Genomic DNA, 57671 nt, shown 5'->3' with positions numbered 1-57671 from the left:
CCCGGTGCTGAACTGAACGTCGGTGATGGCTTGGTGGTTGGTGGGGTCGGATACCGCGACAAACAGCTTGTTGCCCCGCCGCCACAGCGGCAGGACGCGGTGCTGACGAATCAGCTTTTCGGTTACCAGCTCTTTTGGCTGGCTTTCTTTGTCGATGGCATTCAGGTCAACAAAGGACACACCAAATTGCTCGCTGGCCAGTTCGGCCAATACTCGGCTCTTCACCAGCTTGTTCTGCACCAGGTAGGTCACCAGCGACAGCTTATTGCGCTGCGCTTGGGCTTGCGCCTGTTGCGCGGTTTTTTCATCCAGCAGTTCTGCTAACACCATCTGCCGGGCCAGGCCGGTAAGGGACACGCTATCGTTCATCACAGGCTCCATAACAATGCATGCCTTATAGCCTAGATAATTGTGGCGTGCCAAACCCAAAGCGGGTAGGTGACAAAAAATGGCAGTTAGTGCCGGCGCTTTGAGAGTGGCTTGTCAGCATGCTTATCCCCGAGCCAAGGTTGCCGGTGTGTTTGGAGTTGGCATGCGAGCTGCATTGTCAAAAGTAGGTCGTCGACCTATACACACTAAGGAGATGCTTCTATGAAAGCTCAAATGCAGAAAGGCTTTACCCTGATTGAACTGATGATTGTTGTAGCGATTATCGGTATTTTGGCTGCTGTTGCACTTCCGGCTTATCAGGATTACACCACTCGCGCCCGTGTAACTGAGGGTTTGAACCTGGCGTCATCCGCCAAGATTAACGTTGCAGACGTTTTGGCTTCTGGCAATCCCGGTGCTGATGCTCTTGGTTATAACATCGGCTACACCAGCCCTGCTGCCACACGTAACACGACTAGCGTCAATATCACTGCGGCTACTGGCGTGATTACGATAACAACAACTGCTGCTGCTGGTGGCGGCACTATTATCATGACCCCGAACGCTCCTGTAGGTACTATTCTGCCTGTAGGTACCGCAGCATTTACGCCACCAGCTGAAGCTGTTTCCTGGCGCTGCATGGCTGCTGGTGCTGCCGCCGCTGGTTTTGGTGGTACCGCTGCAGGTACTTTGCCAGCGCGTTTTGCTCCTGCAGAATGCAAGTAATTTGCTTGTTGTGAAAAGAGCGCTTCGGCGCTCTTTTTTTTCGAGGTAAGAGTGTGGCTTTAATTACAAGATTTCATTCTGCCGCCGCCGCTAGTGGTATGCATTTGTTGGCGAGTCTTTTTGTTGCTGTGTGCTGCGCGGCATTGGTTTTTGGTCTTTGGTACCCGTTCCCGTACTCAGACTTGGCAGGAGGGAAAGAGCTTTTTTTTCTGGTAGTGGCTGTGGATGTAGTTTGCGGTCCTTTGCTGACTTTTTTGATTTTTAATCCCGCTAAGCCTAGGGTTGAGTTGTACGTTGATATTGCTTTAATCGTTTTATTGCAAGTTGGGGCGTTAGCCTATGGCTTATTCTCTATCGTGGAAGCTCGTCCGGTTTTTCTGGCCTTTGAAGGAGATCAGTTTAAGGTTGTAAGTGTCCCTGATGTGCAGTTCGAAGATATAAATTCTGCCCCGCCAAGCTTGCGGAAATTTAGCCTCACTGGCCCTGTGCTGATCGGTGTTAAATTATCATCTCCGTCAGATAGTGATTATGTTGATAGTATCAAGTTAGCCTTAAATGGTTTACCGCCTGCTTTTAGGCCTGCTCGATGGGTTGATTTTGATTCGCAAAGCGAGCAAGTGGTTAAGTTAGCAGTTCCACTTGCTGAGTTGCGTAAGAAGCACCCGCTTAAGCAGAATGTTATTGATGAAGCGCTCGTCGCTTCTGGGTTGTCTGAAGGCGATCTTGGATATTTGCCTTTGACAGTGAGTGGGCGTAGTGATTGGGTTGTAATTGTATCGCTCGTTGATGGGATGCCTAGGCTCTATTTACCCTTAGATGGTTGGTAGGCTTGAGCGAATTGCTCTGGAAGGGTTCTACTCTTTGAGAAGATTATTGATTACTCTCATCGACAAATCCACCGCCTTTACATCCTTGGTCAGCGCGCCAATCGACACGTAATCAACGCCTGTATCCGCAATCGCCCTCAAGGTGTTTTCATTAACGCCACCCGAGGCCTCTAGCTTGGCACGACCTCGGGTAATGCCAACCGCTTCGCGCATTTCATCCAAGCTTAGTTCGTCGAGCATGATGATGTCGGCTCCCGCATCCAGTGCCTCGCGTAGTTCCTGCAAGCTTTCCACTTCGACTTCCACCGGCTTGCGGGGGGCGATTTTGTGCGCGGCGGTGATGGCGTGGGCGATACCGCCGCAGGCGGCGATGTGGTTTTCTTTAATAAGGAAGGCGTCGTACAGGCCGATGCGGTGGTTGTGGCAGCCGCCTTGGGTGACGGCGTATTTTTGCGCCAGTCGCAGGCCGGGTAAGGTTTTGCGGGTGTCTAGCAGTTTGACGCCGGTGCCTTGCACAAGGGCTGCATAGTGCTGGCAGCGAGTGGCGACAGCGGAGAGGGTTTGCAGGAAGTTCAGTGCACTGCGTTCGCCGCTCAGCAGGGCGCGGGCCGGGCCTTCTAGTTCAAACAACACCTGGTTGGCTTCGGCGCGTTGACCATCCTCAACATGCCAATGCACGGCAACCCGAGGGTCGAGCTGGCGGAATACCGCATCCACCCAGGCGGTGCCGCAGATGATCGCGGTTTCGCGGGTGATGACCTTGGCATGCGCTAGGCGCTCGGCCGGTATCAACTGCGCCGTGATGTCGCCGCTGCCGATATCCTCTGCCAGTGCGCGGCGCACGTTGGCCTCGATTTCGTGGGCGAGGTCGGCAAGGATAAGGTTAGGCATGTTGGGCTCCAGTCAGCAGAATGCGCTGATTATAGGGAGTGATGACCATTTACGCAGCGTTTGCAGCTGCTCTCTGGCGGCTGTGCGGCTATGCTAAGTGAGCCTTATTGAGTTGTGTGTCTGCCGTTGCAGCAATATGTTGTTGCGTTGGTCGTTTGCAGATAACCGTTGGGAGGCTGCAGCGCTGCATCTGTGACTTGGGTCATGTCTGGAGTAAATGTCGGCTTGGTATGCGTGCGCGCATCCTTATAATGACTTTACTTTTTAGAATTGTTGACGCCAAGCCTTTGACGTTACGGATGACGCTCAGTTGATCGCTGTGCAGATCGGTAAGCCCAAGAGGGGCAGTCTGCAGGAGACTCACCATGAAGACTGATGCGAATGTGGTGCACCTGAGTAAGGTGAGCACTGAGCAATCGCCCACTTCGCCAGTAGGAAGACTGCCTGTGGCGCTGACAAATGTGCGTGACAAAGCGGCGCAACAGCTGAAAACAGCGTTGCAGGCGCTGTTTGATAATGCCGACGATACGCTGTTCGAGATGGCCGACCGCGCCACCAGCAATGCTGAGCAAAATGCCTTTTTCGAGGCCATGCGTGATTTGCGCTTGAAGCGTAAAAACATCGAGCGCGGCTTTTTGCAGAAGGTGTTTGAAGCCTTCGCCACCCTTAACCAATATGAAATCGGCAAGCCAGCGCCTTTGGATGCGGTGTCGTTTGATGCCTTGTCGCTGGTGCAGAACGATGCGCTGGAAGAGTCTGTAGCGTTGGATTCCATGGTGGCCAAGGTGCTGAGCCGTGACGCTACGGCGCTGAGTCACCTGACCACGCGCTTTAACGCCATGGTCAGCAAGAAACTGGATGACAAGAGCAATCCGATTGGCCCAACCAGCCTCTGTGGGTTCTTTTTGGATGCTTGCAGCAGCTTGGGCGTGGAGATCAAGGTCAAGCTGATCATCCTTAAGCTGTTTGAGAAGTACGTGCTCAGCGGCCTTGATCATTTGTATGCCGAAGCCAACCAAGCGTTGATCGCTACGGGTGTGTTGCCTGAGCTCAAATCCGCGCCGGCGCGGCGAAACCCGTCGCGTGCGAGTGCCTCAGCCCGAGGCGCGGGGCAGGATGAGCCTTCTGAATTGTCTGCTGAGTTTGCTGATGAAGGTGTGCAGGAGGTGTTTGGTGCGCTGCAGGAGCTGCTTTCGCAAGCACGCGGCACAGCAAGCCCGCGGCGCAACCGGCCGGCAGACGCGATGCCGATCTCCAGCAATGACCTGATGCGCCTGCTCTCGCACATGCAGCAGCGTGCGCCGGCGCAGGTGAGTGATGATTTTGATTTACGTGAGCAGCTTGAAGGTTTGCTGACCCGTGCCAGCGCTAAAGCCGGTAAGGCGCGCGTGGTGGGTGAGGTTGATGAAGACGTTATCAATCTGGTGTCGATGCTGTTTGAGTTCATCCTCGATGACCGCACCTTACCGGACTCGCTCAAGGCGCTGATCGGCCGTTTGCAAATCCCGATGCTAAAAGTGGCGGTGATCGACAAAACCTTCTTTAGCCGTGGCAGTCATCCTGCTCGGCGTTTGCTCAATGAAATTGCCTCTGCCGCCTTGGGTTGGGGTGAGCATGACGATGAACAGCGTGACAGCCTGTATCAAAAAATTGAGCAGATTGTGCAGCGTCTACTCAATGACTTTGTCGACGATCCGCTGATTTTCTCTGAACTGCTGGCTGACTTTTTGGCCTTTACCGGCGATGAGCGCCGCCGCAGTGAGCTGCTTGAACAACGCACCCGCGATGCCGAAGAAGGCAGCGCCAAGGCTGCGTTAGCACGGCGCGAAGTGGAGCAGGCGTTGAATCAGCGGTTGCTCGGTAAGACTCTGCCGGAAGTGGTGGTGCGCTTGCTGCAAGAAGCCTGGAGCAAGGTGCTGATGCTCACCTGCTTAAAGCATGGCGTGGAGTCCGCGCAGTGGCAGACCGCGTTGGCAACCATGGATGACTTGGTGTGGAGTGTTGAGCACCATGACCAACCAGAAGCACGCATGCAATTGCTTGAGATGGTGCCAAGCTTGCTTAAAGCGCTGCGTGAAGGCATGGCCAGTGCGGCGTTTGATCCGTTCTCCACAGGTGAGTTTTTCAGTCAACTGGAAGCCCTGCATGTGCAAGCCTTCCAGCGCTTTAAGCGCAATTTGCCTGAAGAAAATCTGCAGGCCGATGTGCCGGTGCTTGTCGAGTTTGATGAGGCGCAACGGGCGACGCTGGCGGAAGTCGGGATTGAGCTGCCATTGCTAGACCTGCCCGCTGAAGAAGCCGTTACAGAGCCAGCGATGATTGAGGTGGTTGAAGAAATCATCCTGCTGGCGCCCGGTGAGCTGCGCGCCGCTGAAGCGGAAATCAGCCTGCCAGACGACGACGAAGCGCTTATCCAGGTGGACAACCTGCGGGTCGGCAGTTGGGTTGAGTTTCAGGAAGATGAAGAGCACAAACTGCGCTGCAAGTTAGCTGCGGTGATCAAACCGACCGGCAAGTACATCTTCGTCAACCGTACCGGCATGAAGGTGCTGGAAAAAACCCGCATGGGTTTGGCCGTCGAGTTCCGTCGCAGCGCTATTCGTTTGTTGGACGATGCACTGCTGTTTGACCGGGCGTTGGAATCTGTGATTGGCAACCTGCGTAGGCTCAAAGGCACTTGATGCTTTGCTGTTGAGTTGCAACCACGCCGCCGACGGTCATCCTCGGCGGCGTTTTTGTTTGGCCTTGCATTGGTTGCGAGGTTTGCAGCGGTATACAGTTGGTCAAAGCGTAAGAATTAACAGGCGATGCTGACGCGCTTAGCGTCGAGCTCATTTATGGGCGAGGGGCAGAGAGTGTCTTCCCGGCTTGGGTGGGCATCGTCTCTGCCATGTGGGCCAATGCCTGCTCAGGCTCACCCTTGGCCTTGGGGCGGCGCTGCACTAGAGTAGCAGCCTGATCAAGGAGCTTTTTATGCAGCTAGACCCCTGCAGCGGCTGGTGCGATGGCGTCCGGCACTGCCCGTCCCCGAACTTCAATCAGCGGCCGCTGGGCGAAGTTTCGCTGTTGGTGATTCATAACATCAGCTTGCCGCCTGGTGAGTTTGGTACGGGTAAGGTGCAGGCGTTTTTTCAGAATCGTTTGGACGCAGCCGAGCATCCCTATTTCGCGGGCATTGCTAACCTGCAGGTGTCTGCGCATTTCTATATTGAGCGCGATGGCGTGGTCACGCAATTTGTTGGCTGTAATGAGCGCGCTTGGCATGCCGGGCAATCACGGTTTGCCGAGCGGGAAAACTGTAATGATTTTTCCCTAGGCATTGAGCTTGAAGGTACCGATGATCTGCCTTTCACTGGCGTACAGTACGTCGCGCTAATCGAGTTGGTTCAGCAGCTGCAAGCGACTTATCCAGCCATCACCCTGGCGCGTATGTGCGGGCATAGCGACATTGCCCCAGGGCGTAAGACTGACCCCGGCTCAGCATTCGACTGGACACGTTTACGTGCGGCATTGCAGCAAGACAAGGAGCTGAAATGAATTTTCTAGTGCTACTGCTGGTGCTGTGGGTCGAAAAGTTTTCGGCTTGGCGTAACCGCATTCAAAATGACGGGCATTGGCTGCGCTTTTTGGCAACGACTGAAAGCAAACCGCGCTGGGCTGAGCGGCCTTGGTTGGCGTTGGCGCTGCTGGTGCTGCTGCCACTGTTAGGGTTAGGGCTGATTCTGCAGCTGCTAGAACCTGTGGCTTATGGCTGGCTGGTTTTGCCAGTGCATCTGTTGGTGGTGATTTACAGCTTGGGTCGTGGTGATTTGCTCGCCGCGCTTGGGCCGTTTCGTGACAGCTGGCGCCGAGGCGATGCTGAGGCGGCGTATCTAGTTGCCCGACGCGATTTAGCATTGGAAGCAGATGACGAAGGCACATTGCTGCATAGCGTGCAGGGCTATTTGGTTTGGCAGGCGTACCAGAGCTTTTTTGCGGTGATATTTTGGTACGCGCTGTTAGGGCCTTTGGCGGCGTTGGCCTATCGGCTGATTGCCCTGACCTGCGAGCATGCCACTGCGCCTGCTTTGCGTGAGGCTGCCGCACAAGTGCGCCACGGGTTCGACTGGTTGCCGGTGCGCGTGTTGGCCGCGAGCTTCGCCTTGGTCGGTAACTTTGCTGGGGTTAGCCGCACGTTACTGCATGAGCTGCTCAGTTGGGATATCAGCGCCGCGCAGTTGGTGACTAACACGGCGCGCGCCGCTGGCGAGATACCCGAGCCGGTGATTGGCGAGGCTGGGGTCAGCAGTTTGGACGGTCTCTGGCAATTGTTGGTGCGCGCGGCGGTGTTCTGGTACGCGGGCTTTGCTGTGTGGACCCTGCTTATTTGATCTATTCGCTCCATAGCCATGCAGCACCGCGCACACCGCTGGAGTCGCCATGTTGGGCCTGTAACAGGCGTGTATTGACCTTGTCGGAGAAGACATAGCGCGGCAGCAATGGCGCAACTTCAGCGTAAAGCGCGGCGCTGTTAGAAAGGCCGCCGCCGAGGACGATGACATACGGGTCAATCAGGTTAATCACCGAGGCCAGGCCGCGCGCCAGTTGGTCGCAATAACGAGTGAAGGCCAGTTGTGCTGCTGGATTGCCGGCCTCAGCTGCGCTGACTAAGGCGCTCGCAGCCATGCCAAGGCCACTGCGCGCGGCCCAGCCCGGGCCGCTTAAAAAGGTTTCGATGCAGTCATCTTGGCCGCAGTAGCAACGCCGGGCTGGGCCGTCCTCGCTGCGCCGCCATGGCAGGGGGTTATGCCCCCATTCTCCGGCAATGGCATTCGGGCCGCTGAGCAGTTGCCGATTCACCACAAGTCCGCCACCGACGCCGGTGCCAAGAATTACCCCGAAGACACTAGCCGCCCCAGCTCCGGCGCCGTCACAGGCCTCTGAAAGGGCAAAGCAATCGGCGTCATTGGCTAGGCGCACGGGGCGTTGCAGGCGCTGCTCAAGATCACCCTGCAAGTCTTGGCCAATCAGGCATTGCGAGTTGGCGTTTTTGATACGGCCATGGTCGGGGGAGCGTGTGCCGGGGATGCCAACACCGACGCTGCCGCGACAGCCTAGCTCGCGCTCGCAGGCTTCGACCAAATCGGCGATCTTGCTGACGGTTTGTGGATAATCACCTTGTGGCGTCGGCATGCGTCGGCGTAATACTTGGCGACCGTTGTCGAGGGCGATGATTTCGATTTTGCTGCCACCCAGATCAATGCCCAGCTTTAGAGGTGTGTGCATAGTTAACCTTAAGTTACAGAGGTTGAAGTCGATAAGGGGTATACATGAGTATGAGCTCGGTTGCGGTTGTGCGACATTGGTCACGCTAATCTGCGCCTATCTACCGAGCGAATCCAAATGCCGCAGGTCGAGCTGTAATGTATACCTAGGGTGCCATCTGCCAAGCTGTGCGGCCCACGTGTAAACCGGCACAACAATAATTAGAACTGGAGACGTCCTGTGAAGACCGTGTTGTATCCGGCCATTGTGCTGATGAATCGCCTTAGTTTCGGCATGAAATTCAGTTTGATCAGCGTGCTGTTTTTTCTGCCCATGCTGGTCACCAATTTCTATCTCGTACGAGACTCCTACCGACAATTTGTCAGCACTCAGGCGGCGCTTGAGAGCATTGATCTGCTGGGCGAAAGCCTGACATTGCGGCGCAACATTGAAGACTTTGTCGACTTAAGCGAGATCAACTCAGTGATCGGCCAGTCCGGTCAGGCGGGTGATCTTGATGCGCGCGCGGCGACCCTTCACAAAACCATTGCCAGCTCGCTGCAGGGCATGGCGGCGGTGGTCCGCGAAGCGGAACAGGTTGATGAGTTCAATGCCAAGCGCGATGAACTGATCGCCGAGCTGGCGGCCGTGCAAAACGAGTCGTCCGTGCAAGGCAAAATCGCCTTAGCGGAAAAACTGCTGGGTTCCTCGCAAGTGTTTATCAAGCTGATCGCCAGCCAAGCCGGTTTGAGCCAAGACCGTCAGGGCTCAGTGCGGCAGATGATTGAGCTGATCAGCGTGGCCACGCCGAAGGTCACTGAGGCGCTGAGTGAAGGGCGGGCAATCGGTGCCTACTCGTTAGGCCAGGGCTTCCTTAACTCCGCATCCAGCACCACTTTTGATGAGCTGTTGTTGGACTTGGAAAAGCTCCACGCCGAGTACGGTTTGAGTTTGCAAGCCACGCTCAATGCCAGCCCACAGGCTCGCACCGAGTTGGCCGGCCAAGCAGCAAGCAGCTTGGATACGTTAAAAACCATGGCGGTCTTGTTTGAGGACAAAGTGGTAATCGCCGACACGCTGGACATGCCGTGGGCGCAGTACTACAGCGACGTCAGTGCGGCAATGGCGCAAACCTATGAGCTCAATAGCGCTGTGCTGGCGTACCTCGATAAGCGATTGCAGGTGCGTTTGGAAGAGAACCGCGTGCAGATGGCGCTGCTGGTAGCGGCTCTGTTGGTGGTTTTTCTGCTGATTCTCTATCTGTATGGCGGCTTCTATGTGTCGATCCGCACCACGCTTAAAAGCCTTGGTCAGGTGATGAACCAGGTGGCTGCCGGCGACATGACGGTCAGCTTCAAGCCGCAAAGCCGCGATGAACTGGGCGAGCTGGGCCAAGTCTTTAATGAAACGGTGAGTAAGATTCACCAGTTGATTGAACGCGTCGGTCAGACGGTGGTTGAAGTTGAGCGTCAAGCCGTTCGGGTGCAGCAGGTTTCCGAGGAAAGTAACCAAGCGGTAGCGGGCCAGCGCGGGCAGATTGATCAAGTGGCCACGGCCATGAATGAAATGTCGGCAACCGCTCAGGAAGTGGCGAGCAGTGCTGCCGCGGCGGTGAGCAGCGCGCAGAGTGTTAATGATGAAACGGTCAGCGGCCGCGCACTGGTTGAGTTGCAAGTGGGTAGCATCCAGCGTTTAGCTGGGGAAATTGACCAGTCCATGACGGTGATTAACAAGCTGGCCACTGACAGCGCCTCGATCAGTCAGGTGCTGGATGTGATTAAGGGCATTGCCGAGCAGACCAACTTGCTGGCGCTAAACGCTGCCATCGAGGCCGCCCGAGCGGGTGAGCAGGGGCGCGGTTTTGCCGTGGTCGCCGATGAGGTGCGCAATTTGGCTAAGCGCACTCAGCAGTCCACCCAAGAGATTGAGGCAATGATCGCTAAGCTGCAAAGCGGTGTAGGCGCGGCGGTTAAGTCGATGAGTTCCAGTCACAAAATGGCAGACAACACGGTGAGTGAATCTGACAAGGTGCAGCAGGCGCTGGAGAATATCCTCGGCGCAGTCGGCATGATTGTTGACCAGAACCAGCAAATCGCCACGGCCGCCGAAGAGCAAACGGCCGTGGCCCACGATATCGACCAGAACATTGTTGAGATCAGCCAGGCGGGTGAGCGCACCGCCGAAGGTGCCAGCCATACCGAGCAGGCCAGTCGCGAGCTGTCTGGTTCGGTGGCACAGTTGAAACAGCTGATCAGCGCGTTCCGCGTCTGATAAAGGTTTAACTTGAATACAGCCCGCCACCTTGGAGGGCTTTTTTATTCGCGATCCATAAGCTCGTTCAAGCGCGCTCGGCCATCGCTGAGAGTGCAACTGAGGTGGCCGCTGTGCGGGTTTCGACCCCGAGTTTGATGTAAACGTGCTCCAAATGTTTGTTCACTGTGCGCGGGCTGAGGCCGAGAATATCGCCAATATCTCGGTTGGTTTTGCCGCAAGCCACCCAGCGCAATACGTCTACTTCGCGCCCGGTAAGCTGAAAGCGCGCTGAGAGCATGGCATGGGCTGGTTGGTCGTTGAGCGTCAGCGGTTGTGCTTGGCTGGCCGCTCGTGCTGTTTGCAGGATGCGTGCGGTGCGCAAGTGCGAGGCCACCCGGGCAAGTACTTCCTCGGTGTTGATCGGTTTGGTTACGTAATCAATGCCGCCGGCCGCGAAGCCTTTGACCACATGCTCGCTGTCAGTCAGTGCGGTCATGAATAGCACTGGGATATCAGCGGAGCCAGGGTCAGCCTTGATTCGCTGGCAGGTCTCGAAGCCATCCAGCCCGGGCATCATTGCATCCAGCAGAATAAGGTCGGGGCGTCGGCGCTGGATACGGCTTAGGGCGCTCAAGCCATCCAGCGCTACCAGTACCATATAGCCTACTTCGTCCAGCGCATCAGAGAGCAGGGCCAAGTTGTCCGGTGTGTCATCGACGATTAGGATCACCCCGCGCTCTGCTGGGCTGGGACTTTGGTCAGGTGGATTGATCTGCATAGTGATGCTCGACCTCCTTGAGTTGGCGGTTAAATTCGTCCAAGCGGTAGCCTTTCACCAAGGCTCTTAGGGGCGCAGTGAAACTGACGCTGGCGGGCGTTAGCTGATCAATGGCATCGAGTTTCTCCTGTATGCCTCGGATGTAGCCAAGAGCTCCAAGTTCGCGCAATGCGTCGAGATCGCTGGCACTTGGCAACACGGAAACTGCAGGGGCTGGTTTTGGCCGTGGTGTTGAGCGCCGCAACCACTTAAGCGCAAGGTGCTTGTGGATACGCTCGAGTAACTCCGGCGTGTGCACTGGCTTAGCCAAGTAGTCGTTGCATTCCGACGCCACGCTGCGTTCACGGTCATCAGCAAAGGCGTTGGCAGAGATCACGATGATCGGAGCGTGGGACATAGCATTGCGGCGTATCAGTCGGCTGGTTTCCCAGCCATCCATTAAGGGCATCGACAGGTCCATCAGGATCAAGTCAGGGTGAAGCAGGGCCGTTTGGCGAATCGCTTCCTGACCGCTGGCGGCCTGGATAATCTCGAAACCCAGTGGCTCGAGCATACCGGCCAGTACGCGGCGGTGTTCGATGTGGTCGTCCACCACGAGGATCCTTCGGCGCGAACCTTGGTAGCCAATAATGTCGTGTTCCACATGCACCACCGCTTGAGGCACCCGCACCTCGGAGAGGAACAGGCGGACCTGAAAGCGGGTGCCCTGATGCAACACGCTTTTTACCGACAGTTCACCGCCCATCAAGGAGGTCAGCATGCGCGTAATGGTCAAGCCGAGACCGACACCATTATCTTGGCGCATCAGGTCGCCGCGCTCGAAGGGTTGAAAGAGCCGCTCCATCTGCTCTGGATCGATGCCTATACCGGTGTCGACGATTTCGAAACTGGCGGTTTCGCGTAGGTAGCTGACGCGCAGGCAGACTTCGCCGCTGTCAGTGAAGCGCACCGCATTGCCGAGTAGGTTGATCAGAATTTGCTGTACGCGCTTTTCATCGCCGCGAACCACCGCCGGCATGCGCCCGCTTATGTCCAGGCGAAAGCGCAGGCCCTTTTCTTCGGCCTGCGGGGTAAACATACGTTCAAGCTGGTGAATAAATTCTGGAAAGGGGATTTCGCTCGGTTCTAGGTTGAGTTTGCCAGCCTCAATCTTGGCCACATCGAGCAGCCCATCGATCAGCGCCAGCAGGTGCGAGCCGCTGCGAAAGATGGTGCCCAGAGCATCTTTGTGCTGCCCGGGCATGTCGGCATCACGTTGCAGAATCTGGGTGTAGCCGAGGATGCTGTTGAGCGGCGTGCGCAGCTCATGCGACAACCCGGTGACATAGCGACTTTTTGCCGCGTTAGCCGCCTCACTGGCTTCCTTGGCTTTCTGTAAGGCTTCGTCAGTTTTCCGGTGGGCTTCGATTTCTTGCATCAACAGTTGGGTCTGGCGATCGGATTCTTCTTGCGCCACACGTCTACTTTCGCGGGTTAAAACCACCCACCAAGCAAGAATAGCGGCGAACAATGAGAGCGTCAGGAAGGCTTTGAGAAACTCCAGGTAAAGAGTCTCCTGCGCCTCTGGGGATTGCGCCACCAAGCCTTGGGAGATCTGGCTATAGATCAGCGCTAAGGCACCGAATAACAGCAGCATCAGTACAGTCAGCAGGCCCAGATATTGCGCCAAGCGACTGTGCAAGCGTGGAATTGAGACCCTGGGAAACAGCCAGTGAATAAGCTCGTCAAGCTGTTCAGACATACGTGCCTGTGGTTTGCAGGCATCATCACAACGGGCATCAAGTGAGCAGCACAGCGAGCAAATGGGTGTGCTGTAAGCCGGACAGAAGGCCATGTCTTCGGTTTCAAAGGCGTTGCTGCACAGGCCGCAATCCACAGTGGTGGTGACGCCGAGTGGGTACAGCAGTAACGGGTCACTGCTGCGGGCTAGGTAGTAACGGCCACCGGTCAACCAGGCAATCAGGGGTGCAAATAGCATCGCCGAGCCCAACGCGACAACCGGCGATGCGGCTTGGGCTAGCTGGCCGAATAGTCCGGCGTGGGCTAAGACCGATAACAAAGAGGCAATCAGCATGGCGCCAACGCCCACGGGGTTGATGTCGTAGAGGTGTGCCCGCTTGAATTCGATGTGTTTGGGTGACAGCCCTAGCGGTTTATTGATCACCAAGTCGGCGACCACTGCACCGATCCAAGCAATGGCAATATTGGCATACAGACCGAGCACCTCCTCGATCGCCTGAAACACGCCCAGCTCCATCAAAATCAAGGCGATGGCCACGTTGAACACCAGCCACACCACACGTCCGGGGTGACTGTGGGTGACGCGGGCAAAGAAATTTGACCACGCCAGCGAGCCGGCATAGGCGTTAGTCAAATTGATCTTGATTTGGCTGACGATAACAAACAGAACCATGGCCGCCAGCGCCCACTCAGGCGAGCTGAACACATAGGTGAACGCCACCAGGTACATCTGCGTCGGTTCGGCTGCATGCTCCATGGGTATTTCATGCTGCAGGGCGAGAAAGGCGAGAAAGGCTCCAGCGAGCATTTTCAACGCGCCAGGGATGATCCAGCCGGGACCGGCCATCAGCAGCGCCGCCCACCAGCGCTTGCGATTACGCGAGGTTTTTTCTGGCAGGAAACGCAGGTAGTCGACCTGCTCGCCGATCTGCGTGACCAGTGCTAAGGCCACGGTGCATGCCGCGCCGAAATGCAGCAGGTTAAAGGCGCCACCTTCGCCTTCGCGCCCGGCAAAGGTGGTCCATTCACTGAAGGCTTCAGGGTTTTTGCTGATGATGAATACGTAGGGCAGAAACAGCAGAAACAGCCAAAGTGGCTGGCTCCACATTTGTAATCGGTTGATAAGCGTAATGCCGTAGGCCACCAGCGGAATGATGATCACCGAACAGATCACATAGGCCAGCGCCAAGGGGATGTTGAAATACATCTCTAGGGCCAGGGCCATGATCGCCGCCTCAAGGGCGAAAAATAGAAAGGTGAAGCTGGCATAGATGAGCGAGGTGATGGTCGAGCCCATATAGCCGAAGCCCGCACCACGGGTCAGCAGGTCCATATCCACGCCATAACGGGCGGCGTAGTAGCTGATCGGTAGGCCAGTAAGGAAAATCACCAAGCTCACCGCGAGAATGGCCCACAGCGTATTGGTGAAGCCGTAACTCAGCGCTAAGGCACCGCCGATCGCCTCCAATGCAAGAAATGACACCGCACTCAAAGCAGTATTACCGATGCGCAGTTCGGACCACTTGCGAAACGACTTGGGAGTAAACCTCAGGGCGTAGTCTTCCATGGTTTCGTCAGCGACCCAGCTGTTGTAGTCGCGGCGGATCTTAACGATGCGCTGAGTGCCGGTCGGTTGCACGGGAAAGACTCCTGAGTCGCAGTTAATACAGGTGTATGAATTTGCAACATCCATGCCCTAAGTCGGTATAGGCCGCTCTTGCGCGGTCGCGGTTCTTATCAGGGGTCAGAGCATGCTCTGCGGGCGTGATCCTGCACCGCCATGGGGCGCAAAGCGCTACGTCAGATGACGTAGGCCGTTACGTCAACCTGCGTATACCGCCTTGGGAGGTGAGCAACGATGCTGGTGGCGAACCGAACTGGCAGCCGCAAGGTGAGCCGGGGAGGAAAACCACCCAGAGGAGCATGACCATGGATTCACCAACTCGCTTTCTCCCTCGTCGGCTAGCGTTGGGTGCTGCGGCGCTCTCGCTGCTGGCGGCCAGTGTGTTCAGCCAGATGGCTGTGGCGGACGTTAATACCACCGGCCTGGCCATCACCGATACGGAGGTGACGGTTGGCCAGCTGCATTCGGCCACGGGCACCATGGCTATTTCCGAAACCGGCTCGATCCAGGCTGAGCGTCTGGCCATTGAGCAGATCAACGCCAGTGGCGGCATCCTCGGCCGGCAGATCAAAATCATTCAGGAAGACGGCGCTTCCGATTGGCCAACTTTTGCCGAAAAAGCCAAGAAGCTGTTGGTTGGCGACAAGGTAGCGGCCGTATTTGGTTGCTGGACCTCGGCCTCACGCAAAGCGGTGCTGCCGATATTCGAGAAAGAAAACGGTTTGCTTTACTACCCAACTTTTTATGAAGGGTTGGAGCAGTCGAAGAATGTCATCTACACCGGTCAGGAAGCCACCCAGCAGATCCTAGCGGGCCTCGACTGGATCGCTAAAGAGAAGGAAGCCAAAACCTTTTACCTGATTGGCTCTGACTATATCTGGCCGCGCACCTCGATGAAGATCGCGCGTAAGCACATCGAGAATGTGCTCGGTGGCAAGGTTGTCGGCGAGGACTACTACCCGCTGGGCAACACCCAGTTCGGTTCGTTGATCAACAAGGTCAAGCTGAAGAAGCCTGACGTGGTCTTCACCGCTGTAGTGGGCGGCTCCAACGTGGCGTTCTACAAGCAGATGAAAGCGGCTGGCGTGAACAGCGCTAAGCAGACCCTGCTGACCTTGTCGGTGACTGAGGACGAATTGCTGGGCATTGGCGGCGAGAATATGGAAGGTTTTTACGCCTCCATGAAGTACTTCCAGAGCCTCGACAACCCCAACAACGCCGCGTTTGTTGAAGCCTTCAAAGCCAAGTACGGCCAGGATTCGGTCATCGGCGATGTAACTCAGGCGGCCTACCTTGGCCCATGGTTGTGGAAAGCCGCGGTTGAGAAAGCCGGCAGCTTTGACGTCGACAAGGTCGCCGCCGCTTCCCCAGGCATTGAGCTGACCACCGCCCCTGAAGGCTACGTCAAGGTTCATGAAAACCATCACCTGTGGAGCAAGACCCGCATTGGCCAGGTGCAAGCTGATGGCCAGTTCAAGGTGGTCTTCGAATCCGACCTGATCGAGCCAAACCCTTTCCCTAAGGGCTACCAGTAACAGCGGCTTAGGCCGGATCCAACAGCAGGCGTACTCATCAGGGTGCGCCTGCTAACTGGCAGAGAGCGCCTTGAATGCGGACGCTGCCAGCCCGGCCTGACCTTTCTTTTTTATTCCAGCAGGAGACCATCATCATGGAATGGCTATCGGAGTTTGGTGCCATCGCGGCTATGCAGGGCTTTAACGGCTTGTCCGTTTTCTGCGTCCTGTTGCTGATGGCCTTGGGGCTGGCAATCATTTTCGGGCAGATGGGTGTGATCAACATGGCCCACGGTGAATTCCTCACCATCGGCGCCTACACCACCTATGTGGTTTCGATTTTGACTGAGCAATACGCGCCGTTTTTTGGCCCGTATTATTTTTTTCTCGCCATCGTGCTGTCGTTTTTTATCGCCGGTGCGATTGGCTGGCTCGTCGAATGGGCCATGATCAGCAAGCTTTACCAGCGCCCGCTGGATACCTTGCTGGCCACCTGGGGCCTGTCGCTGGTGATGCAGCAGGGCTTCCGCTCAATCTTCGGCGCCCGTGAAGTCAGCGCCACCTTGCCGGATTGGCTAATGGGCTCGTGGAACCCCACCGAGGCCATCGATATTCCGCGCAATGGCCTGTTCGTTATGGGTCTGACGTTCCTCATGACCGCCATGATCTTCATCATGCTCTACCGCTCGCGCTGGGGTTTGCAGGTGCGAGCCACGGTGCAGAACCGGGTGATGAGCCGCGCGGTGGGGATCAACACCAAGAAGGTCGACCGCATGACCTTCGCCCTCGGTTGCGGTGTAGCTGGCGTGGCCGGTGCAGCGTTCACCACCATCGGTTCGACTGGGCCAACGGCAGGTTCGCTGTACATCGTTGACACCTTCTTGGTGGTGGTGTTCGGCGGCGCGTCCAGCTTGCTCGGCACCATCGCTTCTGCCTTCAGCATTGCCCAGGCGCAATCGCTGATGGAGTTCTTCATGAGCGGTTCGATGGCCAAAGTGTTCACCCTGTCTGCGGTGATTCTGATTCTGATGATGCGCCCCCAGGGGCTGTTCTCCATCAAGGTGCGTAAGTAAGGAGCCGTCTGATGAACCCGACACTCGATAAACTTCTCGGTGGCAAACAGGGTGCGATTGGCATGCTGGTGTTGGCCGTGCTGATCCTGGTGGTGTTTCCACTGGCGCTGGATGCCTTCCGCCTGAACATGGTGGGTAAGTACCTGACCTACGCCTTCGTCGCCGTTGGTTTGGTGCTGTGCTGGGGCTATGGCGGCATTCTCAGTCTCGGCCAGGGCGTGTTCTTCGGCCTCGGCGGTTACTGCATGGCCATGTTCCTCAAGCTTGAAGCCAGCGACCCGGAAAGCACCAAGATTCAGTCCACCCCCGGTATTCCAGACTTTATGGACTGGAACCAGATCACTGAGCTGCCCATGCTCTGGCAGCCGTTCCACAGCTTCGGTTTCACCTTGCTGGCGGTGATAGCAGTGCCGGTGATCCTGGCATTAGTGATCGGCGTGGCGATGTTCAAACGCCGCGTCGGTGATGTGTACTTCTCCATCGTCACCCAGGCCATCGCGCTGATTCTCACGGTGCTGATCATCGGTCAGCAGGGCCTCACCGGCGGGGTCAACGGCATCACCGACCTGAAGACGCTGATGGGCTGGGATATCCGCGACGATAGTTCGAAGATGATTCTGTACTTCGTCAATGCCTTCCTATTGTTCGGCTGCATCCTGATTGGCCGCTTCATCCTCGCCTCCAAGTTGGGGCGGCTGCTGATGGCCATGCGTGACAAGGAAGAGCGCGTGCGTTTTTCCGGCTACGACGTGGCCAGCTTCAAGATCTTCGTGTTCTGTGTGGCCGCCGCCTTCTCTGCGATTGGTGGGGCGATGTTCGCCTTGCAGGTGGGCTTTATGTCACCGAGCTTCGTCGGCATCGTGCCGTCGATTGAGATGGTGATCTTCGCGGCGGTCGGCGGGCGCATGTCGCTGCTTGGTGCGGTGTGGGGCGCGCTGCTGGTCAACTACGGCAAGACCTACTTTTCCGAAACCTTCCCCGAGCTGTGGCTGTACCTGATGGGCGGTCTGTTTATTGTCGTGGTCATGTACTTCCCCAACGGTATCGCCGGCGTGTGGCAAAGCCACGGCGTCAAATGGCTGGGCAAGCTTAAGCGCACACCTGCCCCAGTCGCCACGCCCACGACGCCGCCTGAAAACCCTGATCCCAGCAGTCAACCACGTAACCTGGAGACCACCCTATGAGCCAGCCAAGTGGATTTCATATGCCCAAGCCGGTGCTGGCTGTCGAGGGCCTGAGTGTATCGTTTGATGGGTTCAAGGCTGTCGATGATCTCAACCTGTATATCGATCGCAACGAAGTGCGTGTGGTGATTGGCCCCAATGGCGCCGGCAAGACCACCTTGCTTGACCTGATCTGCGGTAAGACCAAAGCCACCACCGGCAGCATTCAGTTCGAGAACCGCGAACTGACCAAGATGCGCGAGTTCGACATCGTTCGTGCCGGCGTTGGCCGCAAGTTCCAGAACCCCTCGATCTACGAAAACCTCACGGTGTTCGAGAACCTGGAAATGTCCTACCCCAAGGGCCGCAAGGTATGGGGCGCGCTGTTTTTCAAGCGCACGGCCGAAGTGATCGAACGGGTAGAGCAGATCGCCGCCGAGATCATGCTCACCGACAACTTGCACCTGCAGGCAGACCTGCTCTCGCACGGGCAGAAGCAATGGCTGGAGATCGGCATGCTGCTGATGCAAGACCCCGCGCTGCTGATGCTCGATGAGCCGGTCGCCGGCATGAGTGTCAACGAGCGGGCGCAGACTGCCGAGCTGCTTAACCGCATCAGCAAGGGCCGTTCGGTGTTGGTGATTGAGCACGACATGGAATTCGTTAAGAGCATCGCGCACAAGGTCACCGTGCTGCACCAGGGCAAGGTATTGGCCGAGGGCAGCATGGAGGCGGTGCAGAGCAATCCGAAAGTCATTGAGGTGTATCTGGGGCATTGAGCCCTGTTTGTAGGGTGGAAATCGCCGCCGGCATTTCCACCGCTGCGGTGGGCAAGCGAAGCATTGCCCACCCTACCGGACTGTATTGGAGTGACGCATATGTTCCAGATCAGCAACCTTGCCTCTGGCTACGGCCAGAGTCAGATCCTCCACGACCTCAGCCTGAATGTGGAAAAGCGCGAGATCGTCGCGGTAATGGGCCGTAATGGCATGGGTAAAACCACCCTGTTCAAGAGCCTGATGGGTGTGCTGCCGCAGTGGGGCGGGCAGATCAGTGTGGACGGTCGCGATATCTCCACGCTGGAAACGTTTCAGCGGGTGGAAAGCGGCATCGCCTATGTACCCCAGGGTCGGATGATCTTCCCTAGCATGACGGTGCTGGAAAACATCCAGACCGGCTTGCCCGCGTCGGCCAAGGGCAAGGTGCCGGATGATATTTATGCGCTGTTCCCGGTGCTGCAGGACATGCGCTCACGCAAGGGCGGCAACCTCTCCGGTGGCCAGCAACAGCAATTGGCCATCGCCCGTGCGTTGGCCACCAACCCCAAGGTGCTGCTGCTCGATGAGCCGACCGAGGGCATTCAGCCATCGATCATCAAAGACATCGCCCGCACCCTGAAGGAGATTCGTAACCTGCGTGACCTGACCATTGTGGTCTCCGAGCAGGTGCTGTCCTTCACCCTGGAAATCGCCGACCGCTTCTTGGTGATTGAGAAGGGTAAGTTCGTGGTGGAGGAAACTCGCGACAAGGTCGATGAGGCGACGATCAGCCGTTACCTGTCGGTGTGATGGCGCACCCATGTAGCCCGGATGCAATCCGGGACGGATGTTGAATCTGCCCCGGCTTACATCCGGGCTACGGTTTGGATTCCCTGTTTTGCGGCTGGCGTGTTCTCCATACGCTGGCCGTTTTTTCGTTGTGCCGCAAAAAGCCCTGTCGCCCTTTATTTATGCGTGCTGGGCATACGTCATCCGACGTATTTCCCGTTTGTCTTGGTCGTTCAAGACTAGCTCCGTACCCCGGCGCTGTGGCGCCACGTTCCCCTCAATGGCCCCAGGAGCTTTGTCATGACCGAAACGCTAATCAAGGTCGATTTAAATCAACCTGCCACGCACAACGAGCAGATCCACAACCGCTGGCATCCGGATATTCCGATGGCCTGCTGGGTCAAACCGGGTGACGATTTCATCCTCGAAACCTATGACTGGACCGCTGGCGCGATCAAGAACAACGATGATGCCAGTGACGTGCGCGACGTTGACCTGTCGACCGTGCATTACCTCTCCGGCCCGGTTGGTGTGCACGGCGCTCAGCCCGGCGACCTGCTGGTGGTCGACCTGCTCGACATTGGCGCCATGCCTGACTCGCAGTGGGGCTTCAACGGCTTTTTCTCGCGGCAGAATGGTGGCGGCTTCCTGACCGATCACTTCCCGATGGCGCAGAAAGCGATTTGGGACTTCAAGGGCATGTTCACCAGTAGTCGGCATATTCCGGGGGTGAACTTCGCCGGCTTGATCCACCCCGGTCTGATCGGCTGCCTGCCAGATCACAAGATGCTCGCCGACTGGAACAAGCGTGAGCAGGAATTGATCGATACCGATCCGCACCGCGTGCCGCCGCTGGCCAATCCACCGATGGCTCCGACTGCGCACATGGGCAAGATGAAAGGCGAGGCCCGCGACCTGGCTGCACTGACCGGCGCGCGCACCGTGCCGCCGCGTGAGCATGGCGGTAACTGCGACATCAAGGATTTGTCGCGCGGCTCGAAGATCTTCTTCCCGGTCTACGTTGACGGCGCGGGTCTGTCGGTAGGTGACCTGCACTTCAGCCAGGGCGACGGTGAAATCACCTTCTGCGGCGCCATCGAAATGGCCGGCTGGGTGCACATGAAAGTCGAGCTGATCAAAGGCGGCATGGCCAAATACGGGATCAAAAACCCAGTATTCAAGCCAAGCCCGATCACGCCGAACTACAAAAATTACCTGATCTTCGAAGGCATCTCGGTGGACGAGGCTGGTAAGCAGCATTACCTCGACGTCAATATCGCCTACAAACAGGCCTGCCTGAATGCCATCAACTACCTGACTAAGTTCGGCTACTCGCCGGCTCAAGGTTATGCGCTGCTCGGCTCGGCCCCGGTGCAAGGGCATATCAGCGGCATCGTCGACATCCCCAATGCTTGCGCCACCCTGTGGCTGCCGACGGAAATCTTCGACTTTGACATCAACCCCAACGCCAACGGCCCGACCAAGTTCCTCGACGGCAGCATCGACTTGCCTATCGCCCCCGATAAGTAAGCCTTGTCACATCTCTCTCGTACGCGGGAGAGAGGTTGTTGTGCTTTTTTGATGAGGAGTTTGCCATGCCGATTTATGAATACGACTGCGCCACCTGTGGCGACTTTACCCAGCTGCGGCCTATGGCCGAGCGAGACCAACCCTGTAGTTGCCCCTGGTGCGACGGGCAAAGTGTGCGGGTGATTCTCACTGCACCGAGCCTGGCGACCATGTCGGGCAGTCAACGCACGGCCATCGCCGCCAACGAGCGCAGCGCCAATGCGCCGCAGACGGTTGAAGAATATGCGCAGAGCCGCAAACACCCGAAAGGCTGTGGTTGCTGCACCCCGAACAAACCCCTGGAACCCACCAAGGCAAACCCCCATGCGCTTAAGACCAAGCCCAGCGCAAGGCCCTGGATGATTAGCCACTAAAAAGGGCTATTCGTTGGTAGCAGCGGTCCAGCCAAATACTTCGGCGGCATTGTGGCTGCTGGCGCGGGCTAATTGCTTGGCGCTGATGCCGCGCAGTTCGGCAAGGGCCGCGCAAATAGCGGGCAAGTGTTCCGGGCTGTTGCGCTGGTTGGGGTGCATGGAAGGCGCCATATCCGGCGAATCGGTTTCCAGCACGATGGCATCAAGCGGCAGTTGCGCCACCACCTTGCGTAACCTCAGTGCTTGCGGCCAGGTCGGTGCGCCGCCCAAGCCGAGTTTAAAGCCGAGTTTGAGGTATTCGCAGGCTTGCTCATAGCTGCCGGCAAACGCATGAATGATGCCGCCGCGCGGCGGTGTGAAGCGTTTTAGCGTGGCGATGGCCGGCGCATGAGCGCGGCGCACGTGCAGCAGAGCAGGTAGTTCGAACTCGATGGCCAGCTTGAGTTGTGCCTCGAATAACTGCTGCTGTCGGTCGCGGTCCAGCTGTTCGAGAAAATAGTCCAGCCCGAACTCGCCCACTGCGCAGAGCTTTGGGTGCCCAGCGTAACGGCTCAGCCAGTTGCTTAACGCAGCCACGTGAGCGGGCTGGTGTTCATCCAGGTACACCGGGTGCAGGCCGAAGGCGGCGTACAGGCCATCTTCGGGCAGCACTAGGTCCCACACGCGCTGCCAATTAGCCTGATGCACGCCAAGCACCACCAAACGCTCCACGCCCCGCGCACGGCAGCGGGCCAGCAGTTCGCCGCGATCAGCATCGAAGTCGGGGAAGTCCAGGTGGGTGTGGGTGTCTATCAGGTGCATGGTCTAGTGTGTCTTCAAACAGTGGATTTCGCAGGGAGCAGGGTAGCTTATGGATAGGCTGTTGCGGGAGCGTGCCAGAGCGTTGCGGCGAGGAATGACGAAGGCGGAGCGTTGTTTGTGGCAGCAACTGCGCGCCCATCGCTTTATGGGGCTGAAGTTCAAGCGGCAAAAGCCGCTAGGTCGTTACATTGTTGATTTCGTTTGCTTGGAGAGGCGCTTGATCATCGAGTTGGACGGCGGTCAGCACGCCGAGCAATTTGTGTATGACGAGCGACGTGATTGTTGGTTGCGAACGCAAGGTTTTGATGTTTTGCGTTTCTGGAACCATGAAGTATTGCTGCAAACGGATGCTGTGCTTGAGGGATTGCGGTTGTGGGTGGAGGAAAAGCGGCCCTCTCCCCCAACCCCTCTCCCGCAAGCGGGCGAGGGGAGTTGATCGTGTCGATTTGGTAGGGGATGCATGACGCAAAATCGCGTGTCGCCAACGCACGTGAGATAGGAAGCATATCGACGGCTTGTCGCGTTTCAGCTCCCTCTCCCGCTGGCGGGAGAGGGTTGAAGAGAGGGTGGTAATTTTTTTGGGGTGGCGGGGTTTAATGGTGCTCGCGCGTCGCGCGGAATTTCACGTCGGGCCAGCGTTCTTCCATCAACGCCAGGTTAACCCGTGTTGGCGCCAGGTAGGTGAGATGGCCGCCGCCATCGAGAGCAAGGTTTTCCACTGCCTTGTTGGAAAATTCCTCCAGTTTCTTCTTGTCGCTGCATTCGATCCAGCGCGCTGACCACACGGTGATCGGCTCGTAAGCGCACTCGACCTTGTATTCCTCTTTCAGGCGGCTGGCGACCACATCGAACTGCAGCACGCCGACCGCGCCGAGGATGATGTCGTTGCTGCGCTCGGGGAAGAACACCTGAGTGGCGCCTTCCTCGGCCAGCTGCTGCAAGCCTTGGCGCAGTTGCTTGGATTTCAGCGGGTCTTTCAGGCGCACACGGCGGAACAGCTCCGGCGCGAAGTGTGGAATGCCGGTAAAGCCCAGCGCTTCGCCTTCGGTGAAGGTGTCGCCGATCTGGATGGTGCCGTGGTTGTGCAGGCCGATGATGTCGCCGGCGAAGGCTTCTACGAGCATTTCACGTTCGCTGGAGAAGAAGGTCAGCGCATCGCCGATGCGCACGTCTTTACCGGTGCGCACATGGCGCATTTTCATGCCCTGGCTGTATTTACCCGAGCAGATGCGCATAAAGGCGATGCGGTCGCGGTGTTTGGGGTCCATGTTCGCTTGAATCTTGAACACAAAGCCGGCGAACTTTTCTTCAACCGGCTCCACGGTACGCTCATTGGCCACCCGTGCCAGCGGCTTAGGTGCCCAGTTGACCACGGCATCGAGCACATGGTCGACGCCGAAGTTACCCAGCGCGGTGCCGAAGAATACCGGGGTCAGTTGGCCGTCCATAAACTCTTGCTGGTTGAATTCATGGCAAGCGCCCTGCACCAATTCCAGCTGCTCGGTGAAGCGCGCGTACTCATCACCCAAGTGGGCGCGGGCTTCGTCGGAGTCGAGTTTTTCGATGATTTTTACATCGGTGCGCTCGTGGCCGTGGCCTGGGGTGTAAACGATGATGTAGTCATCAGCCAGGTGGTAAACACCCTTGAAGTCGCGGTAGCAGCCAATCGGCCAGGTGATCGGCGCGGCTTTGATTTTCAGTACCGCTTCGATCTCGTCGAGCAGTTCAATCGGGTCGCGAATATCGCGGTCGAGTTTGTTGATAAAGCTGACGATGGGCGTGTCGCGTAGGCGGCATACATCCATCAGGGCGATGGTGCGCGGCTCCACACCTTTACCGCCGTCGAGCACCATCAGGGCGCTGTCAACTGCAGTCAGGGTGCGGTAGGTGTCTTCCGAGAAGTCTTCGTGGCCGGGGGTGTCGAGCAGGTTGATCATGTGATCGCGGTAAGGGAACTGCATCACCGAGGTGGTGATTGAGATGCCGCGCTGCTTTTCCATTTCCATCCAGTCGGAGGTGGCATGGCGGTCGGATTTACGCGACTTTACCGTGCCCGCGATTGAAATCGCCTTGCCCATCAGCAGCAGCTTTTCGGTAATGGTGGTTTTACCGGCGTCGGGGTGGGAAATGATCGCGAACGTGCGGCGTTTGGCGACTTCGGCGGCCTGGAGGGTCATTGTGCGAGAACCTGTCGACTCAATAGTCGGTCTGTCAAAAAAGGCGGCGATTATAACGGTAAACGCCACTGCGCGCGGCGACCTGTAGTCAGGGGGTAAAACGGCGGTTTTTTAACGCGTTGTGCAGCATTCCATAACGTTTTGTTTTGAATATAAAACGTTCAATCAATAAGGCGACAAAGGGGGTCAAAAGCACGGCATTTTTGATTGATCTCAACCCCTCATAGCCCTAGAGTGCGCGCCCGAACGTCCATGCTGCAACGATCCATCCGGCTCAAGTACTGAGAATTTGCCCAATGTTTGCTGCGCTTGGCCATGCTGCGTTAAAAACCGGCTCGGGCTGCTCATTTACAGCTCGTAAACTCCGCGCCCTCGCCGGTTTTTGCCTTGCCTGACCTGCGCTCGCGACGACCTTGAGCGGATTCAACCGACGAGAGATCGCGTTTCACGTGGTCAGAAAGTGATTCTCGGCGACATGCCTTGGGAAGTAGGCGAACCAAAGTGGGGAAACTGATCAGACGTTCTGGGCCGTTCGCGGCCACCCCCTGAAACGCAGCTGAACCTGTTCCTGGTTTAGCTGCCCGAATCATTGTGTTTCTGGTTTTGCCATTTGGAGACGAGCATGTCGATCAAGATCGAAGATTATTACGCACCCGCCACGTTTCAGCGCATGAAGGCGTTCGCCGACACGCAAGAAACCCCGTTTGTGGTGATTGATACGGCGATTATCAGCCAGGCCTACGACGACCTGCGCGCCGGTTTCGAGTTCGCCAGCGTGTATTACGCGGTTAAGGCCAACCCGGCCGTTGAGATCATCGACCTGCTCAAGGAAAAAGGCTCCAGCTTCGATATCGCCTCTATTTATGAGCTGGATAAGGTCATGGGCCGTGGCGTCGGCCCGGAGCGCATCAGCTACGGCAACACCATTAAGAAAGCCAAAGACATCCGCTATTTTTTCGAGAAGGGCGTGCGCATGTTCGCCACTGACTCGGAAGCCGACCTGCGCAATATTGCCAAGGCCGCGCCGGGCTCGAAGGTTTATGTACGCATTCTGACTGAAGGTTCGACCACGGCCGATTGGCCGCTGTCGCGCAAGTTCGGCTGCCAGACTGACATGGCCATGGACTTGCTGATCCTGGCCCGTGATCTGGGTCTGGTGCCTTATGGCATCTCCTTCCACGTCGGTTCGCAGCAGCGGGATATCTCGGTGTGGGACGCTGCGATTGCCAAGGTTAAGGTGATCTTCGAGCGCTTGAAGGAAGAAGACGGCATCGAGCTTAAGCTGATCAATATGGGTGGCGGCTTCCCGGCCAACTACATCACCCGTACCAACAGCCTGGAAACGTACGCCGAGGAAATCATCCGCTTCCTCAAGGAAGACTTCGGTGACGACCTGCCGGAAATCATCTTGGAGCCGGGCCGTTCGCTGATCGCCAACGCCGGCATTTTGGTCAGTGAAGTGGTGCTGGTGGCGCGTAAATCGCGCACCGCCGTTGAGCGCTGGGTGTATGTCGATGTGGGCATGTTCAGCGGCCTGATTGAAACCATGGGCGAGGCGATCAAATTCCCCCTCTACACCGAGAAGAAGGGCGAGATGGAAGAGGTGGTCATCGCCGGCCCAACCTGCGACAGCGCCGACATCATGTACGAGAACTACAAATACGGCCTGCCGCTGAATCTGGCCATCGGCGACCGTGTGTATTGGTTGTCCACCGGTGCTTACACCACCAGCTACAGCGCGGTAGAGTTCAATGGCTTTCCGCCGCTGAAGTCGTATTACCTGTAATCGCGCGTGCTGTGCAAAGAACCGCTTACGGGCGGTTTTTTGTTTTTTACAGGCCGCGCTACAGGGTCGTTGAAATGGCAATGTGTATGAATATATTTCATGGTCTTTCAGCGGCAGGCCAAGTTCGTCATCCGCCGTGGGGTGGGCGTATGCGTGGTTTGGTGATTATCCGACTTTGCAGTGAATAAGCAGTCATCAGGCTTTAAGTTCAGGGATCAGGTTTGCAGCATGCCGGTGCGGCACGTTAGGGTAAAAAGGCCATTCAACTAAATTGGAGAAAGGTTTGTCCCTGAAAATCGCTATTCTTGGGGCCGGCCCCAGCGGGCTCGCACAACTTCGATCTTTTGTTTCCGTTCAGCTTGCCGCGCATGAAGCAATGCCTGAAATCGTCTGTTTCGAGAAGCAGAGTGACCTCGGCGGTATGTGGAATTACACCTGGCGCACCGGCCTGGATAAACACGGTGAGCCGGTGCACGGCAGCATGTACCGTTACCTGTGGTCCAACGGGCCCAAGGAATGTCTGGAATTTGCCGACTACTCCTTCGATGAGCACTTTGGTCGCGCCATCCCCTCCTACCCGCCGCGTGAAGTGCTGAAGAACTACGTGATGGGGCGCATTGAGCGCAACGATGTGCGCCAGCACATCCGCTTTGAAACAGCCGTGCGTTGGGTCAGCTTCGATGAACAGACGCAACGCTTCAGCGTCACGGTCATGGACCACGTAACCGACCAGCTTTGCACCGAAGAATTCGATTTCGTGGTGGTCGCCACTGGGCACTTCTCCACACCGAACGTGCCATATTTCCCGGGCGTCGAGCGTTTTCCTGGGCGGGTGCTGCATGCTCACGACTTCCGCGATGCGCTGGAGTTCAAGGACAAAGACTTGCTGCTGGTCGGCAGCAGTTATTCGGCTGAAGACATTGGCACCCAATGCCACAAATACGGTGCAAAGTCGGTGACATTCAGCTACCGCTCCAGGCCGATGGGTTACGACTGGCCCGCCGGCATTACTGAAGTGCCGCTGCTGGAGCGCCTTGATGGCAACGTGGCGCATTTTAATGACGGCAGCAGCAAAGCAGTGGATGCGATCATTCTCTGCACCGGCTACCAGCACAGCTTCCCCTTCTTGCCGGACGACTTGCGCCTGCAAACCCATAACCGGCTGTACCCGCAGAGCCTGTACAAGGGCATCTTCTGGGAGGGCAACCCACGGTTGATCTACCTCGGTATGCAGGACCAGTACTTCACCTTCAACATGTTCGACGCCCAAGCCTGGTATGCCCGCGACGTGATGCTGGGGCGAATTCCTTTGCCGGATGCACCGGCGATGCAGGCGGACATGCAGGCGTGGTTGGGCCGCGAAGAAGCCTTGAAAAACGCCAGCGCGGAAATCGACTTCCAAGCCGCTTATGTGCGCGATTTGTTGCAGCCGACCGACTACCCCGAGTTTGCTGTCGAGGCCCAAGGCGAGTTGTTCAAGCGCTGGAAGCAGGACAAAAAGGCCGACATCATGGGCTACCGCAACCACTGCTACACCTCGACCGTCACCGGGACTGCCGCCCCCGAATTACCAGCCCCGTGGCTGGAAATTCTCGATGATTCGCTGGAGCACTTCCTCAGCCACGACTATGCGGTTGTGGCAGAAACACCTAAGAGGGATGTAGCCAGCTGATTAGTGCTTAAACCAGCCTGTGTTTGGCGCCAAGTTGGGCGGCTTGTGCTGCAATTTTTGAGCGGCCACTCATTGTTTGCACAGGTCGGTAATGACGATACTCGCCGTGGTGCGGCGTTGAGTAAGTGCGCAGCTTTCGCGCCGCCGGCCAAGTTGGCCGACCTGAGGCGGTCTGGTCGGCAGTAGGGGCGATTGCACGCTGAGGGAAGCGGAGCTAACGAGAAATTCACGCGAATAAACATGCAAATTACTATTGATTGAGAATAGTTATCGAATAGAATCGCCACTCTTTTAAATAAGGGTGATTCTCATGCGCAAGTGTGACAAAGGTATGGGCGGTCTGTGGCAGCGTCGTTTGTTGGGCCGTGCTATTGCGTCCGCCAGCCTGCTACTCGTTTCGGCACAGCCACTTATCGCGGCTGAAAAGGACAGTATTACGCTGGAGCCCATGCAGGTCGTGCAGGAGCGTAATGCCTATGGTGTCCAAAAGACTCGTACGGCTACCAAGACTGATACGCTGCTGCGCAATGTGCCGCAGGCCATCAGTGTGGTGACTGACGAGCAGATTCGTGATCAGTCCATGCAGGGCATGGCCGATGTGGTGCGCTACGTGCCGGGTGTGCAAATGGCACAGGGGGAGGGCCATCGTGATGCGCCTATCCTGCGCGGCAATGCCACCACTGCGGATTTCTTTGTCGACGGTATGCGCGATGACGTGCAGTACTTTCGTGACCTGTACAACGTCGAGCGGGTGGAGGTGCTGAAAGGCCCGAATGGTATGGTTTTCGGCCGCGGCGGCAGTGGTGGTCTGATTAATCGGGTAACCAAGCAGGCCAACTGGACCGCTGGCCATGAACTCGGGCTTACCTATGGCTCTTGGGATAATCGGCGGATTACGGGCGACGTCAATCAGGCTGTTAATGATCGTCTAGCGTTGCGCCTGACTGCGCTGTTCGAAGACTCCAACAGTTACCGTGATTACGGGCAGTTGGAACGCTGGGCGATTAACCCGACGGCCAGCTTTGCACTGAATGAGTCGACCATGATCGAAGTCGGTTACGAGCACTTTGAGGATGACCGTACCGTCGATCGTGGCATCCCATCATTCACCCAGGCGGGTCGCAGCCTTGGTAAGCCTCTGAAGGTCAACGAGTCCCAGTACTTCGGTAGCCCGGACGAAAGTTTCTCTACTGTCGAAGTGGATGCGTTGAACGCTCGCATTACCCATGACTTTGGCAATGGCATGCAGCTGACCAACCAGACCCGCTATGCGGACTACTCAAAGTTCTATCAAAACGTCTATGCATCGGGCGCTTACAACGCGACCACCAATCGGGTGCAGTTGGGCGCTTACAACAACGCGACGGATCGCAAGAACCTGATCAACCAGACGGACCTGACCATTATCGGTCAAGCGTTGGGCTTCGAGCACACCTTACTGGTTGGCGCAGAGTTGAGCCGGCAGGTGACGGAGAATTTCCGCGAAACGGGTTACTTCAATGCGGCTGGTACGCAGAAAAATACGTTTGTGACGCTGCAGGACAGCCTCTATCGAGGGCCGGTGGTCTTCAATCACAGCGCCAGCGATGCTGAAAATGAGAGCGTCGCCAACAACAGCGCGTTGTACCTGCAAGATCAGATTGAACTTAACTCGCAGTGGGAGCTGTTGCTTGGTGTGCGGTACGACAATTTCCGGGTCGATCTTGATGACTATAAAGGCGGCGTACACAGCAAGCTGTCCAGCTCGGATGATTTGTTTTCACCCCGCGCCGGGTTGATCTACAAGCCGCTGGATAATCTGTCTTTCTATACTAGCTACTCCATTGCCTACGTGCCGCGCTCAGGTGAGCAGCTTTCTTCGCTGACTGCCAGCACCCGCTCGCTGGAACCTGAGGAGTTTACCAACCGCGAGATCGGCGCCAAATGGGACATTAACCCGCGTTTGGCGGCGACAGTGGCTGTGTACAACCTGGAGCGTAGCAACGTCGCCACCACTGACCCGAGCGACCCGACACGCTCGATTCTGGTTGATGGGCAGCGCGTGCGCGGGCTGGAGTTAGGCCTCACAGGCAACCTGACCGATGCCTGGAAGGTGACAGGCGGCTACGCCTATCAAGACAGTGAGCTGCAGACGCCAGGCTTGGAGGGCAACGAAATCGCTCAAGTGCCGCGCGATTCTTTCTCGCTTTGGAACCGCTATGACTTTAACCCGCAGTGGGGTCTTGGTCTGGGCGTTGTCCATCAGAGCGACGTGTTCGCTGCGTCAGATAACAAGGTGGTACTGCCAAGCTTTACCCGTGTCGATGCGGCGGTTTACTACACTGTCAGCCCGCAGTTGCGCCTGCAGTTGAACGTGGAAAACCTGCTTAACGAAGCGTATTACGCCTCGGCGCATAACAACAACAACATTACACCGGGCTCGCCGCTGGCCTTTGGCTTGAGTGCCAATGTGTCTTTCTGACTAGGTACGCGGCGGCTTAGTCGCCGCCCTCAGTAGCAATATGGCCGCAAACCGCCCAATTGGGCGGTTTTCTGCTGTTTGTCGTATCAATCTGCGGCTCAATTCTGAGCGTTGTAAATGATTCAAGGTGATGGGCAACCCCTAAAAATCGTCGCCCCGCTACCCCTGCCTGGTATCTGTCGCGTGTTAAAGAAAATCCTGTTCCAGCTGCATTGGTTGTTCGGCATCACTGCCGGTTTGGTGTTGGCCCTGATGGGCGTGACGGGTGCGGCCTACTCGTTCCAAGACGAGCTGATACATGCGCTTAACCCGCAGATGTTTCAGCGCGAGGTGGGCGACAGCCCAGCACTGTCGCCTGTGCAGCTGGTGCCAATGCTTGCGGCGGCGGGCCAGCAGGCGGTGATTGGTTTGTCGCTGGATGGACAAGGCGAACGCGTTGGTCGGGTGTTCTTTGCGCCTAAGCCAGGCGAGCGTCGCGGCCCTTCGCGTTACTTCGATGCCCGCAGTGCTGAGCTGCTGAGTGAGCCGCGCGGGCAGGGCTTCTTCGATTTAATGCTGAAACTGCACCGCTTTCTCGCCATGGGTGAATACGGCAAGCAGGTCACAGCGGCCAGCACCCTGATGTTGCTGTTTATGTGCCTGTCGGGGCTGTACCTGCGCTGGCCGCGGCAGGTCAGCAGTTGGCGTGCCTGGTTGACGCTGGACTGGGCGCGCAAAGGCCGTAGCTTCAATTGGGATCTGCACGCAGTGGCCGGCACCTGGTGCCTGGCGCTGTATTTACTGGCTGCGCTGACGGGCTTGTATTGGTCCTACGACTGGTACCGCGAAGGGGCCACGGCGCTGCTCAGCGCTGAGACGCATGGTCAGCAGCGTGGTGCAAAGGGCGGCCCGCCGCCTGTTGGGGCTTTGCCTGTGGTTAATCTGCCGGTGGTATGGACGGCGTTCCAGCATGAGGCCGGTGCTCAGCTGACTTATAGCCTGCGCCTGCCGACAGCGGCTGGTCAGCCGGTCATGGTGTCCTATTTGCCCATTGGCGCGGCGCATGAGCGCGCGTTCAATCAGCTGGAGCTCGATCCTTTAAGCGGTGCGCCGGGCCGGCATAAACGCTACGAACAACAGGCATTTGGCGACCAATTGCTAAGCAGCGTGTATGCCTTGCATGTGGGCAGCTACTTCGGCCTGACCGGACGCATCCTGATGTTTATGGCCAGCCTGGCGATGCCGCTGTTCGCCATTACCGGTTGGTTGTTGTACCTCGACCGTCGGCGCAAAAAGCGCGCGATGCTGCAAGCGCGCGGCGCCGTGCAGCCGAGCGTCGAACACGCGGGCAGCTGGTTGATCGGGTTTGCCAGCCAAAGTGGTTTTGCCGAGCGGTTAGCGTGGCAAACAGCTGGGCAACTGCAGAGCGTCGGGCTGACGGTGAGCGTGCAGCCTTTAGCCACACTCACTGAGCCGATGTTGCGCCAAGCGCATCACGCGCTGTTTGTCGTCAGCACCTTTGGCGAGGGCGACGCCCCCGACAGTGCGCGTGGCTTTGAGCGCAAACTGCTCGGTCAAACCATGGGTCTTGAGCATTTGCGTTACGCCATGCTCGCCTTGGGTGATCGCCAATATCAGCACTTCTGCGGCTTCGCCCAGCGCGTGCAGGGCTGGTTAACGCAGCAAGGTGCGCAACGCCTGTTTGAGGCCGTGCAGGTGGATGCGGGCGATGCCACAGCGCTGGCCAGTTGGCAGCGTCAGGCTCGGTGAGCTGACTGGCGCTGCGCCACTGCATGCATGCAAAACAGCCTACGGCCGATGGACGCTGACTCGCCGCGAGTTACTCAACCCTGGGAGCCAAGGCGCACCGACCTACTGGCTCGGCCTGCAAGCGCCGCCGGGCAGTGAGTGGGCAGCCGGCGATATTCTCGAGGTGCTGCCGCGTCACACTGATGCTGCGCTGCAGGGCTGGTTGCAGGCGCGTGGATTGGATGGCGCGCAAAGGGTCACGCTTGATGGCGTTGCGCAATCGTTGCAAAAGGCCCTAGCCGGTAAGCAATTACCGGCGTCATCCACAGGCTTGGTTGATCTGCAGGCGCAAGCGTTGCTGGATACGCTGCTGCCACTGGCCGCACGTGAATATTCCATCGCCTCGTTGCCCAGTGACGGTGAACTGCAGTTGATCGTGCGCCAAGAGCGGCATGCCAGCGGCGCGCTGGGTCTGGGTTCCGGCTGGCTGACTGAGGGCGCGATGGTGCACGGCCAACTGCTGGCGCGGGTGCGGCGTAACAGCAGCTTCCATGTGCCGGACGATGACCGCCCGCTGATTCTGATCGGCAATGGTACTGGTTTGGCCGGGCTGCGCAGCCTGCTCAAGGCGCGCATCGCCTTCGGACATAGCGGCAACTGGTTGTTGTTCGGCGAGCGCAATGCGGCCCATGACTTCTACTGCCAAACCGAGCTACAGCATTGGCTGGCCAGTGGCGAGCTTGCGCATCTGGATCTGGCGTTCTCGCGTGATCAGGCGCACAAGGTTTATGTGCAAGACCGTCTGCGTGAGTCTGCCGAACAGCTGCGCGAATGGCTGGCGCGCGGCGCCGCGATCTATGTCTGCGGCAGCTTGGCGGGCATGGCCACAGGCGTTGATACAGTGCTGCGCGAGTTACTTGGCGAGGCTGGCGTTAATACGCTGCAGGAGGCCGGGCGCTATCGTCGTGACGTCTATTAAGCGGCGTCAGGCTTCACGTCGGCGCAATGCGCCACTAAGCTGGTGGGCATGAGAACAATCCTGCTGAACTGCGACATGGGTGAGAGCTTCGGCGTCTGGCGCATGGGTGATGATGCCCATGCCATGCCGCTGGTTGATCAAGCCAGCCTAGCCTGTGGCTTCCATGCCTCGGACCCGCTGACCATGCAACGTACCGTCGCCTTGGCGGTGCAGCATGGCGTGAGTATTGGTGCGCACCCGGCGTACCCCGATTTACAAGGCTTTGGTCGTCGGCATATGGCCTGCTCGCCGGAAGAAGTGACGGCGTTGGTGCTGTATCAGCTGGGTGCGTTGGATGCATTTTGCCGCGCGGCGGGCACCCAGCTGGCCTACGTTAAACCCCATGGCGCGCTGTACAACGATTTGGTCCGCGACGATGGCCTGTTTAATGCGGTGCTCGAAGCCTGCGCCCGTTATCGCAGCGGCTTACCGCTGATGGTGCTGGCGCTGGTCGATAACCGCCGCGAAATGCAACTGGCCGCGGCGGCCGATGTGCCGCTGCTGTTCGAAGCCTTTGCGGACCGCGCTTACCTGGCCGATGGGCAACTGGCGCCTCGGCGTTTGAGCAGCGCGGTGCACCATGATCCGCAGCAGATTTTGCAGCAGGCACTGGCGATTGCGCAGGGTCAGCCATTCGCCGATATCGACTGCAAACCGCTGCAACTGCGTGCCGACAGCCTCTGCGTGCATGGCGATAACGCCGAGTCCTTGGCCGTGCTGCGGCGTCTGCGGGCCGCTCTGGACGGCTTATGATTCGCCTTGAGCCGGCCGGTGCCGAAGCGCTGCTGCTGGTGCTGGCCGAACAGCCAGATGCGCAGCTGCCGCAGCGTATCGCCCTGCTGGCTGAGCGTATCCGTGCTGAGTTGGGCGAGGTGCTCACTGATTTGGTGCCGGGCTGGACCAGCCTGCTGCTGCACTATGACCTGCTGCGCACTGACCATCTGCAGTTGGCTGAGCGCGTCAAACCCATCCTGGAGCGCTGGTTGGCAGAACCTTATGTGGTTGAGGCTGGACGGCTGCACGAGCTGCCTATTTGGTATGGCGGGGAAGACCTAGGCGCAGTCGCTCAACTGTGCCGATTGAGCATTGCCCAAGTGATCGAGTTGCACACAGCGGTTGAGTACCGTGTCGGCGCGATTGGTTTTGCCCCAGGCTTTGCTTATCTGGCTGAGCTGGACGCACGCTTAGCGTTGCCGCGTCGCGCCAGCCCACGCACTGCTGTGCCCGCCGGCAGCCTGGCAATCGCCGAGCGGCAGACAGCCATCTACCCGCAGCGCTCACCTGGTGGCTGGCACCTGATCGGCAGTTGCCCTTGGCCATTATTTGATGTGACGCACAGCCCGCCGTGCCCGCTGGCGCTGGGTGATCGTGTGCGCTTTCGCTCGATTACTGAACACGATTTTATCCAAGAAGGGGGCCTGCTGTGAGCGGTCTGCGGGTCATCAAACCGGGGCCGCAGAGCGTGTTACAGGATGGCGGGCGGCGCGGTTGGCAGCATCTTGGCGTATCACCGGCTGGGCCGCTGGATGGGCACGCGGCCGCCTGGGCCAATCATTTGCTGAACAACGCCTGGGGTACGCCGCTGCTGGAAATCGCCTTGGGCGATGTCGAACTACAGGCTGAGGTCGATACCTGGGTGGCGGTCTGTGGCGCGCAGATGCCACTGAGTGTGGATGATCAGCCGCAGTCACTGTGGACGCGCCTGCCGTTGCGCAAAGGTCAGCACCTGCGTCTGGGTTTTGCCCGCAGTGGTCAGCGCGCCTACCTGGCCGTAGCCGGTGGTTTTTGCGCAGAGCCGGTACTGGGCAGCGTGAGCGTGCAGTTACGCGAAGGCTTTGGGCGAGCGTTACAGGTTGGCGATTGGTTGGCGTGCCGCTCAGCGCACTTCAGCCATCGCGCCAGCGCGCCTTGGCCATACCTCGGCCATTACAGCGGCACGCCGCTGCTGCGGGTGATTACCGGCGGCGATGCGGCGGAGTTTGCTGAGGACCAACTGCAACGTTTTTTTGCCCAGAGCTGGCGGCTCAGCCCGCTCTCCGACCGCATGGGCGCGCGCCTGTTGGGTGAGCCGTTACAACCGCCTGCGCGGCAATGGTCGCTGGGCGTGGCGCGTGGTGCGATTCAGGTGCCAGCGGACGGTCAGCCGATTATCCTTCAAGCCGATCACCAGACCATGGGCGGTTACCCGTTGCTGGGTTGGCTGCATCCGCTCGATCAGGGCCGCCTGGCACAATGTCCGGCGCACCACCCGCTGCGCTTCACCCCAATCAGCATCAGCGATGCGCAGGCCGAATTGCGTGAGTTTTACCGATTCTTTGGCCGTTAACAGCCTGCTTAAAGACTGTGTAGCAGACGGCCATGCGTTTATGGGTAAGTCATTTAGGCGCGGCCCACTATCCAGTAGCCCGGATAAGCGCAGCGCCATCCGGGGGCTGCTTGAGCCCGTAAACCCGGATTGCGCCAGGGCTTATCCGGGCTACGAGTGACTGTTTCCAGTCGCGTGGGGTGGGAAGTGCTCGGGTCGTTAAAGCGTCTTGGCCATCCGGCTGGCCAGCAACGCCCAGGAAAAAAGCAGCAGACAGATGATCAGCATGGGCCAGCCGCGCCAGTACAGGTAGGGCGTCAGGCCTTGCATCGGCTGCACTTGGCCATACAGCACGCCTTGTTCGAACTGCGGCAGTTGTTCGGTAATCCGCCCTTGCGGGTCGATCAGCGCGGTGACGCCGTTATTGGTGGCGCGAATCATCCAGCGCCCGGCTTCCAGGGCGCGCATCTGCGCCATCTGCAGGTGCTGCAGCGGGCCAATAGAACGGCCAAACCAAGTGTCGTTGCTGATAGTCAGGAGCAGATCGCTTTGCGCGGCCAAGCCTGCGGCGAACTCCGGATACACCACTTCGTAGCAAATAAACGCGGCAATTGAATAGCCCTTGGCCTGCAGCAGGCTTTGCTCGGCGGAGCCGCGGGCAAAGTCGGACATCGGCAAATCGAAGAAGGCGATCAACCCGCGCAGCAGCTCTTGCATCGGCACGTACTCACCGAAGGGCACCAGCTTTTGCTTGAGGTAATCGCCGCTACCCTGGCCGACCACGCTGATGCCGTTGTAATAGCGCTGCTCGCCGCGCTCGTTGCTCTGGCGAATCGGCACGCCGGTAATCAGCGCCGCATTACGCTCGTTGGCGAAACGATTGATCATGCCCAAGTAGCCTTGGGCGCGGTCCTTGAGTACCGGCACGGCGGTTTCCGGCCAGATGATCAGGTCTGTCGGTTTGGCGCTGAAGGTCATGTCACGGTACAGCGCGAGCTGGGCGTTGAGCTGCTCGGGGTCCCACTTCATGTTCTGTTCGATATTGCCTTGCATGGCTGACACGCTAAGCGGCTCGCCCAGCGGCTGCGTCCAGGCGTGACCCTTGAGGGCGAGCCCTGCAACCCATGGTGCGCAAAGCAGAGCCACGCCGATGGCGAGAAATGCCGTGCGCGTGCGCAGTTGCGCAAGGTTAACCAGCAATGCCGCGCTCAAGGCCAAGGTAAAGGAAAGCAGCCAGACGCCGCCCAGCGGTGCCAGCCCCGCCAGCGGCCCGCCTAATTGGCTGTAACCAGCATACAGCCAGGGGAAACCGGTGAGAAACCAGCTACGGAAAGCCTCTTGCGCCAGCCATAGCGCCGCAAAGGCCAACGCATCGGCCAGCGGTGCTTCAACCCGGCGCAGCCAGCGCGCCCACAGCCATGCGCTAAGGGCGAACAGCAGACCGAGGCCGCCGACAAACAGCAGGGTGAGAAAGACCGCCAGTGGCGGTGAGGCCGCGCCGTAATCGTGGATGCTTACATACACCCAGCTGGTGCCAGCGGCGAACAGGCCAAAGCCATAACTCCAGCCGCGCAACGCTGCTTGGCGTGGCGTCAGGTCGCGCAAACCTAGGTAGAACAGGGCGATGGAGAGAATGGCCAGCGGCCACAAATCGTAAGGTGCCAACGCCAGAGGGGTGATGGCGCCCGCAAACAGCGCCGTCAGGTTGCCGGGCCAGCCAGGTCGGGTTATCCAGTGCATTGCATGCAGGTCCTTGGATGAGGTGACGCAAGGGTAGAGCGCACGGGAGGGCATGTGAAGACGCTGGCGATCGTTTCGCACCGATCGCCAGCAGCGGCATCAACCAGCCAAAGGCGCTAGCTGCGCTCCAGTGGGCTCAAGCGCAGCAGATGGATGCGGCGGCTGTCTGCGTTGAGCACGCGGAAGCGAAATTCACCGATCTCGGTCACTTCGTTACGCTTGGGCAAATGGCCAAACGCACTCATCACCAGGCCGCCGACGGTGTCGAACTCATCATCGGAGAAGGAAGTGTCGAAGGTTTCATTGAAGCTGTCGATCGGTGTCAGTGCTTTGACCAAGAAGTCGCCTGAAGGCAACGGCTTGACGTAGCTGTCTTCCTCAACATCGTGCTCGTCTTCAATGTCACCGACGATCTGCTCCAGCACATCCTCGATGGTCACTAAACCTGCAACGCCGCCGTATTCATCGATAACCACGGCCATGTGGTTATGGTTGGCGCGGAACTCGCGCAACAACACGTTAAGGCGCTTGGACTCAGGCACAAAGGTGGCCGGGCGGAGCAGGTCTTTAATGTTGAAGTTGGGCTGTTCGCCCGAGAGGATCAGGGGCAGCAGGTCTTTGGCCAGAAGAATGCCGACCACATCATCCAAACTTTCACCGACCACGGGATAACGCGAGTGCGCCGCTTCGATGATCGAAGGCAAAAATTCCTTGGGCGTCTGGTTGGCCTTGATGCTAATCATCTGCGAGCGCGGCACCATAATGTCGCGAACCTGCAGATCGGCGACCTGAATGGCGCCTTCGACGATGGCCAGTGCTTCGCTGTCGAGCAGCTTGTTCTGGTGCGCTTCGCGCAGCACTTCCAGCAATTCCTTACGGTTTTTCGGCTCATGAGCAAACGCCTGGGTCAGTCGGTTAAACCAGGATGTTTGCTCGTTGCTCGATCGGTCTTCGCTCATGGTGGTTACTCAGGAACCTTTTGTGTGGAATGTGGAATGTGGGGTTCAGCTTCATCAGCGTATGGGTCGGGGTGGCCCAACTCTGCCAGCAATTGTCGTTCCAGCGTTTCCATCTCTTGCGCTTCTGCATCGTCGATGTGGTCGAAACCGAGCAAGTGCAGGCAGCCGTGGATCACCAGATGCGCCCAGTGGGCTTCGAGGCGTTTGCCTTGCTCCAGCGCTTCACGCTCGACCACTGGCACGCAGATGACCAAGTCACCGAGCAGCGGGATATCCAGCAACGGAATGCCGTCCAACTCATCGGGCAGGTCAGCAGGAAAGGAGAGTACGTTGGTCGCGTAATCTTTGTGCCGCCAGGTGTGATTCAGCTCGCGGCCTTCAGCGTCGTCCACTAGGCGGATGGTCAGCTCGGAATCGGCGCTGCGCTGGCGCAAGCCCAAGGCGCACCATTGCTGAAACTGTTCAAGGGTCGGGTGTTGGCCGGCGGTGGCGATTTGCAGGTCGAGCTCAATCATGGCGCTGCGCCTTGGCGTCAAACGGCGCTTGGCTGGCCTCGAAACGCTCGTAGGCCTCGACGATGCGCTGCACCAGCGGGTGACGCACCACGTCCTTAGGCTTGAAGTGGGTAAAGCTAATGCCTGGCACGTCACGCAATACCTCGATCACGTGGGTCAGGCCGCTCTTGGTGCCGCGCGGCAGGTCAACTTGGGTGATGTCGCCGGTGATCACCGCGGTGGAGCCAAAGCCGATGCGGGTGAGGAACATCTTCATCTGCTCAAGCGTGGTGTTCTGGCTTTCGTCGAGGATGATAAAGCTGTTACTCAGCGTGCGGCCGCGCATGTAGGCCAGCGGCGCGACTTCGATCACTTGCTTCTCAATCAGCTTGGCCACCTGCTCGACGCCGAGCATTTCATAAAGCGCGTCGTACAGCGGGCGCAGGTAGGGGTCGATCTTTTGCGACAGGTCGCCGGGTAGGAAGCCCAGTTTCTCACCGGCTTCAACCGCCGGGCGCACCAGCAGGATGCGGCGGATCTGCTCGCGTTCTAGCGCATCCACCGCGCAGGCCACGGCTAAATACGTCTTGCCGGTGCCAGCGGGGCCAATGCCGAAGTTGATGTCATGATCGAGAATGGCTTTGACGTAGCGCTGCTGATTGGCACCGCGTGGGCGAATCATGCCTTTACGGGTGCGCAGGGCGATGCTGGGTTCAGCGATCGGCTGGCTCAGCGCTTCGATCCCGGATTCCTGCAGAAACAGGTGGACCATGTCGGGCGACAATTCAGTGGTTTCGGTTTCGCGGTAAAGGCGACGCAGCAGTTGCTCGGCGGCGTGGGTCTGATCGGCGCTACCGACCAGCTCGAATTGGTTGCTGCGGTTGCGCAACTCGATGCCCAGGCGCGCTTCAATTAGGCGCAAATGCTCATCAAATTGGCCGCACAGGTTAGCGAAGCGGCGAGCCTCGAAGGGTTCAAGGATAAAGCGAAGTGGTTCTATGGGTGCGTTCAAGGTGGTTTGATGGCCGCCAGTCGGCTGGGGTAATGGAACGAAGAATAACGCTCGCGGCCGCAAGGGGGAAGCTCGGGCCGCTCGTCTTTTTTACAGGGTGATGGTCTCGCCTACTAGGGTGCCACGCAGCGAGTTAGGCATGGCTTGGTCGATATGCACATCGACAAATTGACCGATCAAGCGCGGGTTGTCACTGCGGAAGTTAACCACGCGATTGCTCTCGGTGCGGCCTTGGAGCATGCCGGGGTCTTTTTTCGAGTAATCGCTGACCAAAATGCGCTGCACAGTACCGGCCATACGTCGGCTGTTTTCGGCGCCTTGCTGGGTAACACGGTGCTGCAACAACGCCAGGCGCTGTTTCTTCAGCTCCAGTGGGGTGTCGTCGGACAAGTCAGCCGCTGGTGTGCCGGGGCGCGGGCTGTAGACAAAGGAGTAGCAAAAATCGAAACCGATATCCTCGACTAGCTTCATGGTCTGCTCGAAGTCTTTCTCGGTTTCGCCGGGGAAGCCAATGATGAAGTCGGAGCTGATCAGAATATCCGGCACGGCGGCGCGCAGTTTGCGAATGCGCGATTTGTATTCCAGCGCAGTGTGGTTACGCTTCATCGCCGCAAGAATACGGTCGGAACCTGATTGCACCGGCAAGTGCAGGTATTTCACCAGCTCAGGGATGTCGGCGTGTGCCTGGATCAATGCATCGGAGAATTCCAGCGGATGGCTGGTGCTGTAGCGAATACGGTCGATGCCGTCGATGGCGGCCACGGCATACAGCAGTTCGGCAAAGTCAGCGATCTCGCCGTTATGGGTGGCGCCGCGATAGCCGTTAACGTTCTGCCCAAGCAGGGTAACCTCACGCACGCCGTGTTCGGCTAGGTGCATGATCTCGCTGAGCACGTCGGCCATTGGTCGGCTGACTTCCTCGCCACGGGTGTAGGGCACCACGCAAAAGGTGCAGTACTTGCTGCAGCCTTCCATCACCGACACATAGGCGCTGGGGCCATCGACACGGGGTTCGGGCAGGCGGTCGAATTTTTCGATCTCGGGGAAGCTGATGTCCACTTGAGCGACTTTGGTGCTGCGCGCGGCGTCGATCATTTCCGGCAGGCGATGCAGGGTTTGTGGACCGAACACCACGTCCACGTAGGGCGCGCGACCTAGAATCGCTGCGCCTTCCTGGCTGGCCACGCAGCCACCGACGCCGATCACCAAGTCCGGGTTGGCGAGCTTCAGCTCGCGCCAGCGGCCCAGTTGCGAGAACACTTTGTCTTGGGCTCTTTCGCGGATAGAACAGGTGTTGAGCAGGATGATGTCGGCATCGTCCGCTTTTTGGGTGATTTCCAGGGCTTGATGTTCGCCCAGCAGGTCAACCATGCGCGAGCTGTCGTACTCGTTCATCTGGCAGCCGTGGGTTTCGATATAAAGCTTTGTGGTCATGCGCGCTCAACAAGGGTGGTTCGACGAACCGCGCATTATAGAGGTGCAAGGCTCGGCTTCCTAGCATTGGCTGCTCGGTGGCTATGCTATGATCCGCGCCCTTTCGATCAACCAGCCGGTACGAACTGCATAACCATGAGCAAGCGCGAACCCATCTACAAGGTGATTTTCCTCAACCAGGGTCAGGTGTACGAGATGTACGCCAAGCAGATCTTTCAAAGCGATCTGTGGGGCTTTCTGGAGGTCGAAGAATTCGTTTTCGGTGAGCGCACCCAGGTGGTCGTCGACCCCAGCGAAGAAAAGCTCAAGGCGCAGTTCGACGGTGTGGTGCGCAGCTTTATCCCGATGAATGCGATTGTCCGCATCGACGAAGTCGAGCGCCTGGGCACACCGAAGATCAGCGAAGCCAAGGGCGGCGGCAATGTAATGCCGTTCCCCATGCCGATGCCGGATAAGTAAGCAGTCGACATACGATCTGCTGCGCGTCGGCCCTGCTGCGTTAAAACAGCTGAGCTTTGCTCGCGATGTTTCACGTCAAGCCGTTTGACTAAGGCAGCGGTGCGAAGGGAGACGACAGGGTGTCGGTGTTTTGCAGCTCTAGCAGGTAGTTGCGGAAGATCTGCCCGAGCACTTGGCTGGCGGTTTCCAGTTGGTCGCGGGGCATTTGTGCAGCGATCAGGTCGGCGCTGTCCATGGCCTCATCCGAGCCATTGACGGCGGCCATTTTCAGCACGATATAAGCCTGCACCGCATTGGCCGGCACACCTTCTCCGCGAAAAAACATCATGCCTAAGCGGTATTGTGACTGTGCATGGCCTTGCAGTGAGGCTTGCTCGAACCATTTCAGTGCTTGGTTAAGGTCGCGCTCTACACGCTTGCCGTCGTAATAGAACTCACCCAGCTCAAACTCAGCTTGCAGGTCGCCACTAAGGGCGGCTTGTTGGCAGGCATCGAGTGCGGCGGGCAGTTCTTCAGCCGCGGTATTGAGTGAGCAGCTGCCAAGCGCGGGGATCAGCAAAGAGTTGCCGCTCGCGATAGCGAGCAGTGGCAGCAAGAGCAACAGGCAGCCCAGGGACAGGGTGCGGCCGGTGCGTTTCATGAAAATCCATTTACCTCGGGATGCAAAACAGGTGTTCCACCTGGCGGCCGTAACGCGGCAGCCGTCACATTATGAAATAAGCCGCCGCCTTCTTACAAAGTCTTTACCGGGTTTTCTTCGAGGCGTCTGAGTTTAGCGCTGCCGGGCAGGCTCAGTAACAGCCAAGCCAGCAGTGGATAGGCCGGTGTCAGCAGCGCATGGAACAGGTCAATACGCCGCAGCGGGCCAATAAAGCCCTCGGTGCCCACGACTAAACCGGCGAGCAAAAACAGCCCAACCACCGCACTGGCAACAAGCAGGTTCGCACGCCTGGGCCATTGCACGGCACCGGCATAAAGAATTAGCAGCAGCGTCGCTAAATTCAGCAGCAAACGGTAATCGTCAAGATGGTTCATCTGCCGGAACAGTTCAAAAAAAGCGCACAGCCCCAGCAGGATGCGCCCCCAGTTCGGTCGGCTCCATTGCCAGCCGCGGCCCAGGGCCAGTGCTGCCGCACCTAGTAAGGGCAGGCCGAGAAAGCTGCTGGCTTGGCTTAGCCACAGGTGCGCCGTTTGCGCGTCGGGATCGAAACCGAAGCGTATGACCCCGACGGTGGCGGCTGCTGCCGGCAGCAGAAAACCCAGCAGGGCGCAAAATAAAGCCGGCTGATCCGCCTCGCCATAGTGCTTGCGCGCTCTGCCGATGGCGATCACACAGGCCAAGCAGGCCAGCGCCAACAGGCCATCGGACAGCGCAGTGCTGTACTGCATCAGGCTTTTTTCAGCTCAGCAAAGGCGCGTTCGGCCGCGTCCAGGGTGATGTTCAGCTCGGCATCGCCATGGGTGATGGAGGTGAAGCCTGCCTCGTAGGCGCTAGGCGCTAAGTACACGCCGCCGTCCAGCATCAGGTGGAAGAAGCGCTTGAACCGCTCGACATCGCTGGTCATCACATCGGCAAAAGTGACGATGCTGTCAGCCGCGCTGAAATACAGGCCAAACATGCCGCCCGCTTGGGTGGTTACGAATGGGATGCCGGCAGCATCGGCACGCTCTTTGAGGCCCTGCAGCATACGCTGGGTGAAGTCGGTGAGTTCGGCGTGGAATCCAGGACGCTGGATCAAACGTAATGTCGCCAAGCCTGCCGCCATGGCCAGCGGGTTGCCCGACAGCGTGCCAGCCTGGTAGACCGGGCCAAGCGGGGCGATGCAATGCATGATCTCGCGTTTGCCGCCGAAGCAGCCGACGGGCATGCCGCCGCCGATAATTTTGCCGAAGGTAGTCAGGTCCGGGGTCACGCCATACAGCGCCTGAGCGCCGCCGAGCGCGACACGGAAACCGGTCATCACTTCGTCGAAAATCAGCACCACGCCGTGCTTGTCGCACTGCTCGCGCAGGCCTTGCAGATAGCCCGGCGCGGGCGGTACACAATTCATATTGCCGGCCACCGGCTCAACGATAATGCAGGCCACGCTGTCACCCACTTCACTGAGCATCTGCTCAACAGCGTGGAGGTCGTTGAAGGGCAGCGTCAGGGTGTGTTTGGCGAAGTCGGCCGGCACGCCTGCCGAGCTGGGTACACCCTGGGTCAGCAGGCCGGAGCCAGCTTTAACCAGCAAGCTGTCGGAGTGGCCGTGGTAGCAGCCTTCGAATTTGATGATGTTGTCGCGGCCGGTGTAACCACGGGCCAGGCGAATCGCGCTCATGGTCGCTTCGGTGCCGGAGCTGACCATGCGCACCATTTCCATCGACGGCACCAGGCTGCAGACCAAGTCCGCCATCTCCGTTTCCATAGCGGTCGGCGCGCCATAGGACAAACCGTGTTGCAGTTGGTTGCGCACGGCATCGAGCACTTCAGGATGGCTGTGGCCGAGGATCATCGGGCCCCAAGAGCCGACGTAATCCACATAGCGCTTGTCGTCCTCGTCGGTGACGTAAGCACCTTCAGCATGCTTGAAAAACAGCGGGGTGCCGCCGACGCTTTTGAAGGCGCGCACCGGCGAGTTAACGCCGCCGGGAATGTGCTTTTGCGCGTGACTGAAAAGAACTTCGGAGCGGGACATGGCAGGGCCTCTCAAATGTGCAGATGAGGCGAGCCGAGTCGCCTCTTAAACCGATTAGTTAGGGTTGAACAGGTCGCTAAACGCCCGGGCGCGGCGCTCGACTTCATCCGCCGAGCCTGCGCCGAACAGGCCGTGAACCACGGCGACCATGCTGGCACCGTGCGCAATCAGTGCGGGCGCGTTGTCCAGCGTCACACCGCCGATGGCGACGATGGGCAGGTTGATCCGCGCTTTTGCGGCTTGCAATAATTCAACATTGGCGGCTGGTGCTCCGGGCTTGGTATTGGAGTCAAAAAAGCGCCCGAAGGCGACGTAACTGGCGCCTTCTTTGGCGGCGGTTTCAGCCAATTCAAGCTGGGCATGGCAGGTGCCGCCGATGATGGCGTGGCGGCCGAGGAGGGCGCGGGCCACGGACAGCGAGCCGTCGCTTTGGCCCAAGTGCAGGCCCACACCTAAGCGCGCGGCCAGCTCAGCGTCGTCATTGATGATCAATGCCGCGCCATAGCGGGTGCAACATTCCCGCAGGGCTTCGGCTTCACGCAGGCGGCGCGCCTCATCAATGGATTTGTCGCGGTATTGCAGCAGTTTTACGCCGCCTTTTAGTGCGGCCTCAACGAAGGGCAGTAGCTTGCCGGCCAGCAATTGGCTGTCGGTGATGGCATACAAGCCGCGCAACTTCATCAGCGGTGCTCCGTCAAAACAGGTCTAGGGGCAAGCGACGAGGAATAAACTGGCCGTGGCCAGGCTGTTCAGCATCGCGCAGGGTACGCCAGGTGTAATCGAGGGCGAACTGCACGGCACTGACCAGCTCTTGGCCCAGCGCCAAACGGCCTGCCAGGGTGCTGGCCAAGGTGCAGCCGGAGCCATGGTAGCTGCCGGGCAAGCGTTGGCAGGTAAAGGTGTGGCGGCTGCCATCGCGGCTGTACAGGCGGTTATGCACCTGCTGCTCATCGCCATGACCGCCGGTGATCAGCAGGTGCTGGATATACGGCAGAAGTTTTTCAGCGCATTCATCTGCAGAGCCGTCCGGCAATTCGGCGAGGATGCGTGCTTCCGGCAGGTTTGGGGTGGCGATGGTGGACACGGCGAATAAGCGCTCGCGCATGGCATAGCCGACTTCATCCTTACCCAGCGCGCCGCCACCACCGGCACGCAGCACGGGGTCGCAGACCAGCGGGATACCTGGCAGGCGCTGCATGATCTGCAGCACGGTTTCGACCATTTCCACCGAGCCGAGCATGCCCAGCTTAACGGCCTCCACGGGCATGTCGTTGATCACCGCATTGGCCTGGGCTAACACCCAGTCACGGTCGAGCACGCGAAAGTCAGAAACATTGACGGTGTCTTGCACGGTCAGCGCGGTCACGGTTGGCGCGGCGTGACAGCCTTGGGCGAGCAGGGCTTCAATATCGGCTTGCAAGCCGGCACCACCACTGGGGTCATGACCGGACAGGCACAGCACTACGGGGCGAGAAGTAGGCGTTTTCATGGGCGGCGAGCTTATCATCAAACGTACGGCTGCAGGTCGCAAAAAGGCAGCAAAGCCGGCGTGGCGGACGATCTGTCGCACGTTTTTTATGCCACTGCAGCGCAGGGGTAAAAACCGCTTATTCGTTGAGGTTTTCTCTCAAGCGCTGTCGGGCTGCTGATCATGTCCGCGGGTCGCGCCTTTTATCGGCGCCATATGGCTTGCGCTAAAATGCCTTCACGTCCTAGAGTGCCGGCCTCTAAATTCATCGCTGCGGCAGCGCTCTATGGCGCTGCGGGCCTAGTTTGGCTGAGTGGTATGCGCGCTATTGTTCTTTGCTTGTTAGTGCTGATGCCGGGGTTGGCTGGGGCGTTAGTGTTCGATGAAAACACTCATAGCCTGCCGCTTGGCAAGGCCATGTCGGTTTTCGTCGATGTACGCGGTGATGCCAACATTGAAGATGTAACCTCGCCGGCCATGCAGGGCAGTTTTCATACACACGGTAAAGACGTGCTCAATGCCGGTTATTCGCGTTCTGTGTTTTGGCTGCGGGTTGATTTGGAATACCGCCCGCAACAAACCACGGGAGTGCAATCGTGGTTGCTGGAGTTAGCTTACCCGCCGCTGGATGATGTGCGTCTGTACTTGGCAGATGCGCAGGGCCGTTATCAGCTAAGCCAGCACACCGGCGATGCTTTGCCGTTCTCGTCTCGAGAGATAAAACAGCACAACTATGTGTTCGAGTTGAACCTGCCGCCCGGGCAGCCGCAAAGTATCTACCTGCGCCTGCACACGCAGGGCTCAATGCAAGCGCCGTTGACCCTCTGGGCGCCCAACGCCTACTTGGAACACCAGCCGGCGCGCATCTATGCGCTGGGTATTATTTACGGTGTGTTGTTGGTGATGCTGGTTTACAACCTGTTTATCTTCATTAGCGTGCGTGACAAAAGTTACTTCTATTACATCCTCTATATCGCCGCATTTGGCCTTTATCAGCTATCGGTTAATGGCGCGGCTATCGAATATTTATGGCCCAACAACCCGTGGTGGGCTAACGCAGCGACCCCCTTTCTAATCGGCGCTTCGGCATTGTTTGGCTGTCAGTTTGCGCGCAGCTTTCTGCATACCGGCGACCATAGCCCATGGGTTGATCGCGTCCTGTTGTTGCTCATGGCCAGTGCTGTTTTGGTGATGAGCCTGGCGCTGACGGTCAGCTATGCGTTGTCGCTGCGTCTGGCAACTTATCTGGCGCTGTTGTTTATCGTGGCGGTGTTTGTTGCGGGCCTTTTGTCCTGGCTGCGTGGCATGCGCGTGGCGCGCTATTTCATTATCGCCTGGAGCGCTTTTCTGGCTGGTGGGGTGATCAATACGCTGATGGTATTGGGCTATCTGCCAAATATATTCCTGACCATGTACGCCAGCCAGATCGGCTCAGCGCTTGAAGTAGGGCTTTTGTCTTTGGCTCTGGCCGACCGCATCAATGCGATGAAAGAGGATCGTACGCGTATTCTCCAAGAGGCCAGTGTCAAGCTCGAAGCCTTCAACCAGGAATTGGCCAATAGCAACCGTCTCAAGGATGAATTTCTCGCCACGGTCACTCACGAGCTGCGTACCCCTATGAATGGTGTGGTCGGTTCGCTGGAGCTTATGCAGATGCTTAATCTTGAAGGCGAGCTGGCGCATTACCACAACACGGCCGCCGGCTCGGCTCGCGACATGCTGCACATGGTCAATGGCATCCTGACCCTCACCGAGTTGCAGGCTGGGCGGCTGCAGCTGAGGGGCGCACCCTTTAGCCTGCGCGGCATGTTTGACGGTTTGCGCGCGCAGTACGCCGAGCGCGCCGAAGAAAAGGGCCTGCGGTTTAAACTCGAACTCGAGCACAGCCTGCCGGATATTGTTGAAGGCGACGCCAGCAAGCTGCGGCAATGCCTAGATTGCCTAGTGGATAACGCGATTAAATTTACCTCGCATGGCGAGGTGCGTGTTCAGGTCAGTCGCGCCGGTATAGCAAACAATTTGTTGGCGCTGCGCATTGATGTGATCGACAGCGGGTTGGGCTTTACCACGCCAGCTGATGGTGCGTTGTATCAGCACTTTCATCAACTGGATGGCTCGGCGACGCGTGAATACGGCGGCCTGGGTATTGGCTTGGCCATTTGCCAGCAGCTGGTCGACTTGCTTGGTGGTGATCTCAGTCATGAGTCGCGCCCTGGCCAGGGCAGCAGCTTCCATTTACAGCTGCCGCTGGCCTTGCCTGCACAGGCCGTTAAACTCGTCGCCGTCCAGCGCGCCATTGGCCCGGCACTGCGCCAGCCGCAGCAGTGCACGGTGCTGCTTGTCGAAGACAATCCAATCAACCAGCTGGTGATGCGCGGCATGCTGCTCAAGCTGGGTTATCAGGTGCGCAGTGCTGATAACGGTGCAGAAGCCCTAGGTATTCTGCGTAAAGAAATCATTGATGCGGTGCTGTTAGATTGCCAGATGCCGGTGATGGACGGCTTTGCCACCTGCCGCGCGCTGCGCAACTTACCTGATATGCAAACGCTGCCAGTGTTAGCAGTCACCGCGCACAGTCATAGCGGCGATCGCGAGCGCTGCCTGACGGCCGGCATGAGCGACTACCTGGCCAAACCAGTGAAGTTCGAGCAGCTGCGCCACTTGTTGCATGACTGGGTACTGTGCCGCGAGGTTTGCGCCGAACGTTGACGTTTGCAGCCCTCGTAGCCCGGATAAGCGCCAGCGCAATCCGGGCGACAATTACCGGCTACGCGGTGTGCTGTGTTTTGCCGGGATCTACCGATGCCCACTGCACCTGAGCAGCCCTCGCTCTTGGCCGAAATGCCGCTTTGCGCAAACTCTGAATCCTGATTCACTGCAGGGATCGTGAATCAGGATTCAGACCATGGCCTATCGCACCACTGCCCTTCGTATCGACCGCGACCAAAGTCTGCGTGAGCAGATCCTTAACGCCGCTCTGGCGCGGGTTGTCGAGGGCGGTTTCGCCGCGCTGACCATGCAAGCGTTGGCGGCGGATGTCGGTATTGCCACCGGCAGCCTGTATCGCCACTTCAGCAGCAAAGGCTGCCTTGCCGCTGAAGTGTTTGCCGTGGCCAGCCAGCGTGAGGTGGAGGCGTTGGCCGCCATCGTACGCGGCCCCGGTAACCCGGTGCAGCGCCTTGCTGAGGGGCTTGAACGCTTTGCCGCGCGCGCGTGGGACAGCCGCCAACTGGCCTTCGCTCTGATCGCCGAGCCGGTTGACCCACTGGTTGACGAGCAGCGTCTGTTGTACCGCGAAGCTTACGCCGCGTTGTTTATTGAGCTGCTACAGGAGGGCGTGGCCGACGGCCAGATGCGCGTGCAGCAGGTCAATCTGGTGGCCGCCTGCCTGGTCGGTGCGATTGCTGAAGTACTGGTCGGTCCATTATCGCCGCCTGCTCGCACCGCCCGTGAAGCCGGTTACCCCGGCCCCAGCCTGGCTGAAGTCAGCCAGGTACTCATTACCTTTTGTTTGCGCGCCGTGGGCGCCCCATTGCCCGAAGAGGAGCCTCAGTCATGACTGCCAGCCAACACGCCGAAACCCATGAAGTGTTCAACCAAGTACCGTCGCTGGATGGCGCCAATCTGTACCGCGTTGACCTGCCGCTGCAAGAATGGAACACACGCTTTGGTGGCGGCTGGGCCGAGCAGCGCCTGGATGCTTATGGCGCGCTGGCGGGTGGCGAGCTGATGGCGGCGGGCTTTCTCGCCAACGAAAACAAACCGCTGTTTAAGAGTCACGATAAGTACGGCAACCGGGTCGATCTGGTGGAGTTTCACCCGGCGTATCACCAGTTGATGAGCGCCGCCATTGAGCATGGCTTGCCGTCAATGCCCTGGACCGACCCGCGCGCCGGCGCTCATGTGGCCCGCGCAGCCTTAAGTTACCTGCACAGCCAGGCCGAGGCGGGTAGTGGTTGCCCGTTGACCATGACGTTTGCCAGCGTGCCGGCGCTCAAGCTGCAAGGGGATGTGGCCGCCCAGTGGCTGCCGAAAATCCTCTCCAGCCAATACGACCCGCGCAACCTGCCGATTGAGCAGAAAACCGGTGCGACCATCGGCATGGCTATGACCGAGAAGCAGGGCGGCACCGATGTGCGCGCCAATACCACCCGCGCTTATCCGCTTGGCCTTGGCGGCCCCGGTCAGGCTTATGAGTTGGTTGGCCATAAGTGGTTTTGTTCGGCGCCGATGTGCGATGCCTTTCTGACCTTGGCCCATACCGACAAAGGTCTAACCTGCTTTCTGCTGCCGCGTCACCGCCCCGATGGCAGCCGTAATGCGTTCTATATCCAGCGCCTGAAAAACAAACTGGGCAACTGCTCGAACGCCTCCAGCGAAGTCGAATTTCGCGGTGCGCTGGCCTGGATGGTCGGCGAGGAAGGTCGCGGCGTGCCGACCATTATTGAGATGGTCGCGCTGACGCGTTTTGACTGCATGATCGGCTCCAGTGCCCTGATACGTCAGGCCCTGACTCAGGCCGCGCATCACTGCGCGCATCGCCAAGTGGGTGGGCGAGTGCTCAGTGAACAGCCGCTGATGCAGAATGTGCTGGCCGATCTGGCTCTTGAAAGCGAAGCAGCACTCGCCCTGACCCTGCGCATGGGCAAGGCGCTGGACAACCCGCACGACGAGCAGGAAGACAAGTTCGCCCGCCTGGTCACCGCCGTGGGTAAGTATTGGATCTGCAAGCGCGCCCCGGCAATGATCAACGAAGCCGCTGAATGCATGGGCGGCGCTGGGTATGTCGAAGACAGCATCCTGCCGCGCTTGTACCGTGAAGCGCCGGTCAACTCCACCTGGGAAGGTTCAGGCAACGTGCAATGCCTGGACGTGCTGCGCGCATTATCCAAGGAGCCGGGCGTGCTCGATGCGCTGTTCACGGAGCTGGGTGATGGCCACGGTGACGCGCGGCTTAAAGCGCACATCGCCAAGCTGCATGTCGACTTTCGCGACAGCGCAGACATCCAATACCGCGCTCGCCAACTCACCGAAGACGTCGCGCTGGCGCTGCAAGCCAAGCTGCTGTTGGAAGCGGGAAACGCCAGCGTCTCTGATGCCTTTATCGCCAGCCGTTTGGGTGGGCAAGGCGGCCGCGTTTACGGCACTCTGCCGCGCGGGCTGAACATCGAAGCGTTGCTGGCGCGCAGCACGCCGCATCGGCTATAGAGCCATGGCCTGTCTGCGGGCGTGAACGGCTGCGCTATCGCCCGCGCAGCGGATCAGGGCAAGATGGGGCCTGTCCGATCAGCCAGGAAGATGCCTTGTGAGCCTTTGTTCCGATGAGTTTGTTGTCGCTAATAGCGCTGAAGAGGCAGTGGACCGTCTGGCGGCCTTGCATTTAAAGGCGACCAGCGGGTTGAGTGCGGCGCTGAAGCGTTACCTAAAAGAGCGCATCAAGCCTGATGCGGCGGAGCAGTGTCAGTTTCGCTACCCCGAATTACGCCTGATTTACCGGTGTCACGGTGAGGCGCCGGCCACTGTGCGCGCGTATGCCAAGGTGCAAGTGCCGGGCACTTACAGCGTTACCGTGACCCATCCAGCGGCGTTTCGTAAGTACTTGCTGGAGCAGCTGTGCCCGCTGATGAACGACTTCACCGTCCGTGTGGAAGTGGGGGTCAGCCAGCAAAATATTCCTTACCCCTATGTGGTTGAGCAGGGCGATGAGTTGGCCGGCTCCGGGGTGACGGCTGCCGAACTGGCGCGGGTGTTCCCCAGCACCGACCTGTCCGCCGCCACCGATGGCACCGCCGATGGCTTGTATGACTGGGAAAATACTGACCCGTTGCCGCTGGCGCTGTTTGACGCAGCGCGGGTGGATTTCTCTCTGCGCCGTTTGGTGCATTACACCGGCAGCGACTGGCGGCAAGTGCAGCCGTGGATTTTGCTGACCAACTACCACCGTTACGTCGACCAATTTATCCGTCATGGCCTGGACATGCTGGTCGGTGAGTCGCGCTTCACCCGCATGGTGCTGCCGGGCAATGTGGTGATCAGCCGGGGTATGGCTGAGGGTGAGATGCAGGCGATTATCGAGACGGTGATCTGGCATCGTTATCAGATGCCCGCCTACCACCTGCAAGCCGACGACGGCAACGGCATTACCTTGGTCAATATGGGCGTTGGGCCGTCCAATGCGAAGAACATCACCGATCACTTGGCCGTGCTGCGTCCGCATTGCTGGCTGATGATTGGCCACTGTGGCGGTCTGCGCCAATCGCAAACCATTGGTGACTATGTACTGGCCCACGCCTATATGCGCCGTGACGGTATTCTTGATCGTGTATTACCGCCACATATTCCGCTGCCCGCTCTGGCTGAGGTACAGCAGGCGCTTCAGGAAGCGGCTAAACAGGTCACGGGCGAGCAGGGCGACGAACTGAAAAAACGCCTGCGCACCGGCACTGTATTGACCTACGACGACCGTAACTGGGAGCTGCGCTGGGCCCAGGAGCGACCGTTGATCAACCTGTCCCGCGCCGTGGCGGTGGACATGGAAAGCGGCACCGTCGCCGCCCAAGGCTATCGTCTGCGGGTGCCCTACGGCACGCTGCTCTGCGTATCGGACAAACCGCTGCACAGTGAGATCAAGCTGCCCGGTGCGGCCGGTGCGTTTTATGAGAGAGCCGTGACCCAGCACCTGCATATCGGCATCGCCGCCTTGGACTTGCTGCGCAGCCAGCTCAACTCGCTGCACTCGCGCAAGCTGCGCAGCTTTGACGAGCCGCCATTCCGTTAATGGGATATGCCGCATAAAAAAGCCCGAGGCACATGCCTCGGGCTTTTCAATTACAGCGTCGTTTATTTATTGGCGTCGAGCACCACGCGGTAGCGCGCTTTACCCGAGCGCAGGTGGTCGATGGCCTCGTTCGCCTTGCTCATGGGGAAGTGTTCTACCTGCGGCACGATGTTATGCCGGGCGCAGAACTCCAGCATAGTTGCCATGCTGCTTGGCGAGCCTACGGGCGAGCCGGACAGGCTTTTTTGCTGCGGGATTAGGTTAAACACATGCACCGGGATGGCGCTGGGTACGATGCCAACAAAGTGCAGCCGGCCTTTGCCACGCAAGGTTCCGATCATGGCCGTCCAATCCAAGTCAGCACTGGCGGTGACCAAGAGGAAGTCCAGGCTGCCGGCCATCGCTTTCAATGCGCCGCTGTCGATGGATGCCACCACGTTGTGCGCGCCCAAGCGCTTGGCTTCTTCTTGCTTGTTCAGCGAGGAGGTGAAGGCAGTGACCTCGCAACCCCATGCATTGAGAAAGCCCAGCGCCAAATGACCGAGGCCGCCAATGCCGACCACACCGACCTTGTCTGTGGGTTTTACATTGAAATCTAACAGGGGGCTAAACACCGTGGAGCCGGCGCAAAACAATGGGCCAGCCAGCGCGGGGTCAAGGCCCTCTGGCAACGGCACGGCCCAAGCCCAGTGGCTGCGCAGGCGGTTGGCGAAACCGCCGTTACTGCCAACGATGGTTGGTTTAACCGTGCCGCAGAGTTGGTGCGCGCCTTCCATGCACGAACTGCAATGCATGCAGCTGCCTTTGTACCAGCCGATGCCGACCCGCTGGCCGAGCTTTAAGCCGCGCGCTTGATCGCCCAAGCGCACGACGGTACCGACCACTTCATGACCGGGGATAAAGGGGTAGCGGGTCATGCCCCATTCATTGTCGATCATCGACTGGTCGGAGTGGCAGATGCCGCAGTATTCCACCGCCACTTCAACGTCTTCGGCGCCCAGCGGGCCTGGGTCATAGCTGTATTGCTCAAGGGGCGCGCCGGGCGCTTTAGCCGCCCAGCCGGTGAACGTGTCGAGGATGGATGTGGGTGAGCTCATGCTGATTGCCTCTGTGAAGTGAACACAACCCGCCCAGCATAGCTGGGTCTGCGTGGCCGATGGGTGCGGATAAGCCAGGCTGATGGTTCGACGGTGGCCTCGGTTACACTGGCTGTCTTTACCTGTTTGGTTGGATTGTTGATGCCGCGCCCCCCGCGTTCTGTTGCTTGGTCTAATACGTCTGCTCAGCCTGCCGTGCGCCGTGTGGCCAAGGCACCACCTGCTGAGCCGCGCTTGTTGCTGCTGAACAAACCGTTTGACGTGTTGACCCAGTTCAACGACGAACAAGGCCGCGCCACGCTCAAGGATTTTGTCGATGTTGCAGGGGTTTATCCGGCTGGGCGGCTAGACCGCGACAGCGAAGGGCTGCTGCTGTTGACCAATGATGGCGGCCTGCAGGCGCGCATCGCCGATCCCAAACATAAACTGGCAAAAACCTATTGGGTGCAGGTAGAAGGCGAGCCCAGTGCGGTGCAGTTGCAGCAGTTGCGCGACGGTGTGCAACTAAATGACGGCCCAACTTTGCCGGCCGAGGCGCGGTTACTCGAGGAGCCACCGCTGTGGCCACGCAACCCACCGGTGCGCTTTCGTAAAAGCATCCCCACCGCTTGGCTGGAGCTGGTGATTCGCGAAGGCCGTAATCGTCAAGTGCGGCGCATGACGGCCGCTGTCGGGTTACCGACCTTACGCTTGGTGCGCGTGCGTGTCGGCCCGTTCAGCCTCGACGACCTGCAGCCGGGGCAATGGCGCGAAGTGCCCGCGCGCTTGGATTAAACGCCTTCTAGCCCGGCGATCACGACGCTCTTGATTATAAAGCCCAGTACGCCCAAGCCTAGGGCGAGAAACAGGATCATGGTACCGAAGCGTCCGGCTTTGGATTTTTTCGCTAAATCCCAAACGATAAAGCCCATAAACAGCACCAGACCGCCAACCAGCACGGTCATCATCAGCTCTTCAAATACTTGGGTTTCCATCGCAACCTCATTAGGCAATAAGAGGCTGTGCCGCCCTTTAGGGCAGAAAAGTTGGCGATGCGATTTTATAGGTTGAGCGCAAGGCTCTTATTAGGCGGGTCGCACAAGGCACAGCGGAACGCTGGCGAGTATACGCGGTTGCCTAACGGCACCGCGATGGACGTAAAGTCGCAGGCTGTGATCAGGCGCGCAGGTGCTGCAGGGGCAGCTGGGTGCTGGAAAGAATCTGCTGCAGCACGAAGCTGGAGCGCACGCTGGAAACCCCCTCGATGCGGGTCAGGGTGCCTAGCAAGAGCTTCTGATAGTGATCCATGTCCGGCACCACGACCTTCAGTTGGTAGTCCGCGTCCATGCCTGTGACCAGGCAGCACTCAAGCACTTGCGGGCATTTGCGGATTTCTTCCTGGAAGTGCTCGAAGCGCTCCGGCGTGTGCCGGTCCATGCCAATCAGCACGTAGGCGGTCAGGGTTAGGCCCAACTGTTTACGGTCGAGCAGGGCGACTTGGCCGAGGATATAGCCATCGTCTTGCAGTTGTTTAACCCGCCGCGAGCAGGGCGAAGGCGACAGGCCAATGCGTTCGGCCAGGTCTTGATTAGACAGGGTGGCGTCGCGCTGCAATTCAGCGAGGATATTCAGGTCGTAACGATCAAGTTTGTTCATAAAGGCTGCTCTTTGTTTTTCGATTGCGCTTAATCATGACCTTGTAGTTATTAATTGCGCAAGTAGTCGGTATTTGAGCAATCTTAGCAATCTTTCGCTGCCTTGGCGGGCGTAAGCTTTATCTCAACTTCAAGGCCCGGACGACACGTCCAGCCGCCTCGCCCAACCCGGTGAGCGGCAGCCGCCGATCTTACCGGATCGTCGCGGCACCCGGGTCCGCACCGCCCAACCAGGCGGGCGCAGAAAAGGCGTTACCCACGCCACAATGATGGACACGCAAAAAAGGGGGAGGCCTGCAGGCTTCCCCCTTTTTTGTTGTGTGTCGCTATCAGCCAACAAGACCGGCAAACAGCAGCAGCCACCAGGCGAGAATGGCCAGCTGGGCAAGCAGCCCGGCAAAGCGCAGCCAAACAAACAGTGGGCCGGTGCTGAGCAAATGCACGGCACTCTGGAACACGCGCGCGCCCAGCAACACTAACGCCAAAGGCTCGGTTATGGCGGTTTGTGCGGTGGCAATGGCGTACAGCAGCAGCGCCGCCTGCAGCGGCAGGTTTTCCAAGCAATTAGCGTGGGCGCGTACCAAGCGTTGGCCAAATGCGCTGGGTGTATTGCTGCCATCAGGGTTAAACGCATTCACGGCCATCTTGCCGCTGAGCACCAGCATGCCGCGCTGGTTGACAAGCAGAAAAACCAGCAGCAGGGTCCAGGCGACAAGGCCTAGCAAGGCTAGGGCGGTTGCAGTTAGGGTCATCGGTTCGCTCCTCAATTTTATTGTTGTGGGGTGGGGCGATGCGAGTTTAGGTCTTTTAGAGTATTTGCTCTAGTCGCTGGGTGAAGTGGCCGGCGGAGGGTTGACCACGTTGGCGGGGTCGGCATGCACCAACACTTCGGCGCGGCTGAACTCGGCGCTGATCGCCGACTCCACACGTTCGCAAAGCTCATGGGCCTGGAGCAGGCTCAGCTCATTGGATAACTCTACATGCAGTTGAACGAACCAGCGGGTGCCAGACATGCGGGTTCGCAGGTCATGTACGCCGAGTACGCCGGGTACGCTGCAGGCAAGCAAGTGCATACGCTCGCTTAGTTCCGGTGCGAGTTCTTTGTCCATCAGCACGGCTGAGGCTTCGCGTGCAATGCCCAAAGCGCTCCAGAGAATGTAGAAGGCAATGCCGATGCCAAAGAATGCGTCCATTTGTGGCCAGCCGTAACTGGCCAGCAGCAGCGCGAAGAGGATGCTGCTGTTGAGCAGCAAGTCGGAGCGGTAGTGCAGCGAGTCCGCGCGAATTGCTGTGGAGCCGGTTTCGCGGACCACATGGCGCTGGAACAGCAGCAGGGCGACGGTCAAAACCAGCGACAGCAGCGTTACCAATACGCCCAGTGTTGCAGCGCCGAGCGCTTGAGGGTTGAACAGGCGATCGACGCCATGCAGGCCGACCACGACCGCACTGATACCAATAAACAGCGCTTGGCCAAGGCCGGCAAGGGCCTCCGCCTTGCCATGCCCGTACCGATGGTCTTCGTCGGCCGGGCGCAAGGCGTAGTGCACGGCAATCAGGTTGAGCAGCGAGGCCGCACCATCCAGCAGCGAGTCGGTCAAGCCTGCCAATAGGCTGACCGAGCCGCTCAGCCACCAGGCAATGGCTTTGGCCAGCGCCAGGGTGATTGCAGTTGCCAGCGCGGCGAAGGTTGCGAGGCGCATCAGTCGAGCATGTTGCGGCAGTATGTTCACGGGTTATCCAGAATGGCTACGTTCTGTCAGGCTCGCGCACGTTGGGCGAGCCCTGCGTAATGATCGGCTGCTATGGCATGCTTTTAGGCGGCTGGGCGCAAGCCGAAGGCGGCAAGTTGCTCGACGGCGCCGTCTTGCTGGATCAGGCGCGGATCATCCAGTGGCAGGCTGTGGCCGGTTTGCACATCAATCAGGGCCTTGAGCTGGAGCATGTCGACCTTGCCGTCGGCGTCGACCAGCTTGTGCAGGTCTTGCGGATCGACCTGAGAAGTCATGCCGCCAGGCAGATAGATCGCACCGGTGGTGAAGTCGATCGCAAAGGCGATCAGTCCCGGCAGTACAAAGAACAAGATGCCGATGGCGTTAAATCCAGCTACCGCCGGATCAATCCGGCCTTCAATTTGGCCACGTCGCTCCGGGTAAAACAGCGTTCCACAAGCGGTCAGTTGGGTGAACAGCGCGGCGACCAGCAGGCTACCGATAACACGGGTTGGGGTACGCATTGAATAACTCCATAGGAAAAGTGGCGCAACTATAGCAATGCCCGT

The 57671-nt window shown here is 58.6% G+C and carries 49 protein-coding genes and 1 pseudogene (1 of these 50 running past the window's edge); 27 read left to right on the top strand and 23 right to left on the bottom strand.

Going from position 1 to position 57671, the window contains the following annotated elements:
- Positions 1-369, bottom strand: partial view of a type IV-A pilus assembly ATPase PilB gene (gene pilB, locus WF513_RS14520; protein ID WP_339080099.1) — the beginning only. Its footprint begins 1335 nt before the window's first position; the window shows 369 of its 1704 coding nt (coding positions 1-369); the start codon lies at positions 367-369; its stop codon lies off the left edge, out of view.
- A gap of 222 nt (positions 370-591) precedes the next feature.
- Between pilB and WF513_RS14515 the strand changes: the two genes are divergently transcribed.
- Together WF513_RS14515 and tfpZ are read left to right on the top strand one after the other, a co-directional pair.
- The gene (locus tag WF513_RS14515) at positions 592-1095 is read left to right on the top strand and encodes a pilin (RefSeq protein WP_339080098.1); all 504 of its coding nucleotides are present in this window, start codon (positions 592-594) and stop codon (positions 1093-1095) included.
- A gap of 53 nt (positions 1096-1148) precedes the next feature.
- Entirely contained in the window at positions 1149-1922 is a 774-nt protein-coding gene (gene tfpZ, locus WF513_RS14510) for a TfpX/TfpZ family type IV pilin accessory protein (protein ID WP_339080097.1), read from the top strand.
- Between the two features lie 27 nt (positions 1923-1949).
- On the opposite strand, the gene nadC is transcribed toward tfpZ, so the two are convergent.
- Positions 1950-2813 carry a carboxylating nicotinate-nucleotide diphosphorylase gene (nadC, locus tag WF513_RS14505; protein WP_339080096.1) on the bottom strand — a complete coding sequence of 288 codons (864 nt, stop codon included), beginning with the start codon at positions 2811-2813 and terminating at the stop codon, positions 1950-1952.
- Between the two features lie 365 nt (positions 2814-3178).
- Between nadC and WF513_RS14500 the strand changes: the two genes are divergently transcribed.
- From WF513_RS14500 to ampE, 3 genes are all read left to right on the top strand, one after another.
- A complete protein-coding gene (locus WF513_RS14500; protein ID WP_339080095.1) occupies positions 3179-5494 on the top strand; it encodes a DUF1631 domain-containing protein in 2316 nt (771 codons plus the stop codon).
- Positions 5495-5786: 292 nt separating this feature from the next.
- Entirely contained in the window at positions 5787-6350 is a 564-nt protein-coding gene (gene ampD / locus WF513_RS14495) for a 1,6-anhydro-N-acetylmuramyl-L-alanine amidase AmpD (protein WP_339080094.1), read from the top strand.
- Positions 6347-7183, top strand: a complete 837-nt coding sequence (gene ampE, locus WF513_RS14490; RefSeq protein ID WP_339080093.1) for a regulatory signaling modulator protein AmpE — start codon at positions 6347-6349, stop codon at positions 7181-7183. The genes ampD and ampE overlap by 4 nt, the downstream gene beginning before the upstream one ends.
- Position 7184: 1 nt before the next feature.
- Here the strand turns inward: ampE and WF513_RS14485 are convergent, their stop codons facing one another.
- Positions 7185-8078 (bottom strand): ROK family protein, encoded by an 894-nt coding sequence (locus WF513_RS14485; protein ID WP_339080092.1) that lies wholly within the window; start codon positions 8076-8078, stop codon positions 7185-7187.
- 219 nt (positions 8079-8297) lie between these two features.
- Here WF513_RS14485 and WF513_RS14480 point away from each other — a divergent pair, with 219 nt between their 5' ends.
- Complete coding sequence (locus tag WF513_RS14480; RefSeq protein ID WP_339080091.1) at positions 8298-10328, top strand: methyl-accepting chemotaxis protein; 2031 nt, start codon at positions 8298-8300, stop codon at positions 10326-10328.
- 67 nt (positions 10329-10395) lie between these two features.
- On the opposite strand, the gene WF513_RS14475 is transcribed toward WF513_RS14480, so the two are convergent.
- Positions 10396-11088, bottom strand: a complete 693-nt coding sequence (locus tag WF513_RS14475) for a response regulator (RefSeq protein WP_339080090.1) — start codon at positions 11086-11088, stop codon at positions 10396-10398.
- A complete protein-coding gene (locus WF513_RS14470; RefSeq protein ID WP_339080089.1) occupies positions 11069-14467 on the bottom strand; it encodes an ATP-binding protein in 3399 nt (1132 codons plus the stop codon). Before WF513_RS14470 ends, WF513_RS14475 begins: the two co-directional genes overlap by 20 nt.
- 290 nt (positions 14468-14757) lie before the next feature.
- Here WF513_RS14470 and urtA point away from each other — a divergent pair, with 290 nt between their 5' ends.
- The 7 genes from urtA (at position 14758) to WF513_RS14435 (ending at position 21692) form a co-directional block, all read left to right on the top strand.
- Positions 14758-15987, top strand: coding sequence for an urea ABC transporter substrate-binding protein (gene urtA, locus WF513_RS14465; RefSeq protein WP_339080088.1), 1230 nt, complete (start codon positions 14758-14760; stop codon positions 15985-15987).
- A gap of 134 nt (positions 15988-16121) precedes the next feature.
- The gene (gene urtB / locus WF513_RS14460) at positions 16122-17039 is read left to right on the top strand and encodes an urea ABC transporter permease subunit UrtB (protein ID WP_339080087.1); all 918 of its coding nucleotides are present in this window, start codon (positions 16122-16124) and stop codon (positions 17037-17039) included.
- 11 nt (positions 17040-17050) lie between these two features.
- Entirely contained in the window at positions 17051-18223 is a 1173-nt protein-coding gene (urtC, locus tag WF513_RS14455) for an urea ABC transporter permease subunit UrtC (protein WP_339080086.1), read from the top strand.
- Positions 18220-18981, top strand: coding sequence for an urea ABC transporter ATP-binding protein UrtD (gene urtD, locus WF513_RS14450; protein ID WP_339080085.1), 762 nt, complete (start codon positions 18220-18222; stop codon positions 18979-18981). Before urtC ends, urtD begins: the two co-directional genes overlap by 4 nt.
- Positions 18982-19080: 99 nt before the next feature.
- Positions 19081-19770 (top strand): urea ABC transporter ATP-binding subunit UrtE, encoded by a 690-nt coding sequence (gene urtE / locus WF513_RS14445; protein ID WP_339080084.1) that lies wholly within the window; start codon positions 19081-19083, stop codon positions 19768-19770.
- 279 nt (positions 19771-20049) lie between these two features.
- Positions 20050-21279 (top strand): formamidase, encoded by a 1230-nt coding sequence (gene fmdA / locus WF513_RS14440; protein WP_339080083.1) that lies wholly within the window; start codon positions 20050-20052, stop codon positions 21277-21279.
- A 65-nt stretch (positions 21280-21344) separates the two neighbouring features.
- A complete protein-coding gene (locus tag WF513_RS14435; RefSeq protein WP_339080082.1) occupies positions 21345-21692 on the top strand; it encodes a zinc ribbon domain-containing protein in 348 nt (115 codons plus the stop codon).
- A gap of 6 nt (positions 21693-21698) precedes the next feature.
- Here the strand turns inward: WF513_RS14435 and WF513_RS14430 are convergent, their stop codons facing one another.
- Positions 21699-22493, bottom strand: a complete 795-nt coding sequence (locus WF513_RS14430) for a TatD family hydrolase (protein ID WP_339080081.1) — start codon at positions 22491-22493, stop codon at positions 21699-21701.
- 49 nt (positions 22494-22542) lie between these two features.
- Here WF513_RS14430 and WF513_RS14425 point away from each other — a divergent pair, with 49 nt between their 5' ends.
- Positions 22543-22929, top strand: a complete 387-nt coding sequence (locus WF513_RS14425) for an endonuclease domain-containing protein (protein WP_339080080.1) — start codon at positions 22543-22545, stop codon at positions 22927-22929.
- A 157-nt stretch (positions 22930-23086) separates the two neighbouring features.
- On the opposite strand, the gene WF513_RS14420 is transcribed toward WF513_RS14425, so the two are convergent.
- A complete protein-coding gene (locus WF513_RS14420; RefSeq protein WP_339080079.1) occupies positions 23087-24670 on the bottom strand; it encodes a peptide chain release factor 3 in 1584 nt (527 codons plus the stop codon).
- A 622-nt stretch (positions 24671-25292) separates the two neighbouring features.
- Between WF513_RS14420 and WF513_RS14415 the strand changes: the two genes are divergently transcribed.
- The 7 genes and pseudogenes from WF513_RS14415 to WF513_RS14385 all read left to right on the top strand — a co-directional run bounded on the left by WF513_RS14415 (position 25293) and on the right by WF513_RS14385 (position 35661).
- Entirely contained in the window at positions 25293-26456 is a 1164-nt protein-coding gene (locus tag WF513_RS14415) for a type III PLP-dependent enzyme (RefSeq protein ID WP_339080078.1), read from the top strand.
- A 283-nt stretch (positions 26457-26739) separates the two neighbouring features.
- Positions 26740-28128 (top strand): NAD(P)/FAD-dependent oxidoreductase, encoded by a 1389-nt coding sequence (locus WF513_RS14410; protein ID WP_339080077.1) that lies wholly within the window; start codon positions 26740-26742, stop codon positions 28126-28128.
- A gap of 310 nt (positions 28129-28438) precedes the next feature.
- Entirely contained in the window at positions 28439-30589 is a 2151-nt protein-coding gene (locus WF513_RS14405) for a TonB-dependent siderophore receptor (protein WP_339080076.1), read from the top strand.
- Positions 30590-30772: 183 nt separating this feature from the next.
- Positions 30773-33296 (top strand): annotated as a pseudogene (locus WF513_RS14400) (sulfite reductase flavoprotein subunit alpha).
- A 48-nt stretch (positions 33297-33344) separates the two neighbouring features.
- Positions 33345-34088: a 5-oxoprolinase subunit PxpA gene (locus WF513_RS14395; protein ID WP_339080075.1), complete on the top strand. Its 744-nt coding sequence runs from the start codon at positions 33345-33347 to the stop codon at positions 34086-34088.
- Positions 34085-34762, top strand: coding sequence for a 5-oxoprolinase subunit PxpB (pxpB, locus tag WF513_RS14390; RefSeq protein WP_339080074.1), 678 nt, complete (start codon positions 34085-34087; stop codon positions 34760-34762). The genes WF513_RS14395 and pxpB overlap by 4 nt, the downstream gene beginning before the upstream one ends.
- Complete coding sequence (locus WF513_RS14385) at positions 34759-35661, top strand: biotin-dependent carboxyltransferase family protein (RefSeq protein WP_339080073.1); 903 nt, start codon at positions 34759-34761, stop codon at positions 35659-35661. The genes pxpB and WF513_RS14385 overlap by 4 nt, the downstream gene beginning before the upstream one ends.
- Positions 35662-35859: 198 nt before the next feature.
- On the opposite strand, the gene lnt is transcribed toward WF513_RS14385, so the two are convergent.
- The 5 genes from lnt to miaB all read right to left on the bottom strand — a co-directional run bounded on the left by lnt (position 35860) and on the right by miaB (position 41279).
- Complete coding sequence (gene lnt, locus WF513_RS14380) at positions 35860-37380, bottom strand: apolipoprotein N-acyltransferase (RefSeq protein WP_339080072.1); 1521 nt, start codon at positions 37378-37380, stop codon at positions 35860-35862.
- A 116-nt stretch (positions 37381-37496) separates the two neighbouring features.
- Positions 37497-38339: an HlyC/CorC family transporter gene (locus WF513_RS14375; RefSeq protein WP_339080071.1), complete on the bottom strand. Its 843-nt coding sequence runs from the start codon at positions 38337-38339 to the stop codon at positions 37497-37499.
- A 5-nt stretch (positions 38340-38344) separates the two neighbouring features.
- The gene (ybeY, locus tag WF513_RS14370) at positions 38345-38854 is read right to left on the bottom strand and encodes an rRNA maturation RNase YbeY (protein WP_339080070.1); all 510 of its coding nucleotides are present in this window, start codon (positions 38852-38854) and stop codon (positions 38345-38347) included.
- On the bottom strand, positions 38847-39845 hold the full coding sequence (locus WF513_RS14365) for a PhoH family protein (RefSeq protein ID WP_339080069.1): 999 nt from the start codon (positions 39843-39845) through the stop codon (positions 38847-38849). Before WF513_RS14365 ends, ybeY begins: the two co-directional genes overlap by 8 nt.
- Positions 39846-39935: 90 nt before the next feature.
- Complete coding sequence (gene miaB, locus WF513_RS14360; protein ID WP_339080068.1) at positions 39936-41279, bottom strand: tRNA (N6-isopentenyl adenosine(37)-C2)-methylthiotransferase MiaB; 1344 nt, start codon at positions 41277-41279, stop codon at positions 39936-39938.
- A 135-nt stretch (positions 41280-41414) separates the two neighbouring features.
- Here miaB and WF513_RS14355 point away from each other — a divergent pair, with 135 nt between their 5' ends.
- Positions 41415-41738, top strand: coding sequence for a DUF1820 family protein (locus tag WF513_RS14355; protein WP_090239972.1), 324 nt, complete (start codon positions 41415-41417; stop codon positions 41736-41738).
- An 88-nt stretch (positions 41739-41826) separates the two neighbouring features.
- Here the strand turns inward: WF513_RS14355 and WF513_RS14350 are convergent, their stop codons facing one another.
- From WF513_RS14350 to WF513_RS14330, 5 genes are all read right to left on the bottom strand, one after another.
- Positions 41827-42378 (bottom strand): tetratricopeptide repeat protein, encoded by a 552-nt coding sequence (locus tag WF513_RS14350; protein ID WP_339080067.1) that lies wholly within the window; start codon positions 42376-42378, stop codon positions 41827-41829.
- Between the two features lie 92 nt (positions 42379-42470).
- Positions 42471-43127 (bottom strand): hypothetical protein, encoded by a 657-nt coding sequence (locus WF513_RS14345; RefSeq protein ID WP_339080066.1) that lies wholly within the window; start codon positions 43125-43127, stop codon positions 42471-42473.
- Entirely contained in the window at positions 43127-44416 is a 1290-nt protein-coding gene (hemL, locus tag WF513_RS14340; protein WP_339080065.1) for a glutamate-1-semialdehyde 2,1-aminomutase, read from the bottom strand. The genes WF513_RS14345 and hemL overlap by 1 nt, the downstream gene beginning before the upstream one ends.
- Positions 44417-44470: 54 nt before the next feature.
- Positions 44471-45097, bottom strand: a complete 627-nt coding sequence (gene thiE, locus WF513_RS14335; RefSeq protein WP_339080064.1) for a thiamine phosphate synthase — start codon at positions 45095-45097, stop codon at positions 44471-44473.
- A gap of 13 nt (positions 45098-45110) precedes the next feature.
- The gene (locus WF513_RS14330) at positions 45111-45905 is read right to left on the bottom strand and encodes a hydroxymethylpyrimidine/phosphomethylpyrimidine kinase (RefSeq protein ID WP_339080063.1); all 795 of its coding nucleotides are present in this window, start codon (positions 45903-45905) and stop codon (positions 45111-45113) included.
- A 297-nt stretch (positions 45906-46202) separates the two neighbouring features.
- On the opposite strand from WF513_RS14330, the gene WF513_RS14325 reads away from it, so the two are divergent.
- The 4 genes from WF513_RS14325 to amn all read left to right on the top strand — a co-directional run bounded on the left by WF513_RS14325 (position 46203) and on the right by amn (position 52662).
- The gene (locus tag WF513_RS14325) at positions 46203-48593 is read left to right on the top strand and encodes a 7TM diverse intracellular signaling domain-containing protein (protein ID WP_339080062.1); all 2391 of its coding nucleotides are present in this window, start codon (positions 46203-46205) and stop codon (positions 48591-48593) included.
- Positions 48594-48789: 196 nt separating this feature from the next.
- Positions 48790-49443, top strand: coding sequence for a TetR/AcrR family transcriptional regulator (locus tag WF513_RS14320; RefSeq protein WP_339080061.1), 654 nt, complete (start codon positions 48790-48792; stop codon positions 49441-49443).
- A complete protein-coding gene (locus tag WF513_RS14315) occupies positions 49440-51092 on the top strand; it encodes an acyl-CoA dehydrogenase family protein (RefSeq protein ID WP_339080060.1) in 1653 nt (550 codons plus the stop codon). Before WF513_RS14320 ends, WF513_RS14315 begins: the two co-directional genes overlap by 4 nt.
- Before the next feature lie 97 nt (positions 51093-51189).
- Positions 51190-52662, top strand: a complete 1473-nt coding sequence (gene amn, locus WF513_RS14310; RefSeq protein WP_339080059.1) for an AMP nucleosidase — start codon at positions 51190-51192, stop codon at positions 52660-52662.
- Positions 52663-52724: 62 nt separating this feature from the next.
- Here amn and WF513_RS14305 read toward each other — a convergent pair whose 3' ends face one another.
- Entirely contained in the window at positions 52725-53759 is a 1035-nt protein-coding gene (locus WF513_RS14305; RefSeq protein ID WP_339080058.1) for an NAD(P)-dependent alcohol dehydrogenase, read from the bottom strand.
- Between the two features lie 204 nt (positions 53760-53963).
- Here WF513_RS14305 and WF513_RS14300 point away from each other — a divergent pair, with 204 nt between their 5' ends.
- On the top strand, positions 53964-54533 hold the full coding sequence (locus WF513_RS14300; RefSeq protein WP_339083600.1) for a pseudouridine synthase: 570 nt from the start codon (positions 53964-53966) through the stop codon (positions 54531-54533).
- Here WF513_RS14300 and WF513_RS14295 read toward each other — a convergent pair.
- From WF513_RS14295 to WF513_RS14275, 5 genes are all read right to left on the bottom strand, one after another.
- Positions 54530-54733, bottom strand: coding sequence for a DUF2788 domain-containing protein (locus WF513_RS14295; RefSeq protein ID WP_339080057.1), 204 nt, complete (start codon positions 54731-54733; stop codon positions 54530-54532). The two genes, WF513_RS14300 and WF513_RS14295, sit on opposite strands and share 4 nt — an antisense overlap.
- A gap of 181 nt (positions 54734-54914) precedes the next feature.
- On the bottom strand, positions 54915-55394 hold the full coding sequence (locus WF513_RS14290) for an Lrp/AsnC family transcriptional regulator (RefSeq protein ID WP_339080056.1): 480 nt from the start codon (positions 55392-55394) through the stop codon (positions 54915-54917).
- 328 nt (positions 55395-55722) lie between these two features.
- On the bottom strand, positions 55723-56145 hold the full coding sequence (locus tag WF513_RS14285; RefSeq protein ID WP_339080055.1) for an MAPEG family protein: 423 nt from the start codon (positions 56143-56145) through the stop codon (positions 55723-55725).
- Positions 56146-56214: 69 nt separating this feature from the next.
- Positions 56215-57093: a cation diffusion facilitator family transporter gene (locus tag WF513_RS14280; RefSeq protein WP_339083598.1), complete on the bottom strand. Its 879-nt coding sequence runs from the start codon at positions 57091-57093 to the stop codon at positions 56215-56217.
- A gap of 113 nt (positions 57094-57206) precedes the next feature.
- Complete coding sequence (locus WF513_RS14275; protein WP_339080054.1) at positions 57207-57626, bottom strand: polyribonucleotide nucleotidyltransferase; 420 nt, start codon at positions 57624-57626, stop codon at positions 57207-57209.
- Between the last annotated feature and the right edge of the window lie 45 nt (positions 57627-57671).

Origin of the sequence: Pseudomonas sp. TMP9, from assembly GCF_037943105.1 — a bacterium.
Lineage (GTDB): Bacteria > Pseudomonadota > Gammaproteobacteria > Pseudomonadales > Pseudomonadaceae > Aquipseudomonas.
Note: the sequence above shows the minus strand (reverse complement) of the source record. Positions and strands in the feature narration are given on the sequence as shown.

What these genes read in the sequence shown, in the direction of transcription:
- WF513_RS14515 (WP_339080098.1), top strand. Translation starts at nt 592, where the DNA reads ATGAAAGCTCAAATGCAGAAAGGCTTTACCCTGATTGAACTGATGATT.
- nadC (WP_339080096.1), bottom strand. Translation starts at nt 2,813, where the DNA reads ATGCCTAACCTTATCCTTGCCGACCTCGCCCACGAAATCGAGGCCAAC.
- WF513_RS14500 (WP_339080095.1), top strand. Translation starts at nt 3,179, where the DNA reads ATGAAGACTGATGCGAATGTGGTGCACCTGAGTAAGGTGAGCACTGAG.
- ampD (WP_339080094.1), top strand. Translation starts at nt 5,787, where the DNA reads ATGCAGCTAGACCCCTGCAGCGGCTGGTGCGATGGCGTCCGGCACTGC.
- ampE (WP_339080093.1), top strand. Translation starts at nt 6,347, where the DNA reads ATGAATTTTCTAGTGCTACTGCTGGTGCTGTGGGTCGAAAAGTTTTCG.
- WF513_RS14485 (WP_339080092.1), bottom strand. Translation starts at nt 8,078, where the DNA reads ATGCACACACCTCTAAAGCTGGGCATTGATCTGGGTGGCAGCAAAATC.
- WF513_RS14475 (WP_339080090.1), bottom strand. Translation starts at nt 11,088, where the DNA reads ATGCAGATCAATCCACCTGACCAAAGTCCCAGCCCAGCAGAGCGCGGG.
- urtA (WP_339080088.1), top strand. Translation starts at nt 14,758, where the DNA reads ATGGATTCACCAACTCGCTTTCTCCCTCGTCGGCTAGCGTTGGGTGCT.
- urtB (WP_339080087.1), top strand. Translation starts at nt 16,122, where the DNA reads ATGGAATGGCTATCGGAGTTTGGTGCCATCGCGGCTATGCAGGGCTTT.
- urtC (WP_339080086.1), top strand. Translation starts at nt 17,051, where the DNA reads ATGAACCCGACACTCGATAAACTTCTCGGTGGCAAACAGGGTGCGATT.
- urtD (WP_339080085.1), top strand. Translation starts at nt 18,220, where the DNA reads ATGAGCCAGCCAAGTGGATTTCATATGCCCAAGCCGGTGCTGGCTGTC.
- urtE (WP_339080084.1), top strand. Translation starts at nt 19,081, where the DNA reads ATGTTCCAGATCAGCAACCTTGCCTCTGGCTACGGCCAGAGTCAGATC.
- fmdA (WP_339080083.1), top strand. Translation starts at nt 20,050, where the DNA reads ATGACCGAAACGCTAATCAAGGTCGATTTAAATCAACCTGCCACGCAC.
- WF513_RS14435 (WP_339080082.1), top strand. Translation starts at nt 21,345, where the DNA reads ATGCCGATTTATGAATACGACTGCGCCACCTGTGGCGACTTTACCCAG.
- WF513_RS14430 (WP_339080081.1), bottom strand. Translation starts at nt 22,493, where the DNA reads ATGCACCTGATAGACACCCACACCCACCTGGACTTCCCCGACTTCGAT.
- WF513_RS14425 (WP_339080080.1), top strand. Translation starts at nt 22,543, where the DNA reads ATGGATAGGCTGTTGCGGGAGCGTGCCAGAGCGTTGCGGCGAGGAATG.
- WF513_RS14420 (WP_339080079.1), bottom strand. Translation starts at nt 24,670, where the DNA reads ATGACCCTCCAGGCCGCCGAAGTCGCCAAACGCCGCACGTTCGCGATC.
- WF513_RS14415 (WP_339080078.1), top strand. Translation starts at nt 25,293, where the DNA reads ATGTCGATCAAGATCGAAGATTATTACGCACCCGCCACGTTTCAGCGC.
- WF513_RS14405 (WP_339080076.1), top strand. Translation starts at nt 28,439, where the DNA reads ATGCGCAAGTGTGACAAAGGTATGGGCGGTCTGTGGCAGCGTCGTTTG.
- WF513_RS14395 (WP_339080075.1), top strand. Translation starts at nt 33,345, where the DNA reads ATGAGAACAATCCTGCTGAACTGCGACATGGGTGAGAGCTTCGGCGTC.
- pxpB (WP_339080074.1), top strand. Translation starts at nt 34,085, where the DNA reads ATGATTCGCCTTGAGCCGGCCGGTGCCGAAGCGCTGCTGCTGGTGCTG.
- lnt (WP_339080072.1), bottom strand. Translation starts at nt 37,380, where the DNA reads ATGCACTGGATAACCCGACCTGGCTGGCCCGGCAACCTGACGGCGCTG.
- WF513_RS14375 (WP_339080071.1), bottom strand. Translation starts at nt 38,339, where the DNA reads ATGAGCGAAGACCGATCGAGCAACGAGCAAACATCCTGGTTTAACCGA.
- ybeY (WP_339080070.1), bottom strand. Translation starts at nt 38,854, where the DNA reads ATGATTGAGCTCGACCTGCAAATCGCCACCGCCGGCCAACACCCGACC.
- miaB (WP_339080068.1), bottom strand. Translation starts at nt 41,279, where the DNA reads ATGACCACAAAGCTTTATATCGAAACCCACGGCTGCCAGATGAACGAG.
- WF513_RS14355 (WP_090239972.1), top strand. Translation starts at nt 41,415, where the DNA reads ATGAGCAAGCGCGAACCCATCTACAAGGTGATTTTCCTCAACCAGGGT.
- WF513_RS14350 (WP_339080067.1), bottom strand. Translation starts at nt 42,378, where the DNA reads ATGAAACGCACCGGCCGCACCCTGTCCCTGGGCTGCCTGTTGCTCTTG.
- WF513_RS14345 (WP_339080066.1), bottom strand. Translation starts at nt 43,127, where the DNA reads ATGCAGTACAGCACTGCGCTGTCCGATGGCCTGTTGGCGCTGGCCTGC.
- hemL (WP_339080065.1), bottom strand. Translation starts at nt 44,416, where the DNA reads ATGTCCCGCTCCGAAGTTCTTTTCAGTCACGCGCAAAAGCACATTCCC.
- thiE (WP_339080064.1), bottom strand. Translation starts at nt 45,097, where the DNA reads ATGAAGTTGCGCGGCTTGTATGCCATCACCGACAGCCAATTGCTGGCC.
- WF513_RS14330 (WP_339080063.1), bottom strand. Translation starts at nt 45,905, where the DNA reads ATGAAAACGCCTACTTCTCGCCCCGTAGTGCTGTGCCTGTCCGGTCAT.
- WF513_RS14325 (WP_339080062.1), top strand. Translation starts at nt 46,203, where the DNA reads ATGCGCGCTATTGTTCTTTGCTTGTTAGTGCTGATGCCGGGGTTGGCT.
- WF513_RS14320 (WP_339080061.1), top strand. Translation starts at nt 48,790, where the DNA reads ATGGCCTATCGCACCACTGCCCTTCGTATCGACCGCGACCAAAGTCTG.
- WF513_RS14315 (WP_339080060.1), top strand. Translation starts at nt 49,440, where the DNA reads ATGACTGCCAGCCAACACGCCGAAACCCATGAAGTGTTCAACCAAGTA.
- WF513_RS14305 (WP_339080058.1), bottom strand. Translation starts at nt 53,759, where the DNA reads ATGAGCTCACCCACATCCATCCTCGACACGTTCACCGGCTGGGCGGCT.
- WF513_RS14295 (WP_339080057.1), bottom strand. Translation starts at nt 54,733, where the DNA reads ATGGAAACCCAAGTATTTGAAGAGCTGATGATGACCGTGCTGGTTGGC.
- WF513_RS14290 (WP_339080056.1), bottom strand. Translation starts at nt 55,394, where the DNA reads ATGAACAAACTTGATCGTTACGACCTGAATATCCTCGCTGAATTGCAG.
- WF513_RS14285 (WP_339080055.1), bottom strand. Translation starts at nt 56,145, where the DNA reads ATGACCCTAACTGCAACCGCCCTAGCCTTGCTAGGCCTTGTCGCCTGG.
- WF513_RS14280 (WP_339083598.1), bottom strand. Translation starts at nt 57,093, where the DNA reads ATGCGCCTCGCAACCTTCGCCGCGCTGGCAACTGCAATCACCCTGGCG.
- WF513_RS14275 (WP_339080054.1), bottom strand. Translation starts at nt 57,626, where the DNA reads ATGCGTACCCCAACCCGTGTTATCGGTAGCCTGCTGGTCGCCGCGCTG.